This window comes from Cobetia sp. Dlab-2-AX, from assembly GCF_024124625.1.
GTDB lineage: Bacteria > Pseudomonadota > Gammaproteobacteria > Pseudomonadales > Halomonadaceae > Cobetia.
This window is the reverse complement of record NZ_JAMXRV010000004.1, coordinates 346,030-403,700: the sequence shown is the minus strand read 5'-3', so window position 1 is coordinate 403,700 and position 57,671 is coordinate 346,030. Positions and strand designations below refer to the sequence as shown.

The window sequence follows — 57,671 nt, the reverse complement described above, 5'->3', positions numbered from 1 at the left end:
AAAACACTAGCGATCATAACCCCGTGCTATTGAGCCGATGGGCAATGCTCATTTGTCAGTGATGCAAAGTGGCGCTACCATCGGACGCAGCCTGCATGTCCGGCAATGCCGCAGACAGCGAAACGAATCCCCTGGAGAAACAAGATGTCCAATCACGTCGATGTCACCGGCGCCAACTTCGAACAGGAAGTTCTCAACGCTGAAGCCCCGGTCCTGCTGAAGTTCTGGGCCCCGTGGTGTGGTCCGTGCAAGATGATGGCGCCGGTCGTCGAAGAAGTCGCCAACGAGAAAGGCGAAGGCCTGAAAATCGTCAACGTGAATGTCGATGACGCACCGGAAATCGCTGCCGAGCAAGGCGTGCGTGGCGTGCCGACAGTGATCCTGTTCAAGTCCGGCGCCAAGGTCGCCTCTCTGGTCGGTGCCCAGTCCAAGGGTCAACTGAGCCAGTTCATCGAGCAGAACCTCTGAGTCGACTTGCTGACAGGTGACTGGCCCACCAGCCACCGCGCACTGATTCGATAATCAAAGGCCCCGTCACGCACAGCGTGACGGGGCCTTTGGCATTCAGGCAGCGGGTCATCCACGCAGAGCTGGCCCGTAGGTCACTCCTCCGCCAGGCGACGACGACGGCGAATCCGGCGCACGGAGGGGCCCAGCAGACGCGCCGCCCAGCGCGTGCCCGGGTGCGAGTCGAAGGCGATCTTGAGCGTCATGGTGATCGGCACTGACAACAGCATGCCCACCGGCCCGAACACCCAGCCCCACACCACCAGCGACAGGAAGGCGGCCAGCGTCGACAGCCCCAGGGTGCGCCCCATCACGCGCGGCTCGATCAAGTTGCCGAGAATGAAGTTGATCGCCAGGTAACAGCCGCCCAGCATCAGCGCCTTGACTGCGCCACCCTCCGGCATCACCAGCGTCAGCAACACCGCAGGCACCGCGGCCAGTGCCGAGCCGATGTTGGGGATGTAGTTGAGGCAGAAGGCCAGCGTGGCCCACAGGAAGGCAAACTCCACATCGAGCACCAGACAGCTGATCGCGACCAGCCCCCCGGTCACGAGGCTGATCAAGGTCTTGACCGCCAGATAGCGGCGCAGCGTCAGCGAGAACAGCGTGAAGCGCCGCAGACTGACATGCGGGCTGCGCAGCGTGCTGACCAGCTTGTCGCGCAGTGACAATGCCTCGTAGAGCAGGAAGGTGGCCGTCAGCACGATGATGACGCTCGAGGACAGCAGGCCCCCGAGCCCGGTCAGTAGATTCGGCACCCACTGGGTCAACGAGGCCGGGTCGACCAACTCGCTGAAGCGGGCCGGCGCGATGGATACGCCGCTGTCTGCCAGCCATTCCAGCATGCTCTGATACTGTTCGCGCAGGCTCTCCTCAAGCTTGGGCATCTCATCGCTGAACAGGGTAAAGCGCGAGACCAGCAGCGCCGTCAGCGACGAGAACAGCACGCAGACCGTCAGGATGACGATGGGCACCCCGAAGCGTTGCCCGATGCCGTGACGGGCCAGCCAGCGCACCGGCGCATCGCAGACCGCAGCGACGAACACCGCCAGCAGCAGCGGCACCACCAGGTCCGCCGCCAGCTTGAGGCCGCCGATGATGATGACCACTGCGGCCATGCCGACCAGCAGGGGGTGAATCTCCAGCGCGCGGCGCACGTTGGGCGCGTGGCGAGAACGCCCGGAGCGTTCGAGCGCCTCCTGCTGACGCTCGTCGCGTGGCACCTGCATGCGTGTCACGGCCTCCTCGATGGAAGTGCCCTCACTGACACTGCGTGGCTCGCCAACGCTATCGTCAGGCGCTTGCGCATCGGCCATCTGCGCCTCGGGCGGCACTTCCTCGTGCCGCGATCTTTCCTCAGGCGTATCGTTCGCGTGCATCCTGCGCCACCTATCCTGTCAATGCTTGCCATCAGTACATGCCATAAGTACTTGCCATCAGCACATGCGCGTCGCTGCCCCGCGGGTTCATCGGGACAGCCATCGATGCGCCTATCTTGGGCGCATGCCTGTCACAAGCCAAGACTGAAACGAGATTGATTGCTCGTGCCGGGAAAAACTCCTGCCTGACACCAAGCGCACAAAAAATGGGGAGACCGAAGTCTCCCCAAGGGTACCGAGTCAGAGCGCACTGACTGGAGGCATAAGACACGACTGTTGCCGATACATCGAACTGCTGAGTCTTGAAACTTCGCTAAGGCTTGAAACTGCTCTCAGGCTTGAAACCGTCATCAGATCTCGAAGCCGCTGCCGAAGCCTTCCACCGTCGGCGCCATCAGCGTCTCGCCACCGGCGCGAATCATCGCGGCATGGCCTTGCGTGCGCGGCAGGATGCGCTGGAAGTAGAAGCGCGCGGTATCCAGCTTGGCCTGATAGAAGGCAGTATCCCCTTCGCCGGCCGCCAGCGCCGCCCTGGCCGTCTCGCCGGCACGAGCCCACAGGTAGCCCAGCGCGACGTAACCGGCGTACATCAGGTAATCGACACTGGCGGCGCCGACCGCTTCGCGGTCCTGCATCGCGCCCATGCCCACCGCCATGGTCAGCTCGCCCCATTCGCGGTTGAGCTCGGCGAGCGGATTGGCAAACTCGCTGCCTTCGCTGGCCTGGCAGAACTTGTGGATCTCCTTGGTGAAGACCTTGAGCGATTCGCCCTGGCTCATCAGGATCTTGCGGCCCAGCAGGTCCAGCGCCTGGATACCGGTGGTGCCTTCATAAAGCAGAGTGATGCGCGCATCGCGCACGAACTGCTCCATGCCCCATTCCTGAATGAAGCCGTGGCCGCCATAGACCTGAACGCCGTGATTGGTCGCCTCGAAGCCGGTCTCGGTCAGGAAGGCCTTGACGATGGGCGTCAGCAGGCCGAGCAAGGTATCGGCACGTGTTTTGTCTTCGCTGTCCGGGGCATTCTCGACGATGTCATTGAACTGGGCGGCATACATCACCAGCATGCGCCCACCCTCGGCGATGGCCTTCTGGGTCAGCAGCATGCGGCGCACGTCCGGATGCACGATGATCGGGTCGGCCGCCTTCTCCGGCGCCTTGGCACCGGACAGGGCACGCATTTGCAGACGGTCACGCGCATAGCTCAGCGCATTCTGGAAGCTGGCCTCGGCCAGCGCCACGCCCTGGATCCCCACCCCGAGACGCGCGGCATTCATCATGGTGAACATGCAGGCCAGTCCCTTGTGCGGCGGGCCGACCAGGAAGCCTGTGGCGGAATCGAAGTTCATCACGCAGGTCGCGTTGCCGTGAATGCCCATCTTGTGCTCGATGGAGCCACAGCTGACGCCATTGCGCTCACCAGCCTCGCCATTGGCGTCGGGCAGGAACTTGGGCACCACGAACAGCGATATGCCACGCGAGCCTTCCGGGGCATCCGGCAGCTTGGCCAGCACCAGGTGCACGATGTTCTCGGAAAGATCGTGCTCACCGGCCGAGATGAAGATCTTGGTGCCGCTGATGCGGTAGCCCTTGCTGTCATCGCTGTCATCCAGCGGCACGGCACGTGTCTTGATCAGGCCCAGGTCCGTGCCGCAATGCGGCTCGGTCAGGCACATGGTACCGGTCCAGCTGCCTTCGACCAGCTTAATCAGATAGGTCTGCTTGAGCGCCTCGCTGCCGTGATGCTCGAGTGCATTCATCGCGCCATGCGAGAGGCCCGGATACATGCCCCACGACAGGTTGGCGGAGGCGACCATTTCCGAGAGCACCATCGCCAGTGACGGTGGCAGCCCCTGACCGCCATGTTCCGGTGAGGCAGCCAGACTCGGCCATCCGCCCTCGACATACTGCTGATAGGCAGCCTTGAAGCCGCTCGGCGCCTTGACCTCGCCGCCCTCGAAGGTACAACCCTCGCGGTCGCCCGACTGGTTCAGCGGCGTCAGCACCTCGTGCGCGAAGCGTGCGCCCTCCTCCAGGATGGCGGTCACGATATCGTCGCTGGCCTCATCGCCACCCGGCAGGCTGGCATAGTGAGCGGGATAGTCGAGCAGCTCATTCATCACGAAGCGGATGTCGCGCAACGGCGCCTGATAGTCCGGCATGCTTTACTCCTTGAGCCGTCGCGGCACGGCGGCGCTGAATCAAAAGGAATGGTGATGGGCTTGCTGTCGTTGTTGCTCAAGACTCATGAAAGAGGCGAAAAGACGACTCCCACACACCATCAAACATGCGTTTGAAATTAGCGCCTCCTCCAGTTGGTCGTCAAGCGGTCGTTTGATTTCTGGTCTGCGACATTGGTGGCAAGCCCTGTCTCATCGGTGGCAAGTCCTGTCTTCAGGCCGCCCCCGCGCGCATGGCAGAAACAAGAGATGACACGAGAAACAGACGCAAAAAAGCCCGACCGCAGCCGCGATCGAGCAATATCTCCCCCAGAGATAACCTGTCCTGCAAGATTCCTTGTGTCCCGTGCTCTCTCCAGAGATCCTATCCAGAGATGCCGATCCAGAGAGCCGATCCAAATGTTAAAGGCCTTGCCCGCCAGCCTCAGGCCATGCGAATGCTGCCATCGAGGCGGATCACCTCCCCATTGAGCATGCTGTTGGTGATGATGTGCTCGGCCAGACGCGCGAACTCATCGGGCTTGCCCAGTCGCTTGGGAAACGGCACCGCCTCGCACAGCGCTTCACGGGCAGGCTCCGGGATGCCGGCCATCATCGGTGTCTCGAACACGCCGGGCGCAATCGCCATCACGCGAATGCCATGGCGTGCCAGCTCACGCGCCATCGGCAGCGTCATGCCGGCGACCCCGGCCTTGGAGGCGCTATAGGCACACTGCCCCACCTGGCCATCGAAGGCCGCGACCGAGGCGGTATTGAGAATGATGCCCCGCTCGCCGTCCTCGCCCTCGGCGGCATTGCGCGCCATGCGTGCCGCCGTCAGGCGCGCCACGTTGAAGGTACCGCTCAGGTTGATCGCCAGTGTCTTCTCGAAGCCCTCCAGCGGAGCAGGCTCGCCATCACGATCCACCAGCTTGGCGACGCTCACCATCCCCGCACAATGGATCACCCCATGAATGGCACCGAAGGTCTGCTCCGCGACATCCAGCGCGGCCTCGACACTGGCGCTGTCGGTGATGTCGCAATGACAGAAGCATGCCGCCTCCCCCAGCGCATCGGCCTGTTCACGTGCACTCTCCGAGAGATCCGCCAGCACCACCTGGCCGCCGGCCGCGACGATACGTGACGCCGTGGCGGCCCCGAGGCCGGATGCTGCGCCGGTGATAAAAAAGCAGTGGTCGGCGATCTTCATGAAACGAGTCTCCCGAAAGGTGATGGCAGGAAAGGTGATGAGAGGCAGGCGATGACAGAAAAGTCCCGTAGATGGCGGCGTTCAGCTTTCGCGCGCCTGTGCCCGCAGCAGGAAACGCTGGATCTTGCCCGACGGCGTCTTGGGCAGGCTGTCGACGAAGTCGATCTCACGCGGATAGCTGTGCGCCGAGAGTCGCTGGCGCACGCTGGCGCGAATTTCCTCCGCCAGTTCGTCACTGCCGACATGGCCATCGCGCAACACCACATAGGCCTTGATGATCTCGCCGCGCAGCGCATCCGGCTTGCCGACCGCCGCCGATTCCGCCACCGCCGGATGCACCAGCACAGCGTTCTCGACATCCGCCGGGCCGACGCGATAGCCCGCGGTGGTGATGATGTCGTCATCACGCCCGGCAAAGGTGAAGCGCCCATCGGGCTCTGCCACCACCACGTCTCCGGTCAGGTAATAGCCCTCGACGCAGGGTTGCTTCTCCTGCCAGGTGTAGCCGGCGAAGAAGTGCGCGGGAGAGCGGGCGATATCCACCGCCAGCACACCCGGCTCGCCCGGCGGCAGCTCACGATACTCGGCGTCGAGCACGGCAAGTCGGTAGCCGGGCAGCGGGAAGCCGACACTGCCGACCACGACCTCATGGGCCAGCGCGTGATGATTGCAGCAAGTCATGCCGGTCTCCGTCTGGCCGTAATGGTCCATCACCGCACAGCCCAGCTCCCGCGCGACCCAGCCCACTACCTCGGTGTTGAGGGGCTCGCCAGCGGAGCTTGCGACCCGCAGGTTCAGGCGCTCGAAGGCGCCTTCGCCGAGCCCGGAGGCCTTGAGCATGCGATAGGCCGTGGGCGCGGCCGCGAAATTGTCGATGCGGTGACGCTCCAGGAAGGCCAGCCCGCCTTCTGCACTGAACGGCGCCTGCATGAAGTAGGTGGTGGCCCCCAGCAACAGCGGGCCGGTGATGGCGTAATAGAGCCCGTAAGCCCAGCCGGGGTCGGCCATGTTCCAGAAGCGCTCGCCGGGGCGCAGGTCCACCGCCAGGCGTTGATAGAGCCAGAAGGCCGGCAGCGCATTCAGCGCCACCGCCACGCCCTTGGGCTTGCCGACCGTGCCGGAGGTGAACATCTGCAGGAAGGGCGCCTCCGCCGGAAGCCACACTGGCGGCTCGGTCAGTGGCTCGCTCTGCATCAATGTCTGCCAGTCGAGATCACCCGCCTCCAGCGCATCTTCCTCATCGCGCACGCAGATGATCACGGGATGGCGGGCGAGCTCTGTGAACTTGCTGCGCTGGCTCGTCTCGGTGATCACGATCTGCGTCTCGGCGCGCGACAGGCGATAGTCGAGCGCATCGGTGCCGAAGGCGGTGAACAGCGGCTGATAGACGGCGCCCAGCCGCCAGGTCGCAGCCAGCGCGATCATCAGCTCCGGCGTACGCGACAGCATGCAGGCGACCCGCTGCCCCGCCATCACGCCCTGTGCCTTCAAGGCAGCCGCCAGCCGCGCGCTCTGCTCGTCGAGCTGTGCGTAACTCAGCTCACGTACCCGGCCCTGTTCGTCTTCGTGGACCAGCGCGATACGTTCGCCCTGCCCGGCGCGCAGATGACGCCCGACACACGCCTCATAGGCATTGCCGAGCTCGCCCTCGTCATTGGTGTCGAGCGGCGTGGTGAACAATTCATCGCGCAGTGCCTGGATATCGAAGGCGGCCAGATAATCGCTCAGCGTCTGGCTGGCGGCGGGTTGCATGGCGTATGAATTCGCAGATTCAGCAGAGGGGGCGCGTGACGTGCGGTTTGTTGTTGTATCGCTTGGCGTCATGGCGTGACTGGCTCCTGAGTGGTGCTCCGGGGCGAAGTGAGATGACTGGGCGCCAGCCATCTACAGTTAACGTAAACGTCAAGTTAGCGACAAGCCTGTCGGGCGGCAAGCATTGTGATGCTCGACTGGCCAAAAGTTGCAGACGCTGCGTAGCAGACGCCGTGTACCGCACGCTCGTTCAGGGCAGACGACACAGGCTGTCGACCAGTGCCTCAGCCAGCTCATCGGGGGAGCGCTCTCCCTCGGGGCGATACCAGCGTACCGTCCAGTTGAGCGCGCCGAGCATGAACTGGCGCAGCAGTGTGGCGTCGCCCTTGAGCAGCCCTGCAGCGACGGCAGAGGCGATGGCGTCACGCCACAGGTCTTCGTAGTCATCACGCAGCTGGACGAGATGCTCGCGCGCCGGGCCCTCCAGCCGCCGCCACTCATAGAGCGCGACCACATGGGCATTGCGATCGGTGAGCAGCGTGTCCAGATGTGCGCGCGCCAGGGCCAGCAGTCGCTCACGCGCCTGCTGCTGCGATGCCGCCGAGGCGGTCACTTCGCTTGCCTGGCACGGCTCGCAGCGCGCCAGATGCTCACGGGCGATGGCCAGCGCACTGAACATGCCCTCCTCGATCACGGCGCACAGGATTTCCTGCTTGTCGGCGAAGTGATGGAAGAGGCTGCCGGACTTGATGCCCATTTCCTGGGCCAGCATGCGGACGGTGGTGCGATCGAAACCCTCCTCGACGAACAGGCGGGCGGCGATGCGGACCAGCTCCTTGCGACGGGGTGAGGCGGTGGCTACATTCATCGTATAACTAGCGCTTGCTTGGTTTATGGGATTGAATGGATCAAAGCATAGCCACGCAGTGATCACAACGCCGACTGCACGACTCGATCTTCCAATAACAAGACACAGGAGACCGTCATGACGACCGCTTCCCGCACTACGCCAAGCCCTTCCGCCAGCGCCGATGACATCGTGATTCTCGCCGGCGCCCGCACGCCGATGGGTGGCCTCAAGGGCTCACTCTCGACGCTGAGCGCGCCACAGCTCGCCGCCGTGGCCATCAAGGCGGCCATCGAACGCGCAGGCCTCACGCCTGCCGATGTCGACGAGGGCATCTTCGGCTGCGTGCTGCCCGCTGGCGTCAAGCAGGGTCCGGCGCGTCAGGCCATGCGCCAGGCCGGCGTGCCGGACAGCATCGGCGCCACCACCATCAACAAGCTATGTGGTTCCGGCATGAAGGCCACCATGTTGGCGCATGACCTGATACGCGCAGGCACCAACCGCATCATGCTGGCCGGCGGGATGGAATCGATGTCCAACGCTCCGCATCTGCTCACCCAGGCACGTGGCGGCTATCGCCTCGGCCATGGCGAGCTGAAGGACCACATGTTCTTCGATGGGCTGGAAGATGCCGAGACCGGCAAGCTGATGGGCGTGTTCGCCCAGGAAGTGGCCGATGCCCGCGGCTACGATCGCCAGCGCATGGATGACTTCGCCATCGAATCGCTCAGGCGTGCCATGACGGCCACCGAGTCGGGCGACATCGCGCCGGAAATCGCCGCCGTCACGGTCAAGAGCCGCAAGGGCGAGAGCGTGGTCGAGCAGGACGAGCAGCCCTTCCAGGCCAATCTTGACAAGATTCCCGCCCTGCGTCCGGCCTTCGCCAAGGACGGCACCATCACCGCCGCCAATGCCAGCTCCATCTCCGACGGCGCCTCGGCGCTGGTGCTGACGCGCCGTGATGAAGCCGAACGACGCGGGCTGGCCGTCAAGGCGCGTATCCTCGGGCACAGCACCCACTCCCAGCACCCCAGCGAATTCACACTGGCGCCCATCGGCGCCATCGACTCGCTGATGAAGCGCCTGGAGTGGACCACGGACGACGTCGACCTGTTCGAGATCAACGAGGCCTTCGCGGTGGTCACCCTGCTGGCGATGGATGCCCACGATATCCCGCATGAGAAGGTCAATGTCTTCGGAGGGGCCTGCGCCCAGGGGCATCCGGTCGGCTCCACCGGCTCACGCATCATCGTCACTCTGATCAACGCGCTGGAGCGCCGTGGCAAGAAACGTGGCATCGCGGCGCTGTGTATCGGCGGCGGCGAAGCCACCGCGATCGCCGTCGAGCTGGAAGACTGACATCCTACTCGACACTGACTCGACCTGATGCTGCAACGACACGAGGCCCGGATCATGGATCCGGGCCTCGTGTCGTCGTGCGGCCTGAAATGCTCTCAGACAGCTATCAAGGGCTCAGCCTTCCGAGCCCTGACGCTGGCGCCGCTTAGCCATAGCGACCAGTGATGTAGTCCTCGGCCTTCTTGGTATTCGGATTGGAGAACATCGTCTTGGTGTCGTTGTACTCCACCAGCTCGCCCATATGGAAGAAGGCGGTGTAATCAGCGACACGTGCCGCCTGCTGCATGTTGTGCGTCACGGTGACGATGGAGAACTGGGTCTTCAACTTGTCCATCAGGTCTTCGATGGTCGCGGTGGAGATCGGATCGAGCGCCGAGGTCGGCTCATCCATCAGGATGACGTCAGGCTTGACCGCGATGGCACGCGCGATGCAAAGACGCTGCTGCTGGCCACCGGACAGCGAGGTGCCCGGCTGGTCAAGAATGTCCTTCACCTCTTCCCACAGACCCGCATCACGCAGCGCGCTCTCGACCAGATCATCCTTGTCGGCGCGGCGGCTGACCAGGTCGTGCATGGTCGGCGCGTAGGCGATGTTGTCGTAGATGGACTTGGGGAACGGGTTCGGCTTCTGGAACACCATGCCGACGCGACGACGCAATGCCACTTCATCCATGTCGCGCGCGTTGACGTCACGGCCATCCATCTCGACCAGACCTTCGATGCGCACGCTGCGGATCAGGTCATTCATGCGGTTAAGGCAGCGCAGGAAGGTCGACTTGCCACAACCGGAAGGGCCGATCAGAGCGGTGACATTTTTCTGGAAGACATCAATGTTGATGTTCTTCAACGCCTGCTTCTCGCCGTACCACAGGTTGAGATCTTCCACACGAATGGCCAGCTCGTGGTTGGCATCTTCGTTCGTGACGACCGGGCTACCGGGACGAGTGGCCGCGGCAGGCTTGGCGGGAGTGGCGACGGTGCTGTTCATGTCTCGTATTCCTTTATGAGTCGTGGGCCAGGGCTTTAGGTGTGAGGCGACCGGCCAATCGACGGGCCGCCTCGCAGCTGCCTACCAGCGACGCTCGAATTTCTTGCGCAGCATCACGGCTGCGGCATTGAGGAAGATCAGCACTGACAGCAGCACCAGAATGCCCGCTGCAGTACGCTCAACATAGGCCTGCTCAGGCTCGCCCGCCCAGGTGAAAATCTGGGCCGGCAGCACGGTGGCAGCCTGGGTGATGGCAGTCGGCGCATCCGGAATGAAGGCCACCATGCCGACGATGATCAACGGCGCGGTCTCACCCATCGCCTGTGCCAGACCGATGATGGAACCGGTCAGGATCCCCGGCAGTGACAGCGGCAGTACGTGGTCACGCACCACCTGCCAGCGGGAGCAGCCGACGCCGAAGGCGGCCTGACGAATGGTGTCCGGTACGCTGCGCAGCGCCGAGCGCGTGGTGATGATGATCACCGGCAAGGTCATCAGACCCAGTGTCAGACCACCGACCAGCGGGGAGGAACGCGGCATGCCGAAGAAGTTGATGAAGATCGCCAGACCCAGCAGACCGAACAGGATCGACGGCACCGCCGCCAGGTTGTTGATGTTGACCTCGATCGCCTGGGTGAAGCGGTTGTCCGGCGCGAACTCCTCCAGGTAGACCGCCGTCAGCACGCCGACAGGGAAGGCGAAGGCCAGCGTGACCAGCAACGTCAGGATCGTCCCCATCGCCGCCGACCAGATACCAGCGTACTCCGGAAGCTTGGAGTCGCCGGTGGTGAAGAAGTTGACGTTGAACTTGAGCTCGGCCGTGCCGTTCTCGACCATGCGGTCCAGCACGGCGGTCTGCCTGGGCTTCAGATGTGACTTGTGGCCCTTGAGATACTGATCGACCTGGTCATCGGCGATCACCCAGCGCTCGATCGTTTGACCCATCAGGCTGGCGTCAGCGGCCATGTCGCGCGGCAGCTGACGCAGCCAGCCGCGGCTGACCAGATCACGCACGTCTTCTTCCACCGCTGCCAGCGGGATTTCCTGCGACTGCTCGCTGTAGGTAACCGGCACGTGCAGTTCTGCCTGCTGGAAGGCCGGATAGCCGCGCATGATCATGTCGCCGATGAAGACCACCAGGAAGGTGGCAGCCAGGGCGAGTGCGCCCATGGACATGAATTTCAGGCGCTTGGTGCGGCGATGACGGCCCTTCAGCTGGGCCGAGATATCGTCGAATGATTGGCTCATGTCTAGTCTCGGCCTCAGAGGTTGTTGGCGCTGTACTTCTCACGGAAGCGGCGGATCAGAACCACCGAGACCATGTTCAGCAGCAGAGTGACAACGAACAGCACCAGACCCAGCGCGAAGGCCGACAATGTCTCGGCACTCGCGAACTCCTGGTCACCGGTCAAGGCGGCGACGATGCGCACCGTGACGGTGGTCATGTCTTCCAGCGGGTTGGCGGTCAGGTTCGGACGCATGCCCGCCGCCATCACCACGATCATGGTCTCGCCAAGCGCGCGTGACATCGCCAGCAGCGAAGCGGACACGATGCCCGGCAGCGCGGCGGGCAGGATGACGTTGCGAATGGTCTCGCCGTGGGTCATGCCCAGCGCCAGAGAGCCCTGGCGCATGGTGTCCGGCACGGAGGTGATGACGTCATCGGACAGTGAGGAGATGAACGGAATGATCATGATGCCCATGACCAGACCCGGTGCCAACGCGTTGTTGTAGGACGCCTCGATGCCCAGCGGAGAGAAGATATCGACGACCAGCGGCGCGACGGTGATGGCGGCGAAGAAGCCGTAGACCACGGTCGGGATACCGGCGAGCACTTCCAGCACCGGCTTGGCGACGGTACGCACTCTCTCGGGGGCGAACTCCGCCATGTAGACCGCGGCGAGCAGACCGATGGGAATGGCCACCAGCATCGCGATCAGGGTGATCATGAAGGTACCGGCGAACAGCGGTACGGCACCGAAGTTGGCGGTGCTCTCGACGCCTTCACCACGACCGGCGGCCATCTGGAAGCTGTTGCCCGGATCCCAGGTGGTCCCGGTGATGAAGGTCCAGAAGCTTTCCATCTGGAAGAAGCGGATGGCCTCGAAGATGATGGAGACCAGAATGCCGAACGTCGTGACGATGGAAATCATCGCCGCGCCGATCAACACATAGCGAATGAGAGTCTCGATGGCATTGCGCGCATGGAAATCAGGCTTCACCAGCGCGAGGCCGATGACCAGACCGGCGGCTGCGACGACCAGACTGGCGATCAGCAGCTGCATGCCTTCGATATCGATACCTGCGGTGGCAATCGCAACGACGGCTGCCAGACCGACCAGCAGAGCAGGCCCTGCGCTGGAAATTGCCGTGAACCAGCCGTACTGATCCGGCTGAGCGTACATTTCAGCACCGCTGGCACGTACACGCTGTGCCTTGCTGCGGCCGCTGAAGAAGGCTACCAGGCCAGCCAGCGCCACGATGCCTATGAAGAAGAGAAAGATCTGCTGAGTCTGCATCTTTCGGGTCCCGGAGTCGCGTTGTTCACAGGGGGAAGGCTTCATGCCTTGCGAAACCCTGCGACCAGTCAAGCAAACGGGCCGGCTGCCAAAGGCAACCGGCCGCGTCAGAGGGTCAGCTGCGTTGCTTACTTCTGGAGATCGGCCAGAGTCAGCTTGGTGCGCTCAGTGACCTGCTCGCGAAGCTTGGCGCGCTCTTCCTTCGGCAGCGGGATCAGACCGATGCCCTTCAGGTAGCCCAGCTCACCGATCATCTTCTCGCTCATGAACAGGTCGTTGTAGGCCTGCTGAGCCGGCACGTCATCCTTGTGCTGGTTCTTCACGTAGTAGAACAGGGAGCGGGAGACCGGATACTCGCCAGAGGAGATGGCATCGGCTTCCGGCTGCACGCCATCGATGGAAGCACCGACGACCTTGTCAGCGTTCTCTTCGAGGAAGGAGTAGCCGAAGATACCGAAGGCTTCGGTGTTCTCGACCAGCTTCTGGATGATCAGGTTGTCATTCTCGCCAGCAGCGATGTAGTGACCGTCCTGACGGATGTTGGTGTAACCCTCACCGCCGTAGCCTTCCATCTCTTCGGTGGAGACTTCCATCACCAGCTCTTCGAAGGCGTCACGGGTACCGGAAGTGGAAGGCGGCCCGTAGACGGTGATCTTGCGGTCCGGCAGGGAGGAATCGATCTCGGACCACTTGGTGTAGGGGTTGTCGACCAACTTGCCGTCGACCGGCACCTGAGCGGCGACCGCCAGGGTGATCTGCTCACGGGTCAGGTTGATGCTGCCATCGCGGACAGACTGGGCGAAGGCGATACCGTCGAAGCCGATCATGGCTTCGGTGATATCGGTCACGCCGTTCTCTTCACAGCGCTCGAATTCAGACGTCTTCATGCGACGAGAGGCGTTGGTGATGTCCGGAGTGCTGTCACCGACACCTTCACAGAACAGCTTCATGCCGCCGCCGGAACCGGTGGATTCGATGACCGGAGTCGGGAAATCGCTGGTGGCACCCAGCTCTTCAGCAACGTAGCTGGAGAACGGATAGACCGTGGAAGACCCCACGATGCGCAGCTGTTCACGGGCTTCTGCTGCACCCACTGATGCAGCGATGACAGCCGCTGCGAGACCGGACTTGAGGAACGCCTTCATGCCTGAAACTCCTTGCGATAGGAATGAGCCAGTGAGGTGGCTTCTTGTCTACAGGGAGTACCTTGCCAAGCATTCATGACAACTGTGTGACAGTCGCCGACTCACGCCTTTCTCAGTCGGACGGCGTCGCGTGGCGCGCCAGGGCACTGCGCCCTGCCAGCACCCGCAGCAGAATATTGCTGATCAGCGCCGTGCCCAGCATGCCGAGGATCATCGGCCACAGGCTGTCCATCGCCAGGCCTGCGATCAGCATGCCGATCATGGCGCCACTGGCAAACTGCATGCTGCCGATCAACGCATTGGCCGTGGCGCTGATGCGCGGAAAATACTCCAGCGCCGAGGAGATCGCATTGGGCGCCACCATGCCGTTGGCCCCGACGAACACCATCAACAGCGGCGCGAGGACGTAGAGCAGATCCAGCCCCAGTACCAGCGCCGATACCAGCAGGATGGCGGCACACAGCTGGATACCGATGCCGATGCGCAGCAGGCGCGGCGGCGACAGGCGTGACAGCAGGCGCACGTTGAGACGGTTGGCGGTGAACATGAACAGGATGTTGGCGCCGAACAGCACCGGGTACCAGGCCGCCGTCACTCCGAAATGCTGAATATAGACGTAGGGCGACGCGGTGATGAAGGCGAACATGCCACCGAAGCCCATCGCCTGCGTCAGCGCATAGCCCATCGCCGGCCCGTGGCGAAGCACGCTGGCATAGTCACGCGCGACCTGCAGGAGGCTGGCCGGCGGCTCATCCGCCTCGCGCTTGCGTCGGGTCTCGGGCAAGCGCAGCGGCAGTACCACCAGCAGGAAGGCGGCATAGGCGGCGAGGAAGGCGAAGATCAGCCACCAGCCCGCCATGCCCAGCAAAAGGCTGCCGATGGCAGGCGCGATCAAGGGCGCCAGCATCATGATCACCGCGACGGTGGACAGCACCTTGGCCGCCTCGCGGCCACTGAAGCAATCGCGCACGATCGCCGAGGAATTGACCACCGAGGCGCCGCCGCCCAGCGCCTGCAGGAAGCGCAGCGCATAGAGCCCCTCGAGGCTCTCGACCCGGGTGATGGCCAGACTCGCCAGCAGGAAGACGAAGATGCCTGACAGCAGGACCGGCTTGCGCCCGATACGGTCTGACAGCGGGCCGAAGATCAACTGCCCCAGCGAGAAGCCGAGCAGGAAGATCGACAGCGACAGCTCCGTATGGTGCACCGTGGTCGCCAGGTCTTCCGCCATGGCCGGCAATGCCGGCAGATAGGCATCGATGGCCAATGGAGCCAGGGCTGTATTGGCCGCGACCAGCAAGGCCAGCTGACGGGTTTGACGCTTGTCCACATCCCCTCCTGCAATCGTTTGTCGATGGTATGCCCAGGTGCCGAAAACGCCACGCCCTTGCCGTCAGATGACGACAGTGGGCGCGCCGCCGCACAATTGATACAGTTGACCTACACAGGTGACGAATGTCACATCACGCTGATGAAATCCCCGCGGATCATCCACTTGGGGCGATCGACCCGAGGTGTCTTCACAGCCGGCAGGCGTGGGTGCACACTCGGTGGCAGCGCTCGCTCCGGCGGCCCCTGCCCTTCACCTCTTGCCTTATTCATGAGGGCCACTCATCCCTTCGGGTGGCTCACGCTCAGTACAGGAAACTCTTGCATGGCACAGGACAAGCTCTCCCAACTCAAGGAAATGACCACCGTCGTCGCCGACACCGGTGACCTCGAGGCCATTCGTCGCTTCGCGCCCACTGATGCTACCACCAACCCGTCACTGATCCTGCAGGCCGCTCAGGACCCGTCACGTCGCGAGCGCCTGACCGAAGTCGCGCGCAAGGCCACCGACATCGATGATGCCGTCGACGCCGTGGCCGTGGATATCGGCACCGAGATCGCCGGCCTGGTACCGGGCTATGTCTCCACCGAGGTCAGTGCCCGTCTGTCCTTCGATGCCGACGAGACCATCCGTCGCGCGCATCGCATCATCGAGCGCTACGCCGCCAATGGCGTCGGTCAGGAACGCATCCTGATCAAGACCGCCTCCACCTGGGAAGGCATCCGCGCCGCCGAGAAGCTCGAGCGCGAAGGCATCCGCACCAACCTGACGCTGCTGTTCAGCTTCGCCCAGGCCCAGGCGTGTGCCGATGCCGGCGTGACGCTGATCTCGCCCTTCGTCGGCCGTATCCTCGACTGGCACAAGGCCAATCAGCCGGACGCCGACTTCAGCGGTGACAACGACCCGGGCGTGAAGTCGGTCAAGGCCATCTACGAGCACTACAAGGGACACGGCTACAAGACCATCGTGATGGGCGCCAGCTTCCGCAACACCGGCGAGATCGAAGCGCTGGCCGGCTGTGATCGCCTGACCATCTCGCCGGCACTGCTGGGTGAGCTGGCCGAGAGCACCGGCACGCTGGAACGTCGCCTGCTGGCCGGCGATGCCGAGCAGAACGTGCCGGAAGTGCTGACCGAGTCCAACTTCCGCTGGGACATGAACGAAGATGCCATGGCCACCGAGAAGATGGGCGAAGGTATCCGCAAGTTCATGGCCGATCAGCGCAAGCTTGAGACCCTGCTGGCCGAACTGCGCAGCCACTGAGCCAACAGAGCATAGCGCCGATGATGAACTCTTGTTAAGCAAGAGCTCATTGAACGGCCAAGGCAACAAAAAGCGCCTGCCGTGTTTCACGGCAGGCGCTTTCTTTATGCTTTTAGAAACGTGCTTTCAGAAACGTGCTGTCTGATTCGCGCTGCCAGATTCGTGCTTTTAGAAACGAGCTGTCAGGCTCAATGCCCCGGCGCCTTCAGTGCGGCTGGCGATGCTCCTCGCTTTCCAGCAGCTCGATCAGCGGCTGGAACTCCAGGCGATTGTGACCATTCAGGCACATCAACAGCCGGTGAGCCTCGAGAATGCGCCCGCGCAGCTCCTGTTCCTGCTGGGGCGAGGCATCGACGTCATCCTGAGACTCGTTCAGCGCTGGCGCGTTGCAGCAGGAGGCTCCGTCCAGATCGGCCTGGTCCGCCTCCGGCAGGCTGCCGGCATCCACGACACTGGCCACCTCGTCGAACCCCATCACCTTGAGCATGGTCAGCACGTCGGGATGGGCAGCCACCACCTGCGCCGGCATCACCAGCCGATCGCGGACCGCCAGCGCCAGCTTGGCCAGAAAGCCCAGTGCGGTGGAATCGACATTGGTCGCTTCGCGCAGATCGATGATCACGCTTTCCAGTCCCTCAACCGCAGCCACGCGCTGTACCTGCTGATCCAGCGTGGCACACAGCGTCAGGCGTACATCACCGGATAGCTTGAGCACGAACAGGCCGTCTTCGAACACGGCCTGGATACGTCCTTCATCCATCATGGAATCCTGTCAGCGTCATCAAGGTAAGGTCATCCGGCAGCTCGCCATCCAGCGCCAGTCCACGACGCAATCCTTGCACATCCTCACTGCTCAGAATCCGTTGATGCAGTGCTCGAGTCCTGTCCTCCAGCGCCTCGCCCGGCAGGCATTCCAGCACACCATCACTGGCCAGCCACAGGCGGAAGCGCTCAGGAAGCGCCACACGATACGCTGGATAGCGGGTGTCTGGGAAGAGCCCCACCGGCCGACCGCTGCCCTCCAGCTCACGCAGCTCGCCGTCGGGCGTGACCAGTACCGGCATCGGCAGCTGGGCGCCCAGGGTGTAATGCAGCGTGCGCGTATCACGGTCCATCACACCACACATCACCGTGGCATGCTTGCCGATACCACTGTCGATCAGTTCACGGTTGAGCAGTGCCAGCCACTCGGGGCCGAAGGTTTCCGGCGTATGTTCCTCCCAGTGGCGGATCGCGCGTGCGAACAACAGCTTGAGCAGCACGGTCACGAAGGCCGACGAGGCGCCATGACCGGAGACATCCGCAAAGTAGAACAGGCTGAAGCGTTCGTCGATCGCCTGATACTCGAGGAAGTCACCCGACAGATACAGCGACGGCGACAGGCAGTACTCATAACTGACGCCATTGATGTGCTGTCCGCTCTGGGGCAGCAGACGCTGCTGGATCTGGCCACCGGCCTGCTGGTCCTGACGCAGCAGCGCCAGATGCGTCTCCAGATGCTCGTTGAGCTCCTCGAGGCGCGCGCGTGCCTTGGCGTGCTCATGGGCCAGCTGGTGATGCTCCGCCGCCCGTTTGAGCAGACTGCGCAGTACCGAGCCATGCTCGCGCGGCGCGATGAGGTAATCGACCAGCCCGGCCTCCACCGCCGGCAACAGGCATTCATCCCCACGACTCTCGGCCACCACCACCGTCGGCAGGCGCTCGGCCAGACGCGACCACTCATGACTGGAAACGGCCTCGACATGCGCGACCACCACCGCCACTCCGCTGGGCAGTGTCGCGATGCCACCACAGGCCGCCACCGCACAGCGTTCATCCGTCAACAGCTTCGCCAGCGCATCACGCCGCGAGCCGGGAAGATCAATCAGACCGATCAACAGACGCTTGCCTTGCTCATCCGCCATGCCAACCCCTCATTCCCGTCCTTGCTGCCATCCACTCGCAGTCTTGATGCTGCTTGCCCTCGCGACCGGCACCACTGACCATTCACGGTACCGGCCGCCTGCTGCGGGTGACGCATTACTGGCTGTCGTCTTCCGGTGCGAAGGCACCATCGAGATCGGCATCATCGAAGCTGTCGCTGGCGAAGGGATCATCGCCCAGCTTGCCATCGTTGATCTCGAAGTTGCGGCGCTGCAGGTAGGCATCACGAATGAAGCTGTAGCGATCCCCCTGGATCAGCTTCTCCTGCTCGAGCAGACCGGCACGGGTGTCGACCAGATCCAGCGCCTTCAGGCCGTAACGTACCTTGTCATTCTCGATGTAATTGACCGGATCATTGAAGTAGTCGACCGGCATGCCCGCGGTGTCACGCACGGTGCTCGGGCCGAACAGCGGCAGCACGAGGTACGGCCCCTGACCGACTCCCCACACGGCGAGCGTCTGACCGAAGTCCTCTTCGTCGACCGTCCAGCCCAGTTCGCTGGCCGGATCGAACAGGCCGCCGATGCCGACGGTGGAGTTGAGCAACAGACGGCCGGTGGAGACTCCGGCATTGGCCCACTTCCACTGCAGCACCGAGTTGAACATGGTGCGGACCTCTCCCAGGTTCGAGAAGAAGTTGCCCACGCCATCCTGCACAAGCTCCGGCGTCACATAGTCATAGCCCTGCGCGACCGGCTTGAGGGCATAGCGGTCCAGGGTGTCATTGAAGGTATAGACGTTACGGTTGAAGCCCTCCCAGGGGTCCTGAGGATTCGGCTCGCTGTCTCCGGTGCTGGCGCAACCCGCCAGCAGGGACATGGCCAGCAGTGCCGGCAGGGAAGTCTTGATCGTGTGCATCTCGTCACCTGTAAGTCTATTGGATTCCTGCAGCGGTCCTTACCACATCCCTGGCTGTCAGGTCCGGCCTTCTTTATACGTTCCGCGCCCGCCAAGAGCCAGCACAGGCCACGTGGATTCGCGCAATGTCCTGCTTCAACCGCAGCGTTTCAGCAGCACGCTGCCGGCACTGTAGCCTGCCCCGAAAGAACACAATACCCCAAGGCTCCCCGGCGCCAGATCCGCATGATGGAGGTGGAAGGCGATCACCGAGCCCGCGGAGCTGGTATTGGCGTAGCGATCGAGAATGATCGGCGCTTCCTCGCTCGACGGGTCACGCCCCAGCACACGCCGCGCGATCATGTCGTTCATGTGGCGGTTGGCCTGGTGCAGCCACATGCGATCAAGATCACCGCCGTCTGCCTCGATCTCGCCCAGATGGGTGGTGATCAGCTCGGCCACCATCGGGCAGACCTCGCGGAAGACGCGCCGACCTTCCTGGATGAACAACTTGTCATCGGCCTTTACACGATGGCTTGCGCTGTCGAGTGTCATCGCGGATGCCACGTCGTCCTCAAGCACCGCCGTGCGATTGAGGAAGCCGAAATTGTTGCGTATCGCGTTGGAGAAGCGCGTCACCAGACGCGTGCCGAGCACCTCGAAGCCATCGGTGCGCGTGGCGACATCCGCGGCTTCCAGCACCACGGCCGTGCAAGCATCCCCGAAGATGAAATGGCTGTCTCGGTCGCGGAAGTTGAGATGCGCACTGCAGATCTCCGGATTGACCATCAGCACACGCTTGGCACTGCCGCTGCGAATCGCGTTGGCGGCGGTCTCGATGCCGAAGGTGGCGGAGCTGCACGCCACGTTCATGTCGAAGGCATAGCCACCGGCCTCAAGCGCGGCCTGCAGTTCCACCGCCACCGCCGGATAGGGGCGCTCGAGGTTGGAACAGGCCACGATGACCAGATCCAGGTCCGCGGCATTGACGCCCGCCGCTGCCAGTGCTTCACGCGCGGCCGCCACGCCCATCTCGCACTGCACCGAGGGCTGGTCATTGGCGCGCGCCGGCAGGCGTGGGCGCATGCGCTCCGGGTCGAGAATGCCCTCGGCATCCAGCACGTAGCGGCTGTGGATACCCGAGGCCTTGACGATGAATTCGCCGCTGGACTCGGTACGCGCCTCACGCTCACCACGCGCGATGGCGTCGGCATTGGCGGCATTGTCCGCCGCCACCCAGGCATTGAAGGACGCCACCAGTGCCTCGTTGCTGATGGCATTGGGCGGCGTGTAGAGCCCGCTGCCGGTGATCAGTACCCGATGATTGCCGCTGGCGCTCATGGACTGACCGGCGTTGGCGTGTTGCGTATCGGCAGCGTGAACATTGTCATTGTTTGGCATGCATCCACTCCTGACAGTGCTATCCCGCGGGATATCACCAGAATTGAGCGGGGCACGATCCGGTACCGCGTCGTCATGCCCCATGTTCAGTGTACGCTGTCTCGGCGATTCCAGACGCCCGAGTCAGCATTTGTCGAGCGACCACAGTGAATGCTTAAACAGCATTTCCTGTATGCAGCTTGGGCCATCCCGCCTCGGCACGCCTCCACGTACCGGTCACGCAAGACTCTGATGCCACACACAACGTCCTGGCGCTGCCCCAGCCAAGGCCGAGCCTCAGCCAAGGCAGAACTTCAGCCAAGACAAAGCTCAGCCAAGACAAAGCCCAGTCCCAGGACATCAGCGGCGCGCCATCAGCTCCTGCCAGCGCTTCTCGAGGCGCTTGGCGGAGACAGTCTCCAGGGTGCCGAGCTGCTGGGCAAACAGCGAGACGCGCAGTTCCTGCAGCCACCAGCCGAACTCTTCCAGCTCCGCATCCGGCAGCCCCTGCTCGCGCGCCTTGCTCAGGCGGGCATCAAGGCGGGATTCGAAGCCCTTGACCTCTTCCATGTCACGCTGGTCGCGCATGCGCTCACGCGGTGCCTTGTCGAGACGGATCAGCATCGCCTCCACATAACGCGGCAGCTGATGCAGCCATTCACCGGAGGCCTGGATGAAGCCCGGCGTGATCAGGCGCGCCTGCTGGGCCTTGAGATCAGCCACCACCAACGCCATCGAGAAGTCGATCTTGCCCTTGAGACGCTTGGAAAGCTCCAGATGCTGCTTGAGCGCGGCTTCCAATGGCTTGAGCAGCGCCTCGGCGTGCGGCACCAGCTCGGCCCGCTTGTCATCGAGACGCGCCTGCAGCTCGCTGCGCGAACGCGGCAGCGGCTCGACGGCCATCACCTGCTCGAAGACGCCGTAGATGAAGTCATCCGCCAGCTGGCGACGCGTGCCGACCTTGGCGAACAGCAACGCACAGCGCTCCAGCGCCTTGAGATCACGGTCCAGATAGCGCACCTGGTCCGGCAGGCGTGCCATCGCCAGACGCGTGATGCCATCACGGTGCGCGGCGGCGGCCTTGGCCGGATGATCGAACAGCTCCACGCTCAGATTCTGCTCGACCTGAGCCGTCGCGCTGGCAGGCGCATGGCTGGACGGCGCGCTGTTCTTGCCGGTCTTGCGCGCCAGCTTGCGCTGCTTGGCACTCATGCCGCCGTCGGCAGGCGCCGCCGCCTTCACCACCAGCGCCGGATAAGCCTCGACGCGGATGCCTGCCTGGGTGGTGCTGTGCGAGGTGGCGATCGGCGTCTCCGGCAGATCTTCCAGCACTTCGCTGTCGGCTTCACGGCTGCGGTTGGCCATCGCCCGCGCGGCGGCCGCGGCCGAGTCCTTGAAGCGAGCTTCCAGCGCTTCGAGATCACGCCCTTCGCCCAGCACCTTGCCGTCCTGATCGACGATACGCAGGTTCATCTTCAGGTGCGGTTCCAGCGTTTCGGGCGCCCAGGCATCCTGCGGCAGGCGCAGGCCAGTCTTGACGCGCATGAACTCGGCCAGCGCATCGGTCAGCGGCACGTCGTCCGGGGTCAGCGCCTCAAGTGCGGCATCGACCCAGTTGGGAATCGGCACTACCTGCTTGCGGTACTGCTTGGGCAGCGATTTCATCAGCGCGATGGCCTTGTCACGCAGAAGCCCCGGCACCAGCCATTCGATGCGATAGCGTGGCAGCTGCGAGAGCATCGCCGCCGGCACGATCATCGTCACGCCGTCATCCACCGCACCGGGCGCGAAGTGATAGCTCAGCGGGTAGGCGACGCTGTTGTGGTGCAGCTGCTCGGGGTAGCGCGCGACGGTGACTTCCTCGGCGTCGCGCGCCATCAGGTCGTCGAGATTCAGATGCAGGACATCGGGATTGTTGCGCTCGGCCTCCTTGCGCCACCTGTCGAAGCTGCGCCCGTTGTAGATGCCTTCCGGAATCCGCTCGGCATAGAAGGCGAACAGCGTCTCTTCGTCGACGAGGATGTCTCGCTTGCGCGCGCGGTCCTCAAGCTCACCAACCTCATCCATCAGGCCGCGATTGTGGGCGAAGAACGGCGCACGGGTCTGGAATTCGCCCTCGACCAGCGCACGGCGAATGAACAGCTCGCGGGACTCCTGTGGCGCCAGCGGGCCGTAATGCACCTTGCGCGCGGTGACGATGGGCAGCCCGAACAGGGTCACCTGCTCACTGGCGACCACCTGGGCGCGCTTCATCTCCCAGTGCGGCTCGCTGTAGCTGCGCTTGACCAGATGCTCGGCCAGCGGCTCGACCCACTCGGGCTTGATCGCCGCGACCTGACGCGCGTAGAGCTTGGTGGTCTCGACCATCTCGGCCGCCATCACCCACTTGGGCGACTTCTTGGCCACACCGGAACCCGGGTGGACGAAGAAGCGTCGGTTGCGCGCGCCGAGATACTCGCGATTTTCCTGCTTGAGGCCGAGATTGGAGAGCAGCCCGGTCAGCAGCGCGCGATGCAGTGATTCGTGATCGATGGCCACCGACGGGCGGCGGCCCTGCCCCGGCGAGGCCAGTACCCGCGCGGTGACCTCGGCCTGCGCCTCGGCGTCGCGCTCTTGCTGGGCGCTGGTCATCTCCAGCCCCAGGTCACGCGTCAGCTGCTTGAGCTGACGGAAGGTGTCATGCCACTCGCGCAGGCGCAGATAGTTGAGGAAACGCGCCTTGCACCAGCGGCGCAGCGGGTTGGCCCCCAAGGCATCACGCGCCAGTTCGAAGCCTTCCCACAGATTCAGCCAGCTGACGAAGTCGGAGTTGTCGTCATCCCACTCGTGGTGGATCTGATCGGCCTGCTGGCGCTTGTCGGCGGGGCGCTCGCGCGGGTCCTGGATCGACAGCGCGCTGACGATGATCAGCACTTCGCGCAGGCAACCGCGCGAGGCGCCCTCAAGCACCATGCGCGCCAGACGCGGGTCGATGGGCAGACGCGCCAAGGTGCGGCCATCACGGCTCAGACGGTTGTGTTCATCCACCGCGCCCAGTTCGCGCAGCAGGCGGAAGCCATCGGTGACGAAGCGCGAATCCGGCGCATCGACGAAGGGGAACTTCTCGATGTCACCCAGCTTGAGCGACAGCATCGACAGAATCACCGAGGCCAGGTTGGTGCGCTGGATTTCCGGCTCGGTGTATTCCGGGCGCGCGAGGAAGTCCTCCTCGCTGTAAAGGCGGATGCACAGGCCTTCGGCGATACGCCCGCAGCGGCCCTTGCGCTGGTTGGCGCTGGCCTGGCTGATCGGTTCCACCGGCAGACGCTGGATCTTGGAGCGATAGCTGTAGCGGCTGATGCGCACCAGGCCCGGGTCGATCACATAGCGGATGCCCGGCACGGTCAGCGAGGTCTCGGCGACATTGGTGGCCAGCACGATGCGGCGGCCACGATGCGGCTGGAAGACGCGGTTCTGCTCTTCGTTGGAGAGGCGCGCGTACAGTGGCAGCACCTCGGTATCACGCAGCTGGGCGCGACGCAGGGTGTCCGCGGTGGCGCGGATCTCGCGCTCGCCGGGCAGGAAGATCAGCACGTCACGCGGGCCCCGCATCCAGCCCTTCTCGCGCTCGATCAACGACAGCTCTTCCACCGCGCGCAGGATACCTTCCTGCAGGCTGAGGTCTTCCTCATCCTCGGCGTCGCGCACCAGTGGCAGGTACCGGGTCTCGACCGGGAAATTGCGCCCGCTGACCGAGACGATGGGCGCCGGCGTGCCATCCTGGGCCGCGAAGTGCTGACTGAAGCGCTCCACGTCGATGGTCGCCGAGGTGATGATGATCTTGAGGTCCGGGCGGCGCGCAGTGAGACGCTTGAGATAACCGAGCAGGAAGTCGATGTTCAGACTGCGCTCGTGGGCCTCATCGATGATGATCGCCTCGTAGCGGCTCAGGTCCGGATCATGCTGGGTTTCCGCCAGGAGGATACCGTCGGTCATCAGCTTGACCAGCGTCGACGGGCCGGTGGTGTCGTTGAAGCGCACCTGATAGCCGACCGTCTCGCCGAGCGTCGTCTCGAGCTCCTCGGCCAGACGCGCCGCCACCGAGCGCGCCGCCAGACGACGTGGCTGGGTGTGGCCGATCAGGCCATTGCGCCCCAGCCCCATCTCCAGACAGAGCTTGGGCAGCTGGGTGGTCTTGCCCGAGCCGGTCTCACCGGCAACGACCACCACCTGATGCTCGGCAAGCGCGGCGAGGATGTCTTCGCGACGCTCCACCACCGGCAGCTCCGGCGGATAGTTGAGCGCGGCGGGGGTCTGCCAGCGGGCCAGTGCCGTCTCGCGCGCGGCGCGCTGGGCGATGCTCGCCTCAAGGCGGCTCTCGATGTCGTTGATGGCACGATCGACCGGCTTGCCTTCCTTGAGACGCCGCCGCAGGCCAGCCAGGCGCTTGCCCAGCTCGCGCTGATCACGGCTCAGGGCGCGTTCAAGGCGAGCCGCGAGGGCTTCAAGACGCGCATGTTCGGACGGTGCGGTAGCGGTGTCGCTCAAGGACTGCCTCTTCTCAACCAGCGACCACACGCCACGCGCGCAGCCGGAAACTCTCGGGAATTCAGCCTCACGCTCGCCTGCACGAGGCAGCAAGCCATGACACCTGAATGACAAAACGGCCCGTCAACAAGTGACGGGCCGTCCATTGTAGCCCTGCGCGTAGCCGCGCCCAACCTTGGCGGCGCTTGTCCCCTGCCCCGCCGCCGATTCAGCGCTGTCCTCAGTACTGTCCTCAGTGCTCGCGTAGCGGCGTATTGCCACCGCTCTCTTCGCTGTCGCGCAGCTCACGACGCAGCACCTTGCCGACGTTGGTCTTGGGCAGTTCATCGCGGAATTCGACGAAGCGCGGCACCTTGTAGCCGGTCAGCTGCTCCTTGCACCAGCTGCGCAGGCTGTCGCGATCCAGATCCGGGTTGCTGGAGACCACGAACAGCTTGATCGCCTCTCCGCTCTGCTCGTCCGGCACGCCCACTGCCGCCGCCTCGACGATATCCGGATGGCCGCTGACCACGTCCTCGATCTCGTTGGGGAACACATTGAAGCCGGAGACGATGATCATGTCCTTCTTGCGATCGACGATGCGCACGAAGCCATCCTGTTGGATGACCGCGATATCGCCGGTGCGGATGAAGCCCTCTTCATCCATCGCCTCACGCGTGGCATCGTCACGCTGCCAGTAGCCCTTCATCACCTGGGGGCCGCGCACGCACAGCTCGCCCGGCGCATCACGCCCCAGCGTCACACCATCGGCGTCCACCACCTTGAGCTCGGTACCCGGCACCGGCTTGCCGATGGTGCCCAGCTGCAGCTCACGCGGCGGATTGAAGCTGACGATGGGCGAGGTCTCGGTCATGCCGTAGCCCTCGGCGATCGGGCAGCCGGTGACGGCTTCCCAGCGCTCGGCCGCGCTGCGCGTCAGCGCCATGCCGCCGGAGATGGTCAGCTTGAGACTCGAGAAGTCCAGCGCCTTGAAGTCATCACGCTGGCATAGCGCCGAGAACAGCGTGTTGAGGCCGACGAAGGCAGTGAACGGTGTCCTGCCCAGTGTCTTGATGAAGCCATCGATATCGCGCGGATTGGTGATCAGCACGCTGTGATTGCCGCTCTCCATGCTGTAGAGGCAATTCACCGTGAAGGTATAGATGTGATAGACCGGCAGCGGCGCGATCAGCACCTCCTGGCCTTCATTGAGCACGTCACTGATCACGCCGCGCGCCTGCAGCATGTTGGCGACCAGATTGCGGTGGGTCAGCATGGTGCCCTTGGCAACCCCGGTGGTGCCGCCGGTGTACTGCAGCGCGGCGATGTCCTCGGGCTTTCGCGTGACACGCGTGTGCGAGAGCCCCGCGCCGCGCTTGAGCACCTCACGCAGGCCGTGTGCCTCGGGCAGGTGGTACTTCGGCACCATCTTCTTGACGTAGCGCACCGCCAGGTTGATCAGCGGACGCTTGGGAAAGTCATGCAGGTCACCTATCTCGGTGATGATGACCTCCTCGATGTCGGTACGCTTGAGCACCTTCTCGAGCTTGTCCGCCATGTTGGCCAGAATCACGATGGCACGTGCACCGGAATCATGGAACTGATGCTGCATCTCGCGCTCGGTGTAGAGCGGGTTGGTGTTGACCACCACCAGACCGGCGCGCAGCGCGCCGAATACCGCCACCGGGAACTGCAGCAGGTTCGGCAGCTGGATGGCAATGCGATCACCGGGCTCAAGGCCGGTCTCGTGTTCCAGCCAGGCGGCGAAATTGCGCGACAGGCGGTCCACATCGGCGTAGCTGAGCGTCTTGTCCATGCAGCTGAAGGCCGGACGGCTGGCATAGTTGGCGCAGCTGGCCTCGAAGACCTCGAGAATCGAGGGGTAATCCTCGAGACCGGACAACGGCTCACCGCTGAGAATCAGGTTGGCGTCCCCGGTCACGGGGCCAGCGGGATCAGACGCCTTGTCGGCTTCCGGGTCTGCCGAGGCGTTGGCAGGATTGGCATCATGCATGGCTTGGGCTCCATGACTGCATTCGTCTGCTGGATCGTGGCCGGGCGCGGCGTCTTTCACTGGCAGCCACAGGCGAGAATTCAGCACTTGTTGTTATCAGGGCGTCACGCCCACATGTGAACAATGACATGAATGACGGCGTGATGGGAAAAGGTCGGCGCGACAACGCGCGCGCAGGTGCCGGCAACGCACCGGCGACACCCCGGCAGGAACCTTCAGGGCCGCCGAGCTTCACCTTAACCAGTCACGCCAATGATGTAAAACGACCGATTGAAACCATCGTTCACATCAGAAAAAGTCTTGTTGAATCAGATCACTACTCTTGTACGACCTTGGTCAGAGGCTAGCCTCGACTGCCAACCTAGCCATGTCGTTATGCGCTTCAGGCCTTTGAGTCGCGCTCGGCTAGCCCTTAACCTTATGCTCATACAGTCGCGACAGCCGCTGCTGAGCGTCATCACTTCACTCAAGCAGCGGGCATGCTCGCTGTCTAGCCGCCAGATACCCAGAGGACCTCGCATGGCCAGGATCTATCAGGACAACTCGCAAGCCATCGGCAATACGCCGCTGGTCAAGATCAACCGCCTCAGCAGCCATCCACGCCTGTACGCCAAGGTGGAAGCCCGCAACCCGGCGTTCTCGGTCAAGTGCCGTATCGGTGCCAGCATGGTGTGGGACGCCGAAGAACGCGGCGTGCTCAAGCCGGGCATGGAGATCATCGAGCCGACTTCCGGCAACACCGGTATCGCGCTGGCCTTCGTCGGCGCGGCGCGTGGCTACCCCGTCACCCTGACCATGCCTTCCTCGATGAGCATGGAGCGCCGCAAGGTGCTGAAGTCCCTCGGCGCCAACCTGGTGCTGACCGATCCGGCCAAGGGCATGCAGGGTGCCATCGACAAGGCCTGCGAGCTGCAGAAGGCCGAGCCGGAACGCTACTTCCTGCCGCAGCAGTTCTCCAACCCGGCCAACCCGCGCATCCACGAAGAGACCACTGGCCCGGAGCTGTGGGACGCGCTGGACGGCGAAATGGATGTGCTGGTGGCGGGCGTCGGTACCGGCGGAACCATCAGCGGCATCGCCCGCTACTTCAAGACGGTGCGCGGCCTGTCACTCGAGGCCGTGGCGGTGGAGCCGGCAGAATCCACCATCATCACCCAGCGCATGCAGGGCGAGTCGATCACGCCGGCCCCGCACAAGATCCAGGGCATCGGTGCCAACTTCATTCCCGACAACCTGGACCTGACGCTGATCGACCGCGTCGAGCCGGTCGCCAGTGAAGACGCCATGGCCATGGCGCGTCGCATCATGCAGGAAGAAGGCATCATGTGCGGCATCTCCTGCGGTGCGGCGATGACCGCGGCGCTGCGCCTGGCGGAAGACCCGGCCTACGCCGACAAGTCCATCGTCGTCATCCTGCCGGACAGCGGCGAGCGCTACCTGTCCTCGCCGATGTTCGCCGGCATGTTCGACGACGTCGAAGGCTGAGCCTCACGCATTGACCAGGCAAAAGCCGCAAACACGAAGGGCCGCAATCGCGGCCCTTCGTGTGTCTGGCGTTCAATTTCTTTCTGCGTCGCTCAGCGTCAGCGACTCAGCCAAACGTCAGCGACTCAACCAAACGTCAGCAGCTCAAGTCAGACGCCAGCCAATCCGGCTTGAGGCGCGCGGTCGCGGTGCGATCGACCGCTCCGTTCTCGGCCTGCTCCTGCCCTGGCTCTTCCTGGCTCAGCGGCAACTCGCCACCAAGACTGGCGACCAGCTCGCCTTCGCGGAACACCACCAGCTGACCCGGAAGCAGGCGCTGCCACTGCTCGTTGTCGGTGAGCGGATCGGTGGCGATCACCGAGACCACATCGGCATCGGTGGTGTGCTGCTGGAAGTCGACGCTCATCTCGAAGTCGGTGAGACTCGCCTGCCCGAAGGGCGCGCGGCGCGTGATGTGCGCCAGCCTGGTGGAGCAGTAGGCGTAGAGATGCACGCCATCGGAGAGCAGCAGATTGAAGACGCCAAGCCCGCGCAGACGCTCGCACTGGGCGTGCAGATGCCGCCACAGGTCTTCGCACCGGGCCGGCGGATTCGGGAAGGCGCGCCGGATCTCGCCGAGCAGGAAGCAGGCAGCGTGCTCGCTGTCCGTACTGCCCACCGGGCGGTAGTACGGCAGGGGCAGTGCCTGCCAGTCCGCCAGCTGACCGTTGTGGGCATAGCACCACTGCCGACCCCACAGCTCGCGCGTGAACGGGTGGGTATTGGCCAGCGTCACCTGGCCGACATTGGCCTGGCGAATATGGCTGATGACCATCTGCGACTTGATCGGATAGTCGAGAATCATGCGCGCGATGGGCGAATCCACCGACGGATGCGGGTCACGGAATTCGCGATAACCGCCCTCTTCGTAGAAGGCGATTCCCCAACCATCGCGGTGCGGACCAGTACCACCGCCTCGCTGCAGAAAACCGGCGAAGCTGAAGCAGATATCGGTCGGCACATTGGCACTCATGCCGAGCAGTTCACACATGGGGTTCCTCCCGCTGAGTCGGCTTGCGCGTCATGCGACGCACCAACATGATCACTACCAGCAGGCCGATCACACCGGCAACGGCGTAAGCGATCATGCGGCTTTGCGGTGATTCTGCCTCACGTTTGGCAAAGTCCGAAGCTCCTTCGAACCACTGACTGATCAACGCAGGCACCTTGTCGATGGGCAGGCGGCCCTTCACCAGCAGGTCATTGAGGTCTTCCTTCTCCTCTACCGCCTGATCCAGGCCCTGAATCTCACCGAAGGACTCGCCCTCGATGGGCGAGCGGTCCAGATTGGCGGCACGCCGCGCCGCATTCTCGTTGAGGGTATAGGGCGCCAGGTCGATCACCCGTGAGCTCCCGCCCAGTGCGATGCGCGCACTGATCTGCACATCGGCACTGACGTCACGCTCCAGCGGCGGCAGTTCGATACGCCAGCGACTCTCGCCCGCTTCCGCCACGCTCAACGGCTCACCCTGCAGCGTCGCATCCAGCTGGGTATTGGCGGTGTTGAGCAGCGGATGACGCGCGCTGACCTCCAGCGCGCTCGGCGGCGTCGAGTTCTGCGCATTGCCACCGATCGGCTCGACCAGCAGCGGGTCGACCACGCTGGTGCGCTGACTCAACTGACGTGCAAAGGGCGCGCCATCGCGCTGGCCCTCGATGGTCAGCGTCAGGCGAGCACCACCCGGTTGCTGCGGTGGCGGCATGTTGACGCTGAACTGCGCGCCGTCACGCTCAAGACCGCGCTGCTGGGCGCTGGTCACGGCTGCCGTTTCTGCTGACATGCCACCCTCGTCTTCCGGCACCAGACGCGCATTGCCGTCCAGCGTCGCCAGGAAGTCCTGCTCAGCGACATCACGTGCGCCGTCGACCAGCGAGGCTGAGAGGGAATAGCCAAAGCCGCGATACAGCGTGGCCGGCAGCGGGCGCGACACCAGCGCCAGGTCTGACACCACGGTGATGCGGCTGTCGACGCCCACCTGCCCTTCGATACGCCACTGCCCGGCCTCGGGGTCGGTCACGGTGATCAGGTCATAGCGCGGCTGATGTTCCCAGCGCACGCCCTCGGGCAACGATGCCTTGTCGGCCAGCGAATAGCGCTGACCATCCGGTGCGATCAATATCGGCGCGCTGTCATCGGGGCCGTGGAAGACCAGCGCCGTGAATTCCTCGACGCTGCCATCGATGGTGAAGCGCTTGTCCTCGAGCGGCACCAGCTCGCCGGGCACGATACGGTCGAGCGCCCCGAGGAAGGCACGCAGCAGGTCTTCCGGGGTCTCGGCGACCGTCGCCAGCCCGCCGGTGCCATCGGCGACCTGCTGCAGCAGATCGATATCGGCATTGCGCGACAGCGCGACGGTATGCACCGTGATGTTGTGCGCGGCAAGCGTCGGCGTCAGCTCATCGGTGATGCGCTGGCGCGAGGCGCTGTCCGAGGCGGCCTTCTCGCTGCTCGGCTCACGCAGGTCGACCATGCCATCGGAGAGTAGAATGATCTGACGCGGCCCCTGGCCATCGATGCTCACATCGGCGCCTTCGGCGGCGGCACGCAGGCCCGCCTCGAGGTCAGTGTACTGCTCGTAATCGTCCAACCGCCCTTCCAGCCCGCGGGCCGCCTGTTTCCAGCCCGCATCGACCGCGCCCAGCGCCAGCAAGGGCTGTACCTGCTCACCGAAGCCCCACAGCCCCGCACGCGAGCGCTCCGGCAGCAAGGTGACCAGCAGGTCCAGCGCACTGGCGCGCAGATTGGTCGGATCGTTGTGCTTCATGCTGCCGGAGACATCGATCGCCATGCGCAGGTCAGGCGCAATGTCGCGCGCCGAGCCACTGGCTGCGTTCGCGTCACTCGCGACATCCCGGGCCACGAACGGCATCTGCTCAGCCTGTTCGCTGGCCGACTCATCTACCGGCCCACTTACCGGCTCGCTCATCGGCTCACTTGCCGAAGCGTTGGCCGCTGACGACGCCTGCTCGGCGAAGGCCGAGGGCGACGCGAGGCTGATGCCCGCCAGCATCAGGGCCGCCAGCCAGCGCGCCCCCGCAACCTTGGCGACAGGGCCGAATGAAGAGCCGGATACATGCCCTGGTGAACGGACTGGCTCAAGAGACGAAGTGACAGCTACATCACGGGGCATGACAGATCCTTAGTCCACGCTCGGACAATGCACGGCTGGCGCTGATCGAACGACGCTCGATCAGAGCGACGGTTCCTGACGGTCGCGGCCTGCGCGGGTACGCGCCGCCGCACGGGCCGAGGTGCCACGTTTCTCGCTGCGCAAGCTGGCGCCAGCGGCGTGGCCCTCGCGCACTTCCTCATCCTCCTGCTCATGGGCATGAGGCTGGCGGCGCTGCTGGGCGGCGCGGCGACGCTGTTCACGCCCGCGTCCCAGCCACCAGATCACCAGACCCAGCACCACACCGGCCCCGATGCCCAGCACCAGCATGCCGAAGGCCGAGGCCATGCCACCACCATCCTTCTGTATCACGCTGACGGCAAAGGCCACGATGGCTGGCGCAAGGCCGGTGTAGGCATCTTCCGCGACGCTGGCCGTGACGTGAAAACTGGTCGGCACGGCGATCATGCCGGCGATGCCGCCGACGAGGATCCAGCGCAGGAAACGCGGCAGTATTCGCACCGCCATATAGCCGGTAAACAGCACTACCGCTGCCAGGCCAAAATAGATCAGCCACATCTGCGGCAACGAATCGGAAATCATCATGCCCTTCACTCCTGTCATAACATCCTGTCGAGACTGACATTCAGAGGGGTGCCTGTCCTGTGCAGAAGCACCCGACACCTCAGTTCAGCCATCGAGTCATCCCATCATCGGGAGCCACACGTTGCGTGGCACCAGAGGCTGCGCATTCATCTCTCACGGCGGCGATGCCTCCCATGAGGCAAGGGCTTGCGCACGCTGTGGGACAGGCTCAATGTTACACTCCATGCCCGCCCGACACACTCGAGCACCCCACTTTCACGAGGTAGCCATGCCCGATAGCCCCGTCCAGCGCCATTATCGTGCCGATGACCCCGAATGGCACTGGCTTGAAGAACGCGACACGCCAGAGGTCACCACCTTTCTCACGGCGGTCAACGCCGAGAGTGATCGCTGGTTCGCACCGCTCGCGCCGCTGAGCGACGCCCTCTATCACGGCCATCTTGCGCGCCGCGAACTGGCCGTCTCAAGCCTGGCCGAGGCACTGGATCACTACGTCTATTGGAGCGAGACCGCGGCAGACGCCGACTATCCGGTCTGGTGGCGCCATGCGATCGGCGCCGACCCCGCCGATACCCGCCAGCACGAATGCCTGCTGGACCTGCAGAGCCTGTCGCGCCATCACGACTTCGTCGAACTGGGCGAGATGGCCATCTCCCCGGATGAACAGCAACTGGCATGGACTCTGGACACCAGCGGCGACGAGGTGTTCAGCCTGCGTCTTGCAACACTGAACGCGACGGATGGCGACTCACGCAACGCCGGCCACGATGACGAGTGCCTGCTGGAGGATATCGGGCCGGACCTGGTGTGGGCCGAGGACGGCCAGCATCTGCTGTTCACGCGCTATGACAGCACCCAGCGCCCCTTCGAGATCTGGTGTCTGAATGTCACGAGCCGCGCCGAGACGCTGCTCTACCGCGAGGAAGACAGCGAATTCTGGGTCGGCATGGGCAAGACCCGCTCACGCGCCTGGCTGATTCTGGAAACCGCCTCCAAGGACACCAGCGAGACCTGGTTGCTCAAGGCCGATGCCCCGCTGGATGAGATGCGCCTGGTGCGCGCCCGCGAGACCGGTGTCGAGTACGGTGTCGACCACCGCCCCGGCCACTTCTATGTGCTGCACAACAGGCAAGCGCCGCACTTCCAGCTCGATATCGCCTCCGAGCATGCGCCCGGCGACTGGCAGCCGCTGATCGCCACCCGCGATGAGGTGACGCTGGAAGGCGTCGAAGCCTTCAGCTGGGGGCTGATGGTCGATGAACGCGATCACCGTCAGGCCCAGGCATGGCTGCGCGTGATCGAATTCGAGGGCACGGCACAGACACAGGCGATCAGTCGCGACGAACGCCTGGCCATGCCGGAACAACCTCTGAGTCAGGGGCTGGGCGACTGCCCGCATTTCGACGCTCGCCGCCTGCGCATCCGCGAGGAAAGCTTCACCACCCCGCCGAGCTGGATCGAGCTGGACCTCGACACGGGTGCGCGCCGACTGCTCAAGCGCCAGACCGTGCATGGCGATCTCGCGCCCGAACAGTTGATCAGCCGCCGCCTGTGGGCGACGTCCAACGATGGCGAGCAGGTGCCGGTCTCGGTGGTGATGCGTCGCGACCTGTGTGATGACACGGGCCGTCCCCACGCCCCGCTGCCGGTGTTGCTCTACGGCTATGGGGCCTACGGCGAGACGCTGGACCCGTGGTTCTCGATCGCCCGTCTGGAACTGCTGACGCGCGGTGTCGCCTTCGCGGTCGCCCACGTGCGGGGGGGCGGAGACCGTGGCGAGCCCTGGTATCTGGCCGGCAAGCTGGAACACAAGGAAAACAGCTTCAACGACTTCCTCGCCGCGCGTGATGCGCTGGTCGAGCACGGCGTCGGGGCCGCGGATCGCATTGCCGCCTACGGTGCCAGCGCCGGTGGTCTGCTGGTCGGCGCCAGCCTCAACAAGCGCCCAGAGGCCTTCTGCGCCGCGGTGCTCGATGTGCCCTTCGTCGATGTGCTGCGCACCATGGAAAACCCGGAGCTGCCGCTGACCACCGCGGAATACACCGAGTGGGGCAACCCGCACGAGAACGAGGCGCGGCGTCGCATCCGCGCCTATTCGCCGCTGGACAACCTGAGCGCCGCGCCCTATCCGCCGCTGTTCCTGCAGGGCAGCTGGCATGACACCCGCGTGCCCTACTGGGAGCCGGCCAAGCTGTATGCGCGTCTGCGCCAGATGGACTGCACGCCGCATCCGGTGCTGTTGCGCACCGACATGAGCGCCGGACATGGCGGCGCCTCGGGTCGCTTCAAGGCGTGGCATGACAATGCGCGCCAGGACGCCTTCCTGCTGTGGGCGCTGGGCGTGTGCGAGAAAGCTGACGGCAATGAGGCCACGCGCGACAACGACTGAGGTGCCTGTGCTTGCGTGTCTTTCGCACAGCGCTGTGACTGTCGGATAGCACCCTGAAAGCCGCATACGACAAGGCCCCCGCCGGTTACCCGGCGGGGGCCTTGAGTTTCTCGTCAGCTCAAGGTAGCACTACTGACCTGACGAAGGGTGCAGCATGACTGACTCAGCGCGGATCGAGCTTGGCCAGCTTGGTGGCGATACGATCACCATAATCGGCATCCGCCTGACGGAAGTGCGCGATCATCTTGTCCTGGACCACGTGGCTGACGCCAACCATGGTGCCGGCGATGACGTCGGTGATGCGCGTCTTCTGGCCTTCGTCGAACAGACGATAGAGGTTGCCGGCCTGGCTGTAGTTATCCTCATCGCTGTTGTCGTGATAGCCCATCCAGGCGTTCTGCTCCAGCGGCATCGGCGGCTCGGCGACGGTAGCGTCCGGCACCGGGGCGCCCTGGTCAGCACGCTCGTTGGGATAGAAGTTGGTGCGTGAGTACTGGCCACCTTCCTTCGTCTCTCCCGGCACGCCCTGACCGGCCTGGCCGCCCAGCGGGCCGCCACCGTGGCCGGTGACCGGGCACATGCCCGCCATCACGCCATCACGCTGGTAGTGGTTGACCGGGCAGATCGGACGATTGACCGGCAGCTGCTCGGCGTTGGCACCGACACGATAGCGGTGTGCATCGGCGTAGGCCCACAGACGAGACTGCAGCACACGGTCCGGCGAGGCGCCGATACCCGGCACGAAGTTGGACGGCGAGAAGACGGACTGCTCGACTTCCGCGAAGTAGTTCTCCGGGTTGCGGTTGAGCTCCATCTTGCCGATCTCGATCAGCGGGAAGTCACCATGCGGCCACACCTTGGTCAGATCGAACGGGTTGATGTGGTAATCACGTGCCTGCTGCTCGGTCATCACCTGGATGTTGACGGTCCAGCTCGGACGCTCGCCACGCTCGAGGCGGGTGAACATGTCGTGCTGGTGGAAGTCCGGTGCGACCTGTGCCGCTTCGTCATCGGTCAGTGTCTCGTGGCCCTGATCGGTCTTGAAGTGCCACTTGACCCAGACGCGCTCGCCCTTGTCGTTCCACAGGCTCAGCGTGTGCGAGCTGTAGCCGTTCATGGTGGTCAACGACTTCGGGATGCCGCGGTCGGACATCAGGATGGTGACCTGATGCAGCGCCTGCGGATGGTTGGCCCAGAATTCCCAGCGGTTCTGCCAGTCGACCATGTTGGTGCGCGGGTCTTTCTTCTGGGTGTGAATGAAGTCAGGAAACTTGGACGGTTCGCGGATGAAGAACACCGGCGTGTTGTTGCCGACCATGTCCCAGTTGCCTTCCTCGGTATAGAACTTCAAGGAGAAGCCACGCACGTCACGGGTATTGTCGCCGCTGTCCTGGCCACCGGCCACGGTGGAGAAACGCGCCAGCAACGGGGTCTGCTTGCCGACACCCTGCAGGAAGCGGGCGATGGTCAGATCAGACAGGTCACGGGTCAGGGTGAAGGTGCCGTAGGCGGCAACGCCGCGGGCGTGGACGACACGCTCCGGAATGCGCTCACGGTTGAAGTGCGCCAGCTTCTCGAACAGACGCCAGTTGTCGAAGGTCAGTGAACCATTCGGGCCCGCTGTCTGGCTGATGTCATCGTGAGGCACCGGGGCGCCGTTACCTGTGGTATAGCGTGGAGTCTGGGACATGTAGACGTTCTCCTGTCAGGTAGAAAAAAGCGCTATCAAACTCGACTGGCAAGGCCAGATACTGCTGATGTCACATTTTCATGCGCTGCTTGATGTGAAGGCCTGCAGCCCATTGTCGGATCGGGTCGGGGCCGATGCCTGCCCGGCATGTGCTGGCTTGTGACCCCTTGATGCCTATTTACCTTACGCATCTGATGAATCCAGCGATAATCAATTACCAGCATGCCTTCGATAATCAGCCCCTATCACCGAGCCTATCAACCCCTCTCAGCGGCGTGAACCGCAGGACGGCACTCAACCCGACGACATCATCAACCCTGTTTACACCTTATCACCGCCACCCCATCTTCACGTTCACAGATGACCACATCATGACCATGAAAAAGCCCCCTGACCTTCGCAGGTCAGGGGGCTTGGTGAGTCATACCATACCTTGTGGGGCGTCAGCGCCTCATGCTGGCATCTGATTGGCACGCGCATCGCGCGACCACACCCGGTGAGCCATCAGGGCATCACGCAGCGGCAGGCTGGCGGCGAGTACATCATCCACCAGGATGACGCCCTCCTCGACCGACACGCGTGCGGCGGCCAGCAGCTCCTTGCCTTCGCCGATGGCCACGATGGGCTTCAGGTGCTTGTAGGCTTCCTGGACATAATAGAGCCCGAGGCCCGAGCCGCTCAGCGTCTCGACGCTACCCACACCGCCAGCGACGACGACGGCATCCACCGCCACGGACGGCAGGCCATTGAGCATCGCATCCGGCGACAGCATGGTGCCGTCTCCGGCCTTGATCGGCGCCATGCTCGGGGCGATCAACACCCCTTCGGCACCCTCGGCGGCCAGCTGTTCCTTGGTCGAGCGAACATCTTCCATGGCGACGCCATCGGCGGCCAGAATCGCGACCTTGCGGGTGGCGATCGAGTCCGGCAGGCGCGCCATCAGGCTCAGCGCCGGGTCGCTGTCGACCTGGCGGGTGCCCAGTTCACCGTCCGGCGCGGGCTTGCTGGTCGGTGTCTCGATGCCGTGATTCTCACCGACGCGACGTGCCAGCTCCAGATCGATGTTGGGCAGGATCTCGGTGATCACCCGCTCTCGGATCCACGGACGCTCGACCTTGGAAAGCTCGAAGGTGTAGGCCGCGATGATGTGCTCCTTCTCCACGTCAGTCTGACTGTTCCAGAACAGGGTGGCCTGGGAATAGTGATCCCCGAAGGAGGCACTGCGCGCACGTACCTTGTGCGCCTCGATGCGCTCATGATGCGGCTCGAAGCCGCCATGGGCATCGTTGGACGGCGGTGTCTCGGCCGGCCAGCCACCATCGATGGAGTTCGGCTCGTAGGACGCCTGCCCCGTGTTGATGGTCTGTCGATGCTGGGCATCGCGCTGGTTGTTGTGGAACGGGCACACCGGCTGGTTGATGGGAATCTCGTGGAAGTTCGGCCCACCAAGGCGCAGCATCTGGGTATCCAGATAGGAGAACAGACGCCCCTGCAGCAGCGGGTCATTGGAGAAGTCGATCCCCGGCACGATGTTGGCCGGATTGAAGGCGACCTGCTCGGTCTCGGCGAAGTAGTTGTCCGGATTGCGGTCCAGCACCATCTTGCCGATCGGCACCACCGGTACCAGCGATTCGGGGATCAGCTTGGTGGGGTCGAGAATGTCGAAGTCGAAGCTGTGCTCGTCCTTCTCCTCGACCACCTGAATGCCCAGCTCCCACTCCAGCGGTGCACCGCTCTTGATGTCATCCCACATCATGCGACGGTTGAAGTCCGGGTCACGCCCCCACAGCTTCTGGGCTTCATCCCAGATCAGCGAGCAGGTACCGGCCACCGGCTTCCAGTGGAACTTGACGAAGCGCGACACGCCTTCGCTGTCAATCAGACGGAAGGTATGCACACCGAAGCCTTCCATGTTGCGGTAATGACGCGGGAAGGCGCGGTCCGACATGGTCCACAGCACGGTGTGAGTGGTTTCCGGCATCAGTGACACGAAGTCCCAGAAGGTATCGTGGGCCGACTGCCCCTGGGGAATCTCGTTGTGCGGTTCCGGCTTCACCGCGTGCACGAAGTCGGGAAACTTCATCGCGTCCTGGATGAAGAAGACCGGGATGTCATTGCCGACCAGGTCCCAGTTGCCGTCATCGGTATAGAACTTGGTCGCGAAGCCGCGCACGTCGCGCACGGTGTCGTTGGAGCCACGCGAGCCCTGCACGGTCGAGAAGCGCACGAATACCGGCGTCTTCCTGGACGGGTCGCTGAACACACCAGCCTTGGAATATCTGGCGGCATTGTCGTAGGCCTGAAAATACCCGTGCGCGGCCGCGCCGCGCGCGTGAACGATACGCTCAGGAATACGTTCATTGTCGAAGTGGTTCATCTTCTCGCGGAAGATGAAATCTTCCATCAGGGTCGGACCGCGCTCTCCCGCCTTCAGCGAGTTGTGGTTGTCCGCGATGCGCAGCCCCTGGTTGGTACGCAGATCATGCCCTTCGGCGTCGGTGCGATAGGTCTCCAACGCCTCGTCCTTGGCATGGCCATCACCGGCATTGGGCCTGGTGTCGTGCGGCCCATTGCGGTTGGGATGGGTATAGGGGTTCTCTCCCTCTGCCGAGCGATTCTGGCCCTCATGATAGGGGCACTTCGCACTGTCGGCATTCGACGGGGAAGAAGGTGCAGAATCGTGCTCATTGCTCGCCATGCTCAAACGCTCCTGTTTTCGCTAGATCCGCAACGCGCCACTACTGTGGCGCTGGAGGATGATTCGGCCTTGCCGCCTCTTGCCGGCGTACTTCTTGTCCAGGTACTTCCTGTCCAGGTACACACCTCGACAAGGCGCCTCTAGGCGCCGTGACAGATCACCGGGCATTCAGGTACCCCGGGTGACAAGAGGCGTTGCTGCGGCGGGTGGCTACATCGAATCCATCCAGACACCCGCAAGGGACTTCACTTGCTGTTGACGACTGTACTTGCTGCTTGCGCTTGCTAATTCGCGCCTGACGGGGCTCGACAGCGCGCCGTCAGGCTTTGGACTTGACCTTCGAGACGATCCACAGCAACACCACCGCCCCCACGACCGAGACGACCAGCGAGCCGATGATGCCGGTGGTGGCGAGCCCCAGCAGCTTGAAGATGACGCTGCCCAGCAGGCCGCCGACGACACCGACGACGATGTTGCCAAGAATGCCGAAGCTGCCGCCGCGCATGATGTTGCCTGCGATCCAGCCGGCCAGACCACCGATGATCAATCCGAGAATGATACCCATCTGCTGTCTCCTTCCTTACTGATGTACGGGCGCTTGGCGCCGCTGTAAAAGTCTTGGAGACGACGCCATACATTTAAAAGGGGGCGATCTTTCATTTGTCAGAAGGATGAGCCTGGCTGGCCCAGGAAGGCGACCTCGTCAGGCGTGGACTCGCGACCGAGAATCGCATTGCGATGCGGGTAACGGCCGAATCTACGCACGATGTCCGCATGCAGATGCTCGTAGCGCAAGGTGTGCTCGAGACCGGGGCGTGCGAACAATTGTTCGGCGTATTCATGGATGCGCAACGATTCGCTGTGCATCCACGGCATGATCGCGAAGGGCTGCCACGCGATCGGCAAGTGCTCCAGATCGCCCAGCATGACGGCCTGCTGGGAGAGCGCGAGTGCCAGGTTGTCGCCACTGAAGGCGCGCGGCGTATCGCGATGGATATTGCGCGCAAACTGGTCCAGCAGCAGGATTTCCGCCAGCCGCCCACCGGGAGTGGTGCGCCACTCCCACAGTTCACAGGCCTGCGCCTGCTCGAGTAGCTCCGCGAATCGTTCGCGCAGCTGAGCATCGAGGGCATCGCTCTTGCGAAACCAGTCCTTGGGCGTCAGCTGAGTGAACCAGTAATCGAGTACCTGCCGTGCCTGGGGATGGCTGTCCGCGATCAGCCTGGCGGCGTCAGGTTGCGGGGATTCCGAGGGGCTTGAGGGGGGCATGGAGGGGGGCATCGAAGGTGTCCTTGCGTGGAGTCGGGAAGAAAGCCGCGAGACAGGCCTGACGGAGCGCACCACCTTGCACTGCGAGTGCCGGTCCTGAGCAGCGCGTGGTGATCATGGTTCTGACACCGGATCTTCATCTTGAGCGTGGAAAGTAGCCTCTCCCATCAGTGCTGTCAGCCTTTGCGGCCTGTCCCGCGCTGGCTGGTGCCTTGATGTCACTTATGTTGCCACTCTCTACCCCAACCTGACGCCAGACCCTTACAAGGAAGCCCGTCATGTCCCGCCGTCTGTCTGATCTGCTGCCTTTGCGCTCCTCTCGCAAGTCCCACGCCGCTCAAACCACCCCCATATCCCCCTCTTCGCCAAGCGCTGCGCCAGCCGGCAATGACGCTGCGACAGTCACCCCCGCCGGCGCCCCGTCACGGATGGACCGCCGCCAGCTGCTGGGGCGTGGCCTGCAGGGTGCTGGGGTCGGGCTGCTGGCGACCACGGGCCTGCTCGGCGCTCCCGCCATCGTGATGGCTGAGGGGCGGCGACCACGCATGCCCTCTGGCGTGATGAGCGGCGACGTGACCGCCAGCCGCGCCATGCTGTGGAGTCAGAGCGACAAGCCGGCACGCATGCTGATCGAGCTGGCCGACAATCCCGAGATGCGCGGCGCCTTCCAGATGCGTGGCCCGGTGGCCCTGCCGACGGATGGCCTGACCAGCAAGCTGGACCTGACCCGTATCAATACTCGCGCCAACGCCAGCGGCGAGGTCTTCTACCGGGTACGTTACGCAGCGCTGGATGACCACCGCGCCATCAGCGAGGCCACCGCCGGTCGCCTGGTTCTGCCGCCGAGCGCCCAGCGACCGCGCGCCTTGCGCTTCGTGTGGTCCGGCGACACCGTCGGCCAGGGCTGGGGCATCAATCCGGACTTCGGCGGCCTGCGTCTCTACGAGACCATGCGTCAGGTCCAGCCGGACTTCTTCCTCCACTCCGGTGACACCATCTATGCCGATGGCCCGCTCGAGGAGAGCGTCACCCAGCATGACGGCAGCCTGTGGCGCAACATCGTCACACCGGCCAAGTCCAAGGTGGCAGAAACGCTGGACGAGTATCGTGGCCAGTACGCCTACAACCTGATGGACGAGAACCTGCGCCGTTTCAATGCCGAAGTGCCGATGTTCGCCCAGTGGGATGACCACGAGACCACCAACAACTGGTACCCGGGCGAGATTCTCGAGGACAGTCGCTACACCGAGAAGAATCTCGATGTGCTGTCCGCCAATGCGCGGCGTGCCTTCCTCGAGAACATGCCGCTGCGCACCGGCCCAGAGGCGCCGGAGCGCATCCACCGCAACTTCAGCTTCGGGCCGGGGCTCGAGATGTTCATGCTCGACATGCGCAGCTTCCGCGGCGCCAATTCCGCCAACCGCCAGTCCGAGCGTGGCCCCGAGACCGACTTCCTGGGCCGTGATCAGCTTGCCTGGCTCAAGCAGTCGCTCAAGGCCAGCACCGCCACCTGGAAGATCATCGCCTCCGACATGCCCATCGGGCTGCTGGTGCGTGATGGCGACAACTTCGAGAACGGCGCCAATGGCGATGGCGAGGCGCTGGGACGCGAGCAGGAGATTGCCGAACTGCTCAAGTTCGTGCGCGATCACGACATCCAGAATCTGGTCTGGCTGACTGCCGACGTGCATTACACCGCCGCACATCACTATTCGCCCGAGCGCGCCGTCTTCAAGGACTTCACGCCGTTCTGGGAATTCGTCAGCGGTCCGATCCACGCCGGCACCTACGGGCCGGGCGAGCTGGACAATACCTTCGGGCCAAAACTGGAGTTCGTGAAGGCCCCGCCGCAAGGGCGCGCCAATATGTCACCCAGTGAAGGATTCCAGTTCTTCGGCCAGGTGGATCTTGATCCGGAAAGTGAGGCGCTGACCGTCACGCTCAAGGACATCCATGGCGCCTCGCTCTATCAGCAGGTGCTGACTCCCGCCGCCAGCGCCTGACAGCGGTTTCTGTTCCGCCACCCGCTTCTGGCACTCGCGGCTGACTGGCGGCTTGCGATACCAGGTTCTGACAACGACAACGCCCCGCCTCCTGCCGTCGATCGACACGCAAGAGGCGGGGCGTTCTGGTCATGGCGACAGGTCGACAGCCGCTGGCGGGCTATGTCTGCATGAATCAGACAATTACAGAAAAATGTCAGACAAATTGTCAATGGTGAGGGTTCTGCATTTCTTTGACACTGACCGGCACGCCAGATGTCGGTCGCTGACAGCGTGTCTCGTGGTACCGCGCGCCAACGGTGAGGCATGTTCTGCAGACGATGGGCAGCTGAGCAAGCAGGCCTCCGAGCCCTGTTGTTCAACAAGGATAACGCCATGAACGCCCTCACCCTGAGCTCCTTCGTGTTCTTCACGGGGCTGGTCGCCGTGATCACCTGGTGGCTGACCCGTCGTGACGATCATCAACATTCCACCGGCTATTTCCTCGCCGGGCGCAGTCTGACCTTCCCGATCATCGCAGGCTCCCTGCTGATGACCAATCTCTCCACCGAGCAGATGGTGGGCCTCAACGGCGCCGCCTTCACCGACGGCCTCTCCGTGATGGCCTGGGAAGTGGTGGCCGTGGTCTCGCTGGTCGCGATGGCCATGTTCTTCCTGCCACGCTTCCTCAAGAGCGGCATCACCACCCTGCCGGAACTGCTGGCACTGCGCTTCGATCGCACCACCCAACTGCTGGCCAACCTGATCTTCATGCTGGCCTACGCCATCATCCTGCTGCCCAGCATTCTCTACTCCGGCGCCCTCGGCCTGATGGGCGTGCTCGACCTGCACGCCCTGACCGGCATCGACTCGCAGATGGTGCTGCTGACCGGCACCGTGATCGCCGTCGGCATCGCCGGTGCCATCTATGCCCTCTTCGGTGGCCTGCGCTCCATCGCCATCTCCGATACCTTGAACGGCATCGGCCTGCTGATCGGCGGCATGATCATCGTCTACTACGGGCTGGACCGTGTCGGTGACGGCAATGGCATTCTCGCCGGCTGGGAGACGCTCAAGGAGACCCACCCGGAGAAGCTCAATTCGCTGGGCGGGGATGACCAGTCAGTGCCGGTCTCGACCCTATTCACCGGGGTGCTGCTGCTCAACATGTTCTACTGGTGTACCAATCAGCAGATCATCCAACGCACCTTTGCCGCCAAGACTCTGGCCGAGGGCCAGAAGGGCGTACTGCTGACCGGTGCCCTCAAGCTGCTGGGCCCGCTGTACCTGGTGCTGCCGGGCATCATCGCCTATCAACTGTACGCCGGTGACGGCATCAAGGCCGATGCCGCCTATGGCCGGCTGGTCTTCGATGTATTGCCTGCTCCGCTGACCGGCTTCTTCGCTGCGGCGATGGTCGGCGCGATCCTGTCGTCCTTCAACTCGGCGCTCAACTCCACCGCCACCCTGTTCAGCCTCGATGTCTACAAGGCACGCCTCAAGCCCGGTGCCAGCGATGAGGAAGTGGTCACTGCCTCCAAGTGGGCCGGCTGGATCATGGCCGCCGCCGCGATGGCCATCGCGCCGCTGCTGGCGACCCAGGAAAGCCTGTTCGTTTACATCCAGAAGGTGAACTCGATCTACTACATCCCGTTGCTGGCGGTGATCGTGGTAGGTCTGGCCTCCGAGCGCGTACCCGCCATCGCCGCCAATCTGGCGCTGGTACTCGGCTGCGCGGTCATCGGCCTGTTCTACTTCGTGCCGACGCTCTCCGAGCTGGTCGACCAGGTGCACAACTTCCACTTCATCGCCATCGTGCTGGTGGTATTGATCGCTCTGATGCTGGTGATCGGCAAGCTGTCACCGCGTGCCGAACCCTGGGTCCAGCAGGATGTCGGCGCCATCGACATGACGCCCTGGGCCGGCACGCGTATCGCCAGCATCGTTCTGCTGGTACTGGTGATGGTGATCTATCTGGCCTTCGCCGGCTGATCGCTCCACTCGCCAGGGCGACTGCACGACACACGTTCTCGACATGACAGTACGGCATGACCGAAAGAGAGGACCACAGGAAATGACCACGCCGGCGCCCCGCCATCCTCGCCGATGGCGGGGCGCCGGCGTATCTAGTCGGGCATCAAGGATGCCCCGCAATGCGCGGCAAGCGCCGCGACATGCATCTTTTCAAGATCCTGCGCTCAGCGACTGATGCCAGAAACTGAGAAGGGATGCCCACCTGCCCATCCTCAACGCTCAATCGACGCCGAGCCCGCCACAAAACCAACGTATGTTCTACAAATGGCGGATAGCGAGATATCGGGAGATACCTACACTATCGCCAGCCTTGCCCTGAATGTTATCGGTAAGTCTCATCACGGACGATGACACAGCCTGCTGTGTGCATTGCATCGCCACGGCCTTGTCGGCAGCGAATCTCTCCCCGGGCAACCTGCCCATTTCCCGAAGATTCGCCGCCGCAGGCCCACAGGAATCTCCCCATGCATGCCCTTACCCTTGTTTCTTTCGTGTTCTTTACCGGCCTGGTCGCCGCCTTGACCTGGTGGTGGACACATCGCGATGACACCTCGCATTCCACCGGCTATTTCCTCGCCGGACGCAGTCTGACCTTCCCGCTGATCGCGGGCTCGCTGTTGATGACCAACCTGTCCACCGAACAGATGGTCGGCCTGAATGGCGCCGCCTTCACCGATGGCCTGTCGGTGATGGCCTGGGAAGTCATGGCGGTACTGGCCATGGTGGTGATGGCGATGTTCTTCCTGCCACGCTTCCTCAAGAGTGGCATCACCACCCTGCCCGAGCTGCTGGCCTTGCGCTTCGGACGCAGCACCGAGCTGATCACCAACCTGATCTTCCTGTTCGCCTACGCGGTGATCCTGCTGCCGATCATCCTCTACTCCGGTGCCATCGGCCTGCAGGGCATGCTGGATCTGCCCTCGCTGACCGGCATCAGCTCGCCCAATGCGCTGCTGTGGATGACCATCTGGGTGGTCGGCATCATCGGCGCCATCTATGCCCTGTTCGGCGGCATGCGCTCCATCGCCATCTCCGACACCTTGAACGGCGTGGGCCTGTTGATCGGCGGCATGCTGATCGTCTATTTCGGCCTCGATGCGGTGAGTGATGGTCAGGGCGTGATGGCCGGCTGGGACACGCTGACCGCCGCCAACCCGGAGAAATTCAACTCCATGGGTGGTGAAGGCCAGTCGGTGCCCTTCTCGACCCTGTTCACCGGCGTGATGATCATCAACTTCTTCTACTGGTGTACCAACCAGCAGATCATCCAGCGCACCTTCGCCGCCAAGACCCTCGCCGAGGGCCAGAAAGGCGTACTGCTGACCGGTGCCCTCAAGCTGCTGGGCCCGCTGTATCTGGTGATTCCCGGCATCATCGCGTATCACCTCTATGCCTCTTCCGGCGTCAAGGCCGACAGCGCCTACGGCCAGCTGGTCTTCGATGTGCTGCCCGCACCGCTGACCGGCTTCTTCGCCGCGGCGATGGTCGGGGCGATCCTGTCGTCCTTCAACTCGGCGCTGAACGCCACCACCACGCTGTTCTCCACCGGTATCTACAAGGCGCATCTGCGTCGTGATGCCAGCGACGAGGAAGTGGTCAAGGTCTCCAAGGGCTTCGGCTGGGTGCTGGCGATCGCCTCCATGACCCTCGCGCCGCTGCTGGCCGGTCAAGAGAGCCTGTTCGGTTACCTGCAGAAGATGAATGCCATCTACTTCATCCCGATCTTCGCCGTGGTGCTGATGGGGCTGCTGACGCGTCGCGTGCCGACCATCGCCGCCAACCTGGCGCTGCTGATCGGTTGCAGCGTGATCGGGGTGGTCTACTTCGTGCCGGCCTTCTCCGGCGTGCTTGACGTGATCCACGAGTTCCACTTCGTCGGCCTGGTATTCGTGCTGCTGATCGCGATGATGCTGATCATCGGCAAGCTGGCGCCGCGTGACGAGCCGTGGATCCAGCAGGATGTCGGCGCCATCGACATGACGCCCTGGAAAGGTGCCAAGGTCTGTGCACTGCTGCTGGTCGTGCTGGTGATCGCCATCTATCTGGCCTTCATCTGACGCCTGCCGACGAGCTTGCCCCGGCGCCAAATCGTCATCAATCGTGTATCACGCCCCGTGATGTCCTCCCGGACACGCGGGGCGTGTGCATTTCAGGCATGCTGGATGAGTCGCTCACCACCGAGGTCTTACATGTCCCGCTACCGCCGTCGTTGCTGTCGTCCGCGTCTCAAGATGCTGGCACTGTGCTTGTCCCTGCTCGCCTCACTGATGTCAACACCGCTCAGTCAGGCCGCCGAGCGCTGGCAGCGGGCCGATGTGCTGACGGACAGCTTCATGGAAGTGGCGCTCAAGCGTGAATACCTACCCGGCAGCAGCGCCTCGCTGGTGCGCTGGCAGGAACCGATCACGGTCTGGGTCGACTCGCAACTGGGCGACTCATCTCTGCAGCGACAGATGAGCGAGATCCAGTTCCGTCATCTATCCACCATCACCGGTCATCCGCTGAGTTTCGTGTCTTCCGCCATGGAGGCCAATCTGCGCATCGCCTTCATACCCCGGGACCACATGACGCGCGAGGCCACCGCCTATGTCGGCAAGCAGCAGGCCGCCACCCCGGGCATGCGCAAGGCTCTGCGGGAAGGCGTATGCCTGACGCTGTTCAAGACCGGGCCAGATCACGCCATCACCAGCGGCCTGATCCTGATCCCCGCGAACTATGCCCGCCAGAAGGCGCGTCTGGTGGACTGCGTCGTCGAGGAGAGCGCCCAGCTGATGGGGCTGCCCAATGATTCGGATAACGTCTTTCCCTCCGTCTTCAGTGACGTCACGGTGGATACCTGGCTGAGCCCGCTGGATTACGTGCTGCTCAAGATGCTGTATGCCTCGGAACTCTCTCCCGGCATGTCAGCTACACAGGTCCGCGCTGCGCTGCCCGCAGTCATCCAGCGCCTTGCCGAGCAGGGCGAGCTGTCACACGCCATTCACCGTGTGCGCCAGGGCAGCCTGCGGGAATGGGCGGGAGACTAGGCGCGCCGTGAGCGCAATCCTGGGCACGGAGTTGGAACGCCTGGACGGAGTACAGGCATAATCAGGTCAGGCGCGCCGGGCGCCGACATCCGACGGAGCTGCGCCTTCATGCCACTATCTTCTCCCGCTGCCGACCGGGCACGCCTGCCCTTGGCCGTCACGCTGCTGTCGCTGTGTCAGGCCTTGCTGGTCAGCGGCAACATCCTGCTGATCGCGGTCTCACCACTGATCGGTGCCCAGCTGGCCTCGAGCAGCTGGTCGACCGCGCCGGTCGCCACCCAGTGGCTGGGACTGATGTGTGCCACCATTCCCGCCTCGCTGATCACCGCCCGCCTCGGGCGGCGACGTGGCTTCGTGCTCGGCAATCTGTGCGGGCTGGCTGGCGCGGGGCTGGCCGTGCTGGCGCTGCATCTGCAGCATTTCGGGCTGTTCCTGCTCGCCACCTGGCTGGTGGGCATCGGCATCGGCTTCGGTCAGCTGTATCGCTTCGCCGCGATGGAGGTCGCCCCGGAGGAGCAGCGCGAACGCGCCATCGGGCTGGTAATGGGAGGTGGCGTGCTGGCGGCCTTCTTCGGACCCTGGCTTGCCCGCACCAGTCATGCGCTGGCCGACACGCCCTTCCTGGGCAGCTTCATCGGGCTGGGGGCGCTCTATCTGCTGGCGCTTCTCTTGCTGGCCTTCATCCGCCTGCCCAGCGAGAGCAATGCCCGGTCAGCCGACGATGATGCAGTGGAACCTGCACGCCCTCTGGGCGTGATCCTGCGTCAGCCGACCTTCCTGCTGGCCGTGCTCAGCGCGATGGTCGGCTATGGAGTGATGAATCTGGCGATGACGGCCACACCGCTGGCGATGGCCCATGCCGGACACGGCTTCGGTCACGTCGCCACCATCATCCAATGGCATGTGGTCGCCATGTTCCTGCCGTCCTTCTTCACCGGGCGGCTGGTCGCCCGCTTCGGATCGGGCACCATGATCGTGGCAGGCTGTGGCTTTCTGCTGGCAAGTCTTGCCACCGCGCAGCTGCTGGCCGTCGACTACCTGACGGGAACCCAGGGGTTCTTCCTCGGTCTCATCCTGCTCGGCATCGGCTGGAACTTCACCTTCCTGCCCGCCACCACGCTGCTGACCCACTGCCATCGACCCAACGAGAAGGCCCGCACCCAGGCTGCCAACGAGTTCCTCGTCTTCACCACCGGGGCGGTGACGGCGCTGCTGGCCGGCCCCCTGGTCAGCACGCTGGGCTGGGCGCTGCTCAACCTGCTGCTGATCCCCGCCTGCCTGCTGCCCATCGCCCTGCTGGCGTGGCGTCAGCTTGCCTTGCGCGCCGATCGCCCGCAGATAGAGGGATGATGGCGAGCCGAGCGGCGCACGCTGAAAAGTCCCGACCATCACCCAGCTCACCTTCACCTGCCAGGACGTCTGCACGTCGCGCCGCCGCCTCGCCCCCACTGACAGGGAATGCCTGATGTTCAACACCATGACCCGCAACGCCCGCCAGCTTGCCCGCGATGTGGGCCGCGAAGCACATGACCTGCTGGAGCGCGGCCTCGACCGCCAGCTGCGCCTCGCCGTCACGGGCCTGTCCGGCGCCGGCAAGACGGCGTTCCTCGTCTCGCTGATCGAACAGCTGCGCCATGCCGGACTCGGTGCGCGCCTGGAACTGCTGCCCGCCGCACGCGATGGCCGCCTGCTCGGCGCGGAACGCGTCAGCCAGCCGGACCTCTCCATCCCGCGCTTCCCGCTGGAGGCCGGCTTGCGCTCGCTGTCCGGCCAGCAGGCGCACCACGGCCCCGAATGGCCGACGCCGACCCGCAGCATCAGCGAACTGCGCCTCAAGATAGGCTTTCGCCCCACCTCGCGCGCCGCGCGCATGCTCGACAGCCAGCGCGCCACCCTGACGCTGGACCTGATCGACTATCCCGGCGAATGGCTGCTGGACCTGCCGATGCTGGAGCAGGACTTCAGCGGCTGGAGCAGTGAGTGCGAGACCCGGCTGGCCGACGGTCGTGGCGACTGGGCGCAGGACTGGATGGCGGCCATCGAGGGCCTGACACCGGACAGCGAAGTGGATGAAGACCGCCTCGCCGAGATCGCGAGCCTCTATACCGACTATCTGCACGCCGCGCGCCGCAAGGGTGGCTTCGTCGACCTGACACCGGGCCGCTTCCTGCTGCCTGGCGAGCTGGACGAGGCGCCGGTACTGCAGTTCTTCCCGCTGCCGGGGCTCGGTGACTGGACACCCGACGCGTTGGCCGCCCTGCCGGAAGCCAGCCTGTATCGCACCCTGGCGCGGCGCTTCGATCACTATCGCCGCCGCGTGGTGCGCCCTTTCTATCACGACCACTTCCGGCGCTTTGATCGCCAGATCGTGCTTATCGACGTGCTGGGCGCGCTGAATGCCGGCCCGGCGCCCTTCCGCGACCTGAGCCGTGCGCTGGACAAGCTGTTCGACAGCTTCGCCTATGGCCGCCGCCACCTGCTGGCGCGCCTGATCGACCGCCGCATCGACCGCCTGGCCATCGCCGCCACCAAGGCCGACCACGTCACGCCGGAGCAGCATGGCGCGATGCGCGACCTGCTCGAGCAGCTGCTGGCGGACCCGCTCAAGCGCCTGCGCTATCGCGATGTACCACTCAAGGCCTTCACCATCGCCGCCATCCGCGCCAGCGAGGCGCGTGAGGTGGTAGAGAATGGCCAACGTCATCCGGCACTGGCGGGACAACTGCTCGGCGAGCACGAGGGGGCGAGTGACTTGGACACGCAAGGCGCTGGCCGCGAGTCCGTTCTGCTGTTCCCGGGCGAGGTGCCTTCACGGCTGCCCGACCCGAATTTCTGGGCCGAAAGTCGCTTCGACTTCCCCCACTTCGCTCCGCCGAAGATCGACGGCAATGCGCCACCTCACATTCGCATGGACGCCGTGCTCGACTGGCTGCTGGGAGACCACCTGAAATGACTACCGAATCCCGCCATCCGCGCCCGGGCAAACGCTTCACGAGCCCCGGTTCGACAAAGGCCGATGCCGCCTCGACCTCCTATGCAGAGCGCCCCACCGAGAGCGCATCGAAGAGCGCGGCAGAGGCCCTGCGCGGCGCGCGTCACTTCTCGCCGGAGATGGAAAGCCAGCCGCTGGCGGCGGCCGAACCGGAACCCGCCACGCCGGGGCTCGATGCGACGCTGAGCGCCCGGCCACGTCATCGCGGCCTCAAATGGCTGCTGCTCGGCACCCTGACACTCGGGGGTGTCGAAGCCGGTCATGCGCTGTATCAGGCGGCCATGGGCGGGGATCTGATCGCCGGTGCCTGGGGTCTGCTGGGCCTTGGCGCCATCGGGCTTGGCGCCCGCGCGCTGGGCAAGGAGCTCTTCAGGCTGCGTCACCTGCGCAGGCACGTCGCGCTGCGCGCCGAGCTGGAAGAACATCAGCAGGATGACTTTGGCCAGAAAAGCTTTGGCCAAAAGGGCTTTGGTCAGCGCGGTGATGCGCTGTCCACGCCTGACGAGGACTCAGCCAAGACCGGCGGCAAGACAGGCGGCAAGGCCGACAGCCCGCAGGAAGACCTGCTCGAACAGCTGCGTCGTCAAATGAAGCTCGGCGATGATGACGCTGGCGTACGCGCCTGGCGCGCCGCCTGTGAAGCGCATCACTCCCCGTCGGAGCGCCGCGAGCTGTTCGCCTTCCACGTGCTGGGGCCGCGGGACCGTGAGGCGCGGCGTCTGATCTCGCGCATGAGTGGCGAGACGGCGGTGATGGTGGCGGTCTCGCCGCTGACCTGGGTCGACATGAGCCTGGTGGCCTGGCGCGGGCTGCGCATGATGGAGCGCCTGTCGCGCCTCTACGGCCTGGAGCTGGGCTATGCCAGCCGCCTGCGGCTGTTCAAGGAGGTGCTGGCCTCGATGGCCTTCGCCGGTGCCAGCGAACTGGCCGCCGAGGCCAGCATGGACCTGCTGTCGATGAATCTGGCCGGCCGCCTCTCCACCAAGGCCGGTCAGGGATTGGGCAGTGGCCTGATGAACGCACGTCTCGGCCTGCGAGCCATGCGCCTGCTGCGCCCCATCCCCTTCCATGCAGAGGAGGTGCCGCGCATCGGTGAGCTGCGCGCGGAGCTGTTCTCGCGCATGCGCAAGGCCGACAAGGGCGAGGACGACCCAAGCTGAGCAGGCCGCGACCTCCCCTGCCACTACCTCGAAAGCAAGACGCGCGCCTCTGATTGCTGGCCATTCGGCCTTCAGGGCGCGCGTCTTTCGTGAGTCATCTCACCTTCGATGGTTTCAGCCTTCGCTGGTTTCAGCCTTCGCTGGCGATGCCGGCCTCCAGCCACTTCATCACGCGCAGCGCCTCATGGGGTGAGGTCGGATTGCCGCCCTGGCCACGAATGCAGTCGCGCAGCCCCGCATACCAGGCCGGATAGTCGCCATCGCGGCCCTGATGGGTGCCGCCCACCAGCACCTGCTCGCCTTCGGCGCCATCCGGGTCGGCCTCCAGCACGGTCAGCATCCCGGGACGCGCATCCCGCCCCCACTGGCGCGCCTGACGCTCCAGCGGGTCACGCGAGGGCCAGTCACCAGCCTTGAGGCAATCCTCCTGAGGGTCGAGCCCGAACACCACGAAGCTGCCACGGGTGCCGTGCGCGGCGAAGCGTGCCGTCGACGCCGCCGTCAGAGCACTGGCGTGCAGCTCCACCACCAGACCGGGGTGCCCTGGATGGTGGGCGTAATCGAGCACGGCGTGGAAGAAATCATCGGTCACCGCGCCCTCGCGCTGGGTGCGACGCGTGAGCTGGATGGTGCTCGGCTCGCCGAACAGGCACAGCGCCTGATCCAGCAGATGCGGACCGAGGTCATACCACAGGCCGCTGCCGGGCAGTGCCTGTTCACGCCAGCGGTTCGGCACCGTCGGACGGAAGCGGTCGAAGTGGGATTCCAGATGCGCGATACGGCCCAGCGTGCCGTCGTTGATCAATTCCGCCAGCGTCAGGAAGTCGGCATCGAAGCGCCGATTGTGAAATACCGCCAGCACCCGTCCGGCCTGCTCGGCCTGGCGGGTCAGGGCCTCACCTTCTTCAAGCGTCACCGTGAAGGGCTTGTCGACGACCACATGCTTGCCTGCCGCCAGCGCCGCAGAGGCCAGCGGGGCGTGGGTCTCGTTGGGCGTCGCGATGATGATCAGGTCGATGTCGTCACGCGCAAGCAAGGCCTCCGGGGTGGCCTCCACCTCAAGCTGCGGACGCTCGGCCCTGACGATCTCGGGCCGCGAGGTGGACAGTGCCACCAGAGCCAGCCCGTCCGTGGCCTCGATCAAGGGCGCGTGGAAGGTGCGTACCGCCATGCCATAACCGATCAGCCCGACCCGGATCGCGCTCTCGGAGGGGAAGGCGGCGCCGTGCCATGCGGCGGTGTCGCTGTGCTCATCATTATCGGGGTGGGCTATGCGGCTCATCGGGCATCCTTGTCGTTGGCGCAATCTTTGGGGAGTCGTACCTGGCAGCGCCATCCTAGCAAGGCTCCCGTGCCACAGACAGAGATGACAGCCGCCTTTGATACTTGACCATCGCAGACTTCATCCCGTGAGCGAGTCGCCGCGTAATGCCCGCCATCGAACAGCAGTCCCCTTGAAGTCATGTGGCTCAGCCCGCAGACCTTGCTCTACAAGGAGAGGCATGGCAGTGAGTGGGAATACCACTCGCAAGCCACCTCGCCATTTGATTCGCGAAGGAGCAGACAGCATGCGCAAGACGCTCATCATCGGTGCCAACGGCAAGATCGGTCGTCAACTCTGCGAGAAGGCTCAGGCCGCCGGCGAACCCATCGTGGCGATGATCCGCTCGACCGAGCAGCAGAGCTGGTTCCATGAACGCAGCATCCCGACGGTTCTGGGCGATCTGGAAGGCGAGATGCGCCAGGCCTTCTATGGCTGCGATCAGGCGGTGTTCGTCGCGGGCTCCGGCCCGAATACCGGCCCGGACAAGACGCTGACCATCGACCTGCATGGTGCGATGCGCACCGCGGAGCTGGCCGCCGAATTCGGGCTGTCGCGCGTGATCCAGGTCAGCTCGATCCGCTCCGAGACACCACTGGCCGGCCCGGCAGCGATGCGCCCCTACTTCGCGGCCAAGAAGGCGGCCGACCTGTGCCTCGCCGAGAGCGGCCTGCGCCATGTCATCGTCAAGCCCGGCCGTCTCACCAACGACAGCGGCAGCGGCAAGCTGACCCAGAATGTCGATGACTCCGACGAGATGCAGGTCTCGCGCGCCAATGTCGCCGAGTTCCTGCTCGGCTTGATCAAGGCCCGCGAGATCGGTGGCCGCCAGCGCAAGGCGCCCATCTTCACCCTGTTCGACGGTGATACGCCGGTTTCGGGTCTGCTGAACGCCACGACGACCGCCGACTGAGCGCGCCCGAGCCCGTGACAAAGTGCACAGGCAGGCCGCTTTCATCTGGGTTTCCCGCGGTTGTCCCACCGCTCATCCACGCCTGCGCGCAGCCCGCGCGGGCGTTGAGCCATCAGGTAGCTTTCCCCCCATGCCCCATGTCCGTATAGTGAGCCACTGACCCCGCCAACAGAACTTCCGAAATGCTGCAGAACAATTCGCTGCTGGCGCAGCTGAAAGATCAAATCCGCCAGGAAATTCCCCGTGTCACGGGGGTGATCAAAGGCACCGACAAGGGCTTCGGCTTCCTCGAGTGCGAGGACGGCGAATCCTATTTCGTGCCGCCGCCCGCCATGAAGCAGGTGCTGCACGGTGACACCGTCGAAGCGACCGTCAAGGTCGAAGGCGAGAAGAAATCCGTACAGCCGGAAGTGCTGATCGAGACGGGTGTCGATCGCTTCGTCGCTCGTGTCGGCAAGCGTGATGGCCGCCTGAACGTGATGCCGGATCACCCCTCCATCAACACGCGCATGAAAGCGCGCGTGAAGCGCGGCATCAATGAGGAAAAGCTCAATGATGGCGACTGGGTCGTGGCACGCCTGCTGCGTCACCCGATGCGCAAGGATGACCGCAGCTTCTTCGCCCAGATCGAGGAAGTCATCGCCGAGGTGGACAACCCGCGCGTGCCGTGGCGTGTCACCCTGGCGCGTCACGCGCTGGAACAGGCTTCTCCGGAGGGCGGCAATGACTGGCCGCTGCTGGATGAGGGCCTGACACGTGAAGACATGACCCACGTGCCCTTCTTCACCATCGATGGTGAGAAGACCCGTGACATGGATGATGCCCTGCACATCGTCGAGCGCCCGGAAGGCGGCTGGACCCTGAGCATCGCCATCGCCGACCCGACCGCCTACGTGCCGGAAGGCAGCCGTGTCGACGAAGAGGCGCGCACGCGCTCCTTCACCGTCTACCTGCCGAGCCAGAACGTCACCATGCTGCCGGAAATCCTGGCCGACGACCTGTGCTCGCTGAAGGAAGGTGAAGATCGTCCGACGCTGATGTGCATCGTCGACATCGATACCGATGGCGTGATCGGTGAGCCGAAGTTCTTCGCGGCCACCATGCGCTCCCACCACCGCCTGACCTACGACAATGTCTCCGACTGGATCGAAGGCCAGGAAGGCAGCTGGAAGCCGGAAACCGAAGAGCTGGCCGAAGGTCTGCGTCAGCTGGAAGCCTTCACCCAGGCGCGTATCGCCTGGCGTGCACGCAATTCCCAGGTCTTCCGCGAGCGCCCGGACTTCGAGTTCGAGCTGGATGAGGAAGGCAACGTGCTCAACGTACGTGCCGACCACCGCCGCATCAGCAATCGCATGATCGAAGAATCCATGATCACCGCGAACCTGAGCTGCGCACGTCTGCTCTCCAAGCATATCGGTCACGGTATCTTCAACGTGCACCAGGGCTTCGCACCGGAGAAGTACGACGACACCATCGAGTTCCTGGCTGGCCAGAACATCACCGCCACGCCGGAACAGCTGAGCAGCCTGGAAGGCTACCGCTTGATCCGTCAGGAGCTGGACAGCCGCGAAGACACCTGGCTGGACGTGCGCATGCGTCGCTTCCAGGGTTACACCGTGATGTCCGCTCAGCCGGGACCGCACTTCGGCCTGGGTCTGGAGGCCTACGCGACCTGGACCTCGCCGATCCGCAAGTACGGCGACATGGTCAACCACCGCTTGATCAAGCGCGTGATTCTCGGCCAGGACGTGCCGGCGGAAGCCACCGAGCAGCTGACCGAGCACCTCAGCGAACGTCGTCGCCTCAACCGCATGGCCGAGCGTGATGTGAAGGACTGGCTCTACGTGCGCTACCTGACCAAGGCCGCCGAAGAACAGCAGGTCTTCACTGGCGAGATCATCGACATCCGTCGTGGCGGCATGCGCGTGCGTCTGGAAGAGAATGGCGCCAGCGTCTTCATTCCGGCACCGCTGATCTACAGCGATCGCAAGAAGGTCGCGATCGATGACAAGGAAGGCCGCGTGCGCATCGAAGACGAGCTGCGTTACTCATTGGGCGACATCATCAAGGTCTCCTTGACCGAAGCCCGTGAAGAGCGTCGTTCACTGGTAGGTCGCCCGGCCGAATAAGCCGCGACCCACCACTGCCGTATGTAACTGCCTTGTCATCACGGGCAAATTCCACGGCCATCTACGCCCCGGAGCGCTCTGCGCCCGGGGCGTTTTTCGTTCCTGTGCATGACGTATACGTATCGTGTGCCAAGCGTGAAAAATTGTAATTTTGTGAAACAGGAGCTCACGCTAAGCTCTTTGCATCAATACACGACACCTGCTTTCACTGCTGCAGCATCACTGGATTGACCCAAGCGCGAATGACTGATGCCTGCCCCTGATGAAGTTCGTCCATGCGAGGACTCGAAATGAAAACTCATCGCTCCACTGCAGCTACCTCACTGCGTCACCTGGCCGAACATGCCGCCATCGTTCGTCATCCAGTCATGAACTATGCCCGTATCGACTCCGACACAGACCCCGTCTCGAACGACACCGCCACCACTCCGGAACGCCAGCGTGAGATCCAACGTGAAGCAATGGAGCATGTCGCGATGCTGCTGGAACGTGATCGTCGCCGCACCCGAAACCGCCTGCTGCTGGCCGCCGGTCTGCTGCTGAGCCTTGTGCTGCTCGCCAGTCAGCGCCCAGCCGTGCCGGAAGCCGCCTTCTCACAGGAACTCGGCCAGGCCATGCCCAGCGCCCTGCACCTGTCCCAGCAGGAACTGGCGTGATGACGCCCGATCTCCATCCTTCAGGACAGATAACGATGCCAGGACCCCATGCAACACCAGGCTCGGATGCCAGACATGACTGAGTCGATCCACTGCTAGACCCTGCAATGCCCGCTTCGACGACCCTCCCCCTGTCGCCCCCTGTATTCCTGTAGTGCACGCACTTGCCCTGTCCGGTGGCTCCGGACAGGGTCTTTTTTTGCCTGTCGTATGGCTTCTCTTGCGCAGCACTGACCAGAGGCCAACTGCCGCACGCCCTGCTGAAGCACGCCAGCATGGCGAAACGCCTTTCTTCCCCTGGCAGTGAACCTGATACCAGTAGCCTGTGCCAATTGCCTGATGCCAGTAGCCTGTGCCAATTGCCTGATGCCAAGAGCTTGATGCCAAGAGCTTGATGACGAATATCCGAGCGCGGGAGCGCATCGCACCAACATTGTTCCCTGTTGTCACACAGACCAGCCATCTCCTGATGTAACGTCATTGCCGGCCGCAGTGTGGAACATCGCGTGGCGAGGCGTCTCGTCACGCGCGACACCGCATGTCATGCCGCGTGCCCTTGGTTTCACGTCGGGTTCCCCCCATGACTTGACCAGAGGCTCGTTCGTCAATGCCACTGGCCTGCTGGAATCTGCGTGCTCGTTTGCGTCTGTCTCAAGCACCCGGAAGCACGACAAGACAGCCATGGCGGGCAGTGACGCTGGGATTCATCTTCATCGCGCACGACCGGTAAAGCGGTCTTGAGGAGTCCGTGTGCATATCGCTGACATGACCATGTTCCACGCCCCCTCCAGTGGCGGCGTCAGAACCTACCTGGAAGCCAAGCGACGACGTCTGCGGACGCGGCCCGATGTTCGTCACAGCCTGCTGGTCCCCGGTGAGACCACCAGCGTCAGTGATGACCTCTATAGCGTGTCGGCACCGCCCATTCCCTTCGGCAACGGCTATCGCTTCCCACTGCGCCGAGGCGGCTGGGTCAGCACGCTGCTGGCACTGCAACCCGATGTCATCGAGGCCGGCGACCCTTACATCACGGCGTGGGCGGCACTCGATGCCG

At 63.9% G+C, this 57,671-nt stretch carries 41 protein-coding genes (1 of these 41 running past the window's edge); 16 read left to right on the top strand and 25 right to left on the bottom strand.

Annotated elements, in window-relative coordinates:
- Positions 1-144 precede the first annotated feature (144 nt).
- Positions 145-468 carry a thioredoxin gene (trxA, locus tag NH396_RS09535; RefSeq protein WP_043333971.1) on the top strand — a complete coding sequence of 108 codons (324 nt, stop codon included), beginning with the start codon at positions 145-147 and terminating at the stop codon, positions 466-468.
- A gap of 134 nt (positions 469-602) precedes the next feature.
- Here trxA and NH396_RS09530 read toward each other — a convergent pair whose 3' ends face one another.
- From NH396_RS09530 to NH396_RS09510, 5 genes are all read right to left on the bottom strand, one after another.
- Complete coding sequence (locus NH396_RS09530; protein ID WP_253063161.1) at positions 603-1,886, bottom strand: AI-2E family transporter; 1,284 nt, start codon at positions 1,884-1,886, stop codon at positions 603-605.
- A gap of 350 nt (positions 1,887-2,236) precedes the next feature.
- Positions 2,237-4,048 (bottom strand): acyl-CoA dehydrogenase C-terminal domain-containing protein, encoded by a 1,812-nt coding sequence (locus NH396_RS09525; RefSeq protein ID WP_176676210.1) that lies wholly within the window; start codon positions 4,046-4,048, stop codon positions 2,237-2,239.
- A 442-nt stretch (positions 4,049-4,490) separates the two neighbouring features.
- Positions 4,491-5,255 (bottom strand): SDR family NAD(P)-dependent oxidoreductase, encoded by a 765-nt coding sequence (locus NH396_RS09520; protein ID WP_176676209.1) that lies wholly within the window; start codon positions 5,253-5,255, stop codon positions 4,491-4,493.
- Between the two features lie 81 nt (positions 5,256-5,336).
- Positions 5,337-7,007, bottom strand: a complete 1,671-nt coding sequence (locus NH396_RS09515) for an AMP-binding protein (protein ID WP_176676208.1) — start codon at positions 7,005-7,007, stop codon at positions 5,337-5,339.
- A gap of 250 nt (positions 7,008-7,257) precedes the next feature.
- Positions 7,258-7,875, bottom strand: a complete 618-nt coding sequence (locus NH396_RS09510) for a TetR/AcrR family transcriptional regulator (protein ID WP_176676207.1) — start codon at positions 7,873-7,875, stop codon at positions 7,258-7,260.
- Between the two features lie 117 nt (positions 7,876-7,992).
- On the opposite strand from NH396_RS09510, the gene NH396_RS09505 reads away from it, so the two are divergent.
- On the top strand, positions 7,993-9,213 hold the full coding sequence (locus NH396_RS09505) for an acetyl-CoA C-acyltransferase (RefSeq protein WP_176676206.1): 1,221 nt from the start codon (positions 7,993-7,995) through the stop codon (positions 9,211-9,213).
- Positions 9,214-9,358: 145 nt separating this feature from the next.
- Here the strand turns inward: NH396_RS09505 and pstB are convergent, their stop codons facing one another.
- From pstB to NH396_RS09475, 6 genes are all read right to left on the bottom strand, one after another.
- A complete protein-coding gene (pstB, locus tag NH396_RS09500) occupies positions 9,359-10,201 on the bottom strand; it encodes a phosphate ABC transporter ATP-binding protein PstB (protein ID WP_176676205.1) in 843 nt (280 codons plus the stop codon).
- A gap of 81 nt (positions 10,202-10,282) precedes the next feature.
- Positions 10,283-11,449, bottom strand: coding sequence for a phosphate ABC transporter permease PstA (gene pstA / locus NH396_RS09495; protein WP_176676204.1), 1,167 nt, complete (start codon positions 11,447-11,449; stop codon positions 10,283-10,285).
- A gap of 14 nt (positions 11,450-11,463) precedes the next feature.
- On the bottom strand, positions 11,464-12,720 hold the full coding sequence (gene pstC, locus NH396_RS09490) for a phosphate ABC transporter permease subunit PstC (protein ID WP_176676203.1): 1,257 nt from the start codon (positions 12,718-12,720) through the stop codon (positions 11,464-11,466).
- A gap of 128 nt (positions 12,721-12,848) precedes the next feature.
- Positions 12,849-13,865 carry a substrate-binding domain-containing protein gene (locus tag NH396_RS09485; protein WP_176676202.1) on the bottom strand — a complete coding sequence of 339 codons (1,017 nt, stop codon included), beginning with the start codon at positions 13,863-13,865 and terminating at the stop codon, positions 12,849-12,851.
- 112 nt (positions 13,866-13,977) lie between these two features.
- Positions 13,978-15,195, bottom strand: a complete 1,218-nt coding sequence (locus tag NH396_RS09480; protein WP_176676201.1) for a Bcr/CflA family multidrug efflux MFS transporter — start codon at positions 15,193-15,195, stop codon at positions 13,978-13,980.
- Between the two features lie 128 nt (positions 15,196-15,323).
- Positions 15,324-15,467 carry a hypothetical protein gene (locus NH396_RS09475; protein WP_176676200.1) on the bottom strand — a complete coding sequence of 48 codons (144 nt, stop codon included), beginning with the start codon at positions 15,465-15,467 and terminating at the stop codon, positions 15,324-15,326.
- Positions 15,468-15,519: 52 nt separating this feature from the next.
- On the opposite strand from NH396_RS09475, the gene tal reads away from it, so the two are divergent.
- Positions 15,520-16,458: a transaldolase gene (gene tal / locus NH396_RS09470; protein ID WP_175090482.1), complete on the top strand. Its 939-nt coding sequence runs from the start codon at positions 15,520-15,522 to the stop codon at positions 16,456-16,458.
- 205 nt (positions 16,459-16,663) lie between these two features.
- On the opposite strand, the gene NH396_RS09465 is transcribed toward tal, so the two are convergent.
- The 6 genes from NH396_RS09465 to NH396_RS09440 form a co-directional block, all read right to left on the bottom strand.
- Entirely contained in the window at positions 16,664-17,218 is a 555-nt protein-coding gene (locus tag NH396_RS09465; RefSeq protein WP_176676198.1) for an STAS domain-containing protein, read from the bottom strand.
- Positions 17,211-18,362, bottom strand: coding sequence for a PP2C family protein-serine/threonine phosphatase (locus NH396_RS09460; protein WP_176676197.1), 1,152 nt, complete (start codon positions 18,360-18,362; stop codon positions 17,211-17,213). Before NH396_RS09460 ends, NH396_RS09465 begins: the two co-directional genes overlap by 8 nt.
- A gap of 115 nt (positions 18,363-18,477) precedes the next feature.
- Positions 18,478-19,239, bottom strand: coding sequence for a VacJ family lipoprotein (locus NH396_RS09455; protein ID WP_176676196.1), 762 nt, complete (start codon positions 19,237-19,239; stop codon positions 18,478-18,480).
- 135 nt (positions 19,240-19,374) lie between these two features.
- On the bottom strand, positions 19,375-20,559 hold the full coding sequence (locus tag NH396_RS09450; RefSeq protein WP_176678255.1) for a beta-ketoacyl-ACP synthase III: 1,185 nt from the start codon (positions 20,557-20,559) through the stop codon (positions 19,375-19,377).
- 399 nt (positions 20,560-20,958) lie between these two features.
- Positions 20,959-25,125: an ATP-dependent RNA helicase HrpA gene (hrpA, locus tag NH396_RS09445; protein ID WP_176676195.1), complete on the bottom strand. Its 4,167-nt coding sequence runs from the start codon at positions 25,123-25,125 to the stop codon at positions 20,959-20,961.
- 232 nt (positions 25,126-25,357) lie between these two features.
- Positions 25,358-27,046, bottom strand: a complete 1,689-nt coding sequence (locus tag NH396_RS09440; protein WP_253063201.1) for an AMP-binding protein — start codon at positions 27,044-27,046, stop codon at positions 25,358-25,360.
- A gap of 591 nt (positions 27,047-27,637) precedes the next feature.
- Between NH396_RS09440 and cysK the strand changes: the two genes are divergently transcribed.
- Positions 27,638-28,603 carry a cysteine synthase A gene (cysK, locus tag NH396_RS09435; protein WP_176676193.1) on the top strand — a complete coding sequence of 322 codons (966 nt, stop codon included), beginning with the start codon at positions 27,638-27,640 and terminating at the stop codon, positions 28,601-28,603.
- Between the two features lie 136 nt (positions 28,604-28,739).
- On the opposite strand, the gene NH396_RS09430 is transcribed toward cysK, so the two are convergent.
- The 3 genes from NH396_RS09430 to NH396_RS09420 are packed head-to-tail and all read right to left on the bottom strand — an operon-like array spanning position 28,740 to position 32,358.
- A complete protein-coding gene (locus NH396_RS09430) occupies positions 28,740-29,633 on the bottom strand; it encodes a class II glutamine amidotransferase (protein WP_176676192.1) in 894 nt (297 codons plus the stop codon).
- A complete protein-coding gene (locus tag NH396_RS09425) occupies positions 29,626-31,773 on the bottom strand; it encodes a vWA domain-containing protein (RefSeq protein ID WP_176676191.1) in 2,148 nt (715 codons plus the stop codon). Before NH396_RS09425 ends, NH396_RS09430 begins: the two co-directional genes overlap by 8 nt.
- A gap of 60 nt (positions 31,774-31,833) precedes the next feature.
- Positions 31,834-32,358, bottom strand: a complete 525-nt coding sequence (locus NH396_RS09420; protein WP_176676190.1) for a hypothetical protein — start codon at positions 32,356-32,358, stop codon at positions 31,834-31,836.
- A gap of 268 nt (positions 32,359-32,626) precedes the next feature.
- Between NH396_RS09420 and NH396_RS09415 the strand changes: the two genes are divergently transcribed.
- Entirely contained in the window at positions 32,627-34,747 is a 2,121-nt protein-coding gene (locus NH396_RS09415) for a prolyl oligopeptidase family serine peptidase (RefSeq protein WP_253063158.1), read from the top strand.
- 163 nt (positions 34,748-34,910) lie between these two features.
- Here the strand turns inward: NH396_RS09415 and NH396_RS09410 are convergent, their stop codons facing one another.
- From NH396_RS09410 to NH396_RS09395, 4 genes are all read right to left on the bottom strand, one after another.
- On the bottom strand, positions 34,911-36,437 hold the full coding sequence (locus NH396_RS09410) for a catalase (RefSeq protein ID WP_176676188.1): 1,527 nt from the start codon (positions 36,435-36,437) through the stop codon (positions 34,911-34,913).
- Between the two features lie 451 nt (positions 36,438-36,888).
- Entirely contained in the window at positions 36,889-39,135 is a 2,247-nt protein-coding gene (katE, locus tag NH396_RS09405) for a catalase HPII (protein WP_176676187.1), read from the bottom strand.
- A 319-nt stretch (positions 39,136-39,454) separates the two neighbouring features.
- On the bottom strand, positions 39,455-39,700 hold the full coding sequence (locus NH396_RS09400) for a GlsB/YeaQ/YmgE family stress response membrane protein (protein ID WP_176676186.1): 246 nt from the start codon (positions 39,698-39,700) through the stop codon (positions 39,455-39,457).
- 98 nt (positions 39,701-39,798) lie between these two features.
- Positions 39,799-40,416 carry a DUF924 family protein gene (locus tag NH396_RS09395; protein WP_253063156.1) on the bottom strand — a complete coding sequence of 206 codons (618 nt, stop codon included), beginning with the start codon at positions 40,414-40,416 and terminating at the stop codon, positions 39,799-39,801.
- A 266-nt stretch (positions 40,417-40,682) separates the two neighbouring features.
- Here NH396_RS09395 and NH396_RS09390 point away from each other — a divergent pair, with 266 nt between their 5' ends.
- The 7 genes from NH396_RS09390 (at position 40,683) to NH396_RS09360 (ending at position 51,598) form a co-directional block, all read left to right on the top strand.
- A complete protein-coding gene (locus tag NH396_RS09390; RefSeq protein WP_253063154.1) occupies positions 40,683-42,407 on the top strand; it encodes an alkaline phosphatase D family protein in 1,725 nt (574 codons plus the stop codon).
- Positions 42,408-42,782: 375 nt separating this feature from the next.
- Positions 42,783-44,378, top strand: a complete 1,596-nt coding sequence (locus tag NH396_RS09385; protein WP_176676185.1) for a solute:sodium symporter family transporter — start codon at positions 42,783-42,785, stop codon at positions 44,376-44,378.
- Positions 44,379-44,884: 506 nt separating this feature from the next.
- Positions 44,885-46,477 carry a solute:sodium symporter family transporter gene (locus NH396_RS09380; protein ID WP_176676184.1) on the top strand — a complete coding sequence of 531 codons (1,593 nt, stop codon included), beginning with the start codon at positions 44,885-44,887 and terminating at the stop codon, positions 46,475-46,477.
- Positions 46,478-46,609: 132 nt separating this feature from the next.
- Positions 46,610-47,446 (top strand): DUF2927 domain-containing protein, encoded by an 837-nt coding sequence (locus NH396_RS09375; RefSeq protein WP_253063152.1) that lies wholly within the window; start codon positions 46,610-46,612, stop codon positions 47,444-47,446.
- 144 nt (positions 47,447-47,590) lie between these two features.
- A complete protein-coding gene (locus NH396_RS09370; protein ID WP_176678252.1) occupies positions 47,591-48,796 on the top strand; it encodes an MFS transporter in 1,206 nt (401 codons plus the stop codon).
- A 115-nt stretch (positions 48,797-48,911) separates the two neighbouring features.
- Complete coding sequence (locus NH396_RS09365; protein ID WP_253063142.1) at positions 48,912-50,399, top strand: YcjX family protein; 1,488 nt, start codon at positions 48,912-48,914, stop codon at positions 50,397-50,399.
- Entirely contained in the window at positions 50,396-51,598 is a 1,203-nt protein-coding gene (locus NH396_RS09360; RefSeq protein WP_253063140.1) for a TIGR01620 family protein, read from the top strand. The genes NH396_RS09365 and NH396_RS09360 overlap by 4 nt, the downstream gene beginning before the upstream one ends.
- A 130-nt stretch (positions 51,599-51,728) precedes the next feature.
- On the opposite strand, the gene NH396_RS09355 is transcribed toward NH396_RS09360, so the two are convergent.
- Complete coding sequence (locus NH396_RS09355) at positions 51,729-52,880, bottom strand: oxidoreductase (protein ID WP_176676182.1); 1,152 nt, start codon at positions 52,878-52,880, stop codon at positions 51,729-51,731.
- Positions 52,881-53,166: 286 nt separating this feature from the next.
- Here NH396_RS09355 and NH396_RS09350 point away from each other — a divergent pair, with 286 nt between their 5' ends.
- The 4 genes from NH396_RS09350 to NH396_RS09335 form a co-directional block, all read left to right on the top strand.
- Positions 53,167-53,832: an NAD(P)H-binding protein gene (locus tag NH396_RS09350; RefSeq protein WP_176676181.1), complete on the top strand. Its 666-nt coding sequence runs from the start codon at positions 53,167-53,169 to the stop codon at positions 53,830-53,832.
- A gap of 182 nt (positions 53,833-54,014) precedes the next feature.
- On the top strand, positions 54,015-55,961 hold the full coding sequence (locus NH396_RS09345; RefSeq protein WP_176676180.1) for an exoribonuclease II: 1,947 nt from the start codon (positions 54,015-54,017) through the stop codon (positions 55,959-55,961).
- A 290-nt stretch (positions 55,962-56,251) separates the two neighbouring features.
- Positions 56,252-56,617 carry a hypothetical protein gene (locus NH396_RS09340; RefSeq protein ID WP_176676179.1) on the top strand — a complete coding sequence of 122 codons (366 nt, stop codon included), beginning with the start codon at positions 56,252-56,254 and terminating at the stop codon, positions 56,615-56,617.
- Positions 56,618-57,367: 750 nt separating this feature from the next.
- Positions 57,368-57,671, top strand: partial view of a glycosyltransferase family 1 protein gene (locus NH396_RS09335; protein WP_253063138.1) — the start only. Its footprint extends 821 nt past the window's final position; only the first 304 of its 1,125 coding nucleotides appear in the window; it begins with the start codon at positions 57,368-57,370; its stop codon lies off the right edge, out of view.

Excerpts from the sequence above, each read along its gene's own strand:
- NH396_RS09400 (WP_176676186.1), bottom strand. The coding sequence starts at position 39,700 with ATGGGTATCATTCTCGGATTGATCATCGGTGGTCTGGCCGGCTGGATC.
- NH396_RS09415 (WP_253063158.1), top strand. The coding sequence starts at position 32,627 with ATGCCCGATAGCCCCGTCCAGCGCCATTATCGTGCCGATGACCCCGAA.
- NH396_RS09390 (WP_253063154.1), top strand. The coding sequence starts at position 40,683 with ATGTCCCGCCGTCTGTCTGATCTGCTGCCTTTGCGCTCCTCTCGCAAG.
- NH396_RS09465 (WP_176676198.1), bottom strand. The coding sequence starts at position 17,218 with ATGGATGAAGGACGTATCCAGGCCGTGTTCGAAGACGGCCTGTTCGTG.
- NH396_RS09360 (WP_253063140.1), top strand. The coding sequence starts at position 50,396 with ATGACTACCGAATCCCGCCATCCGCGCCCGGGCAAACGCTTCACGAGC.
- NH396_RS09355 (WP_176676182.1), bottom strand. The coding sequence starts at position 52,880 with ATGAGCCGCATAGCCCACCCCGATAATGATGAGCACAGCGACACCGCC.
- NH396_RS09530 (WP_253063161.1), bottom strand. The coding sequence starts at position 1,886 with ATGCACGCGAACGATACGCCTGAGGAAAGATCGCGGCACGAGGAAGTG.
- NH396_RS09455 (WP_176676196.1), bottom strand. The coding sequence starts at position 19,239 with ATGCACACGATCAAGACTTCCCTGCCGGCACTGCTGGCCATGTCCCTG.
- tal (WP_175090482.1), top strand. The coding sequence starts at position 15,520 with ATGGCACAGGACAAGCTCTCCCAACTCAAGGAAATGACCACCGTCGTC.
- pstA (WP_176676204.1), bottom strand. The coding sequence starts at position 11,449 with ATGAGCCAATCATTCGACGATATCTCGGCCCAGCTGAAGGGCCGTCAT.
- NH396_RS09340 (WP_176676179.1), top strand. The coding sequence starts at position 56,252 with ATGAAAACTCATCGCTCCACTGCAGCTACCTCACTGCGTCACCTGGCC.
- trxA (WP_043333971.1), top strand. The coding sequence starts at position 145 with ATGTCCAATCACGTCGATGTCACCGGCGCCAACTTCGAACAGGAAGTT.
- NH396_RS09380 (WP_176676184.1), top strand. The coding sequence starts at position 44,885 with ATGCATGCCCTTACCCTTGTTTCTTTCGTGTTCTTTACCGGCCTGGTC.
- NH396_RS09425 (WP_176676191.1), bottom strand. The coding sequence starts at position 31,773 with ATGCCCCGTGATGTAGCTGTCACTTCGTCTCTTGAGCCAGTCCGTTCA.
- NH396_RS09385 (WP_176676185.1), top strand. The coding sequence starts at position 42,783 with ATGAACGCCCTCACCCTGAGCTCCTTCGTGTTCTTCACGGGGCTGGTC.
- NH396_RS09350 (WP_176676181.1), top strand. The coding sequence starts at position 53,167 with ATGCGCAAGACGCTCATCATCGGTGCCAACGGCAAGATCGGTCGTCAA.
- NH396_RS09375 (WP_253063152.1), top strand. The coding sequence starts at position 46,610 with ATGTCCCGCTACCGCCGTCGTTGCTGTCGTCCGCGTCTCAAGATGCTG.
- cysK (WP_176676193.1), top strand. The coding sequence starts at position 27,638 with ATGGCCAGGATCTATCAGGACAACTCGCAAGCCATCGGCAATACGCCG.
- NH396_RS09520 (WP_176676209.1), bottom strand. The coding sequence starts at position 5,255 with ATGAAGATCGCCGACCACTGCTTTTTTATCACCGGCGCAGCATCCGGC.
- NH396_RS09515 (WP_176676208.1), bottom strand. The coding sequence starts at position 7,007 with ATGCAACCCGCCGCCAGCCAGACGCTGAGCGATTATCTGGCCGCCTTC.
- NH396_RS09460 (WP_176676197.1), bottom strand. The coding sequence starts at position 18,362 with ATGGCGGATGAGCAAGGCAAGCGTCTGTTGATCGGTCTGATTGATCTT.
- NH396_RS09525 (WP_176676210.1), bottom strand. The coding sequence starts at position 4,048 with ATGCCGGACTATCAGGCGCCGTTGCGCGACATCCGCTTCGTGATGAAT.
- NH396_RS09510 (WP_176676207.1), bottom strand. The coding sequence starts at position 7,875 with ATGAATGTAGCCACCGCCTCACCCCGTCGCAAGGAGCTGGTCCGCATC.
- NH396_RS09505 (WP_176676206.1), top strand. The coding sequence starts at position 7,993 with ATGACGACCGCTTCCCGCACTACGCCAAGCCCTTCCGCCAGCGCCGAT.
- NH396_RS09365 (WP_253063142.1), top strand. The coding sequence starts at position 48,912 with ATGTTCAACACCATGACCCGCAACGCCCGCCAGCTTGCCCGCGATGTG.
- NH396_RS09345 (WP_176676180.1), top strand. The coding sequence starts at position 54,015 with ATGCTGCAGAACAATTCGCTGCTGGCGCAGCTGAAAGATCAAATCCGC.
- NH396_RS09395 (WP_253063156.1), bottom strand. The coding sequence starts at position 40,416 with ATGCCCCCCTCCATGCCCCCCTCAAGCCCCTCGGAATCCCCGCAACCT.
- NH396_RS09485 (WP_176676202.1), bottom strand. The coding sequence starts at position 13,865 with ATGAAGGCGTTCCTCAAGTCCGGTCTCGCAGCGGCTGTCATCGCTGCA.
- NH396_RS09420 (WP_176676190.1), bottom strand. The coding sequence starts at position 32,358 with ATGATGATTTCCGATTCGTTGCCGCAGATGTGGCTGATCTATTTTGGC.
- pstB (WP_176676205.1), bottom strand. The coding sequence starts at position 10,201 with ATGAACAGCACCGTCGCCACTCCCGCCAAGCCTGCCGCGGCCACTCGT.
- NH396_RS09475 (WP_176676200.1), bottom strand. The coding sequence starts at position 15,467 with ATGAATAAGGCAAGAGGTGAAGGGCAGGGGCCGCCGGAGCGAGCGCTG.
- NH396_RS09450 (WP_176678255.1), bottom strand. The coding sequence starts at position 20,559 with ATGAGCGCCAGCGGCAATCATCGGGTACTGATCACCGGCAGCGGGCTC.
- NH396_RS09430 (WP_176676192.1), bottom strand. The coding sequence starts at position 29,633 with ATGTGTGAACTGCTCGGCATGAGTGCCAATGTGCCGACCGATATCTGC.
- NH396_RS09410 (WP_176676188.1), bottom strand. The coding sequence starts at position 36,437 with ATGTCCCAGACTCCACGCTATACCACAGGTAACGGCGCCCCGGTGCCT.
- pstC (WP_176676203.1), bottom strand. The coding sequence starts at position 12,720 with ATGCAGACTCAGCAGATCTTTCTCTTCTTCATAGGCATCGTGGCGCTG.
- katE (WP_176676187.1), bottom strand. The coding sequence starts at position 39,135 with ATGGCGAGCAATGAGCACGATTCTGCACCTTCTTCCCCGTCGAATGCC.